General features: G+C 42.8%; 47 protein-coding genes, 2 tRNA genes and 2 pseudogenes (1 of these 51 running past the window's edge). 13 read left to right on the top strand and 38 right to left on the bottom strand.

Translation table 11 applies throughout. From position 1 onward, the window contains the following. A protein-coding gene (locus Xind_RS08870; RefSeq protein ID WP_187649879.1) for a non-ribosomal peptide synthetase crosses the window boundary here: on the top strand, nucleotides 1-7333 show its 3' portion. 4496 nt of this gene lie to the left of the window's left edge; the window shows 7333 of its 11829 coding nt (coding positions 4497-11829); its start codon lies beyond the left edge, outside the window; its stop codon occupies nucleotides 7331-7333. A 93-nt stretch (nucleotides 7334-7426) separates the two neighbouring features. On the opposite strand, the gene budC is transcribed toward Xind_RS08870, so the two are convergent. Beyond that, on the bottom strand, nucleotides 7427-8185 hold the full coding sequence (budC, locus tag Xind_RS08865) for a meso-2,3-butanediol dehydrogenase (RefSeq protein WP_187649878.1): 759 nt from the start codon (nucleotides 8183-8185) through the stop codon (nucleotides 7427-7429). A gap of 466 nt (nucleotides 8186-8651) precedes the next feature. On the opposite strand from budC, the gene Xind_RS08860 reads away from it, so the two are divergent. Then, nucleotides 8652-9161 (top strand): hypothetical protein, encoded by a 510-nt coding sequence (locus Xind_RS08860; RefSeq protein ID WP_187649926.1) that lies wholly within the window; start codon nucleotides 8652-8654, stop codon nucleotides 9159-9161. Nucleotides 9162-9172: 11 nt separating this feature from the next. Continuing rightward, nucleotides 9173-9589: pseudogene (locus Xind_RS08855) on the top strand (DUF5384 family protein); the annotation flags it as partial. A 276-nt stretch (nucleotides 9590-9865) separates the two neighbouring features. Here Xind_RS08855 and Xind_RS08850 read toward each other — a convergent pair. Together Xind_RS08850 and Xind_RS08845 are read right to left on the bottom strand one after the other, a co-directional pair. Continuing rightward, on the bottom strand, nucleotides 9866-10399 hold the full coding sequence (locus tag Xind_RS08850; protein WP_047681162.1) for a hypothetical protein: 534 nt from the start codon (nucleotides 10397-10399) through the stop codon (nucleotides 9866-9868). 870 nt (nucleotides 10400-11269) lie between these two features. Further along, entirely contained in the window at nucleotides 11270-11791 is a 522-nt protein-coding gene (locus tag Xind_RS08845) for a hypothetical protein (protein WP_222941769.1), read from the bottom strand. Here Xind_RS08845 and Xind_RS08840 point away from each other — a divergent pair. Both Xind_RS08840 and Xind_RS08835 read left to right on the top strand, forming a co-directional pair. Further along, the gene (locus Xind_RS08840) at nucleotides 11779-11925 is read left to right on the top strand and encodes a hypothetical protein (RefSeq protein ID WP_156115352.1); all 147 of its coding nucleotides are present in this window, start codon (nucleotides 11779-11781) and stop codon (nucleotides 11923-11925) included. The two genes, Xind_RS08845 and Xind_RS08840, sit on opposite strands and share 13 nt — an antisense overlap. Nucleotides 11926-12024: 99 nt before the next feature. Beyond that, a complete protein-coding gene (locus tag Xind_RS08835; RefSeq protein ID WP_187649876.1) occupies nucleotides 12025-12228 on the top strand; it encodes an antibiotic biosynthesis monooxygenase family protein in 204 nt (67 codons plus the stop codon). A 349-nt stretch (nucleotides 12229-12577) separates the two neighbouring features. Here Xind_RS08835 and Xind_RS08830 read toward each other — a convergent pair whose 3' ends face one another. The 12 genes from Xind_RS08830 to flgB form a co-directional block, all read right to left on the bottom strand. Then, nucleotides 12578-12934, bottom strand: a complete 357-nt coding sequence (locus Xind_RS08830) for a DUF2645 family protein (protein ID WP_047681159.1) — start codon at nucleotides 12932-12934, stop codon at nucleotides 12578-12580. Nucleotides 12935-13289: 355 nt separating this feature from the next. After that, on the bottom strand, nucleotides 13290-14252 hold the full coding sequence (flgL, locus tag Xind_RS08825) for a flagellar hook-associated protein FlgL (protein ID WP_187649875.1): 963 nt from the start codon (nucleotides 14250-14252) through the stop codon (nucleotides 13290-13292). Between the two features lie 83 nt (nucleotides 14253-14335). Next, complete coding sequence (gene flgK / locus Xind_RS08820) at nucleotides 14336-15976, bottom strand: flagellar hook-associated protein FlgK (protein WP_187649874.1); 1641 nt, start codon at nucleotides 15974-15976, stop codon at nucleotides 14336-14338. Between the two features lie 177 nt (nucleotides 15977-16153). Beyond that, nucleotides 16154-17167: a flagellar assembly peptidoglycan hydrolase FlgJ gene (gene flgJ / locus Xind_RS08815; protein ID WP_187649873.1), complete on the bottom strand. Its 1014-nt coding sequence runs from the start codon at nucleotides 17165-17167 to the stop codon at nucleotides 16154-16156. Further along, entirely contained in the window at nucleotides 17167-18285 is a 1119-nt protein-coding gene (locus tag Xind_RS08810) for a flagellar basal body P-ring protein FlgI (protein WP_047681147.1), read from the bottom strand. Before Xind_RS08810 ends, flgJ begins: the two co-directional genes overlap by 1 nt. Nucleotides 18286-18300: 15 nt before the next feature. Then, complete coding sequence (locus tag Xind_RS08805; RefSeq protein WP_047681144.1) at nucleotides 18301-19080, bottom strand: flagellar basal body L-ring protein FlgH; 780 nt, start codon at nucleotides 19078-19080, stop codon at nucleotides 18301-18303. A 67-nt stretch (nucleotides 19081-19147) separates the two neighbouring features. Further along, nucleotides 19148-19927: a flagellar basal-body rod protein FlgG gene (gene flgG / locus Xind_RS08800; protein WP_047681141.1), complete on the bottom strand. Its 780-nt coding sequence runs from the start codon at nucleotides 19925-19927 to the stop codon at nucleotides 19148-19150. 16 nt (nucleotides 19928-19943) lie between these two features. Next, nucleotides 19944-20699 (bottom strand): flagellar basal body rod protein FlgF, encoded by a 756-nt coding sequence (locus Xind_RS08795; protein WP_187649872.1) that lies wholly within the window; start codon nucleotides 20697-20699, stop codon nucleotides 19944-19946. A gap of 21 nt (nucleotides 20700-20720) precedes the next feature. After that, the gene (gene flgE, locus Xind_RS08790; protein ID WP_047681135.1) at nucleotides 20721-21929 is read right to left on the bottom strand and encodes a flagellar hook protein FlgE; all 1209 of its coding nucleotides are present in this window, start codon (nucleotides 21927-21929) and stop codon (nucleotides 20721-20723) included. A 15-nt stretch (nucleotides 21930-21944) separates the two neighbouring features. Further along, the gene (locus tag Xind_RS08785) at nucleotides 21945-22655 is read right to left on the bottom strand and encodes a flagellar hook assembly protein FlgD (RefSeq protein ID WP_047681133.1); all 711 of its coding nucleotides are present in this window, start codon (nucleotides 22653-22655) and stop codon (nucleotides 21945-21947) included. A 13-nt stretch (nucleotides 22656-22668) separates the two neighbouring features. Then, nucleotides 22669-23073 carry a flagellar basal body rod protein FlgC gene (gene flgC / locus Xind_RS08780; protein ID WP_047681130.1) on the bottom strand — a complete coding sequence of 135 codons (405 nt, stop codon included), beginning with the start codon at nucleotides 23071-23073 and terminating at the stop codon, nucleotides 22669-22671. 5 nt (nucleotides 23074-23078) lie between these two features. Then, nucleotides 23079-23495, bottom strand: a complete 417-nt coding sequence (gene flgB, locus Xind_RS08775) for a flagellar basal body rod protein FlgB (RefSeq protein ID WP_047681127.1) — start codon at nucleotides 23493-23495, stop codon at nucleotides 23079-23081. Nucleotides 23496-23785: 290 nt separating this feature from the next. Here flgB and flgA point away from each other — a divergent pair, with 290 nt between their 5' ends. From flgA to Xind_RS08755, 4 genes and pseudogenes are all read left to right on the top strand, one after another. After that, the gene (gene flgA / locus Xind_RS08770; RefSeq protein ID WP_047681209.1) at nucleotides 23786-24457 is read left to right on the top strand and encodes a flagellar basal body P-ring formation chaperone FlgA; all 672 of its coding nucleotides are present in this window, start codon (nucleotides 23786-23788) and stop codon (nucleotides 24455-24457) included. Nucleotides 24458-24594: 137 nt separating this feature from the next. Next, nucleotides 24595-24879, top strand: a complete 285-nt coding sequence (gene flgM / locus Xind_RS08765; RefSeq protein ID WP_047681124.1) for a flagellar biosynthesis anti-sigma factor FlgM — start codon at nucleotides 24595-24597, stop codon at nucleotides 24877-24879. Nucleotides 24880-24949: 70 nt separating this feature from the next. Further along, on the top strand, nucleotides 24950-25390 hold the full coding sequence (locus Xind_RS08760) for a flagella synthesis protein FlgN (protein ID WP_047681121.1): 441 nt from the start codon (nucleotides 24950-24952) through the stop codon (nucleotides 25388-25390). 192 nt (nucleotides 25391-25582) lie between these two features. Then, a pseudogene (locus Xind_RS08755) lies at nucleotides 25583-26294 on the top strand (IS110 family RNA-guided transposase). A gap of 630 nt (nucleotides 26295-26924) precedes the next feature. Here the strand turns inward: Xind_RS08755 and flhA are convergent. From flhA to Xind_RS08720, 7 genes are all read right to left on the bottom strand, one after another. Further along, a complete protein-coding gene (gene flhA / locus Xind_RS08750) occupies nucleotides 26925-29027 on the bottom strand; it encodes a flagellar biosynthesis protein FlhA (protein ID WP_047681118.1) in 2103 nt (700 codons plus the stop codon). Next, nucleotides 29020-30171 (bottom strand): flagellar biosynthesis protein FlhB, encoded by a 1152-nt coding sequence (gene flhB / locus Xind_RS08745; protein WP_047681115.1) that lies wholly within the window; start codon nucleotides 30169-30171, stop codon nucleotides 29020-29022. The genes flhA and flhB overlap by 8 nt, the downstream gene beginning before the upstream one ends. Nucleotides 30172-30376: 205 nt before the next feature. Further along, complete coding sequence (locus Xind_RS08740; RefSeq protein WP_187649871.1) at nucleotides 30377-31603, bottom strand: MFS transporter; 1227 nt, start codon at nucleotides 31601-31603, stop codon at nucleotides 30377-30379. Between the two features lie 5 nt (nucleotides 31604-31608). Next, the gene (locus Xind_RS08735; RefSeq protein WP_047681110.1) at nucleotides 31609-32334 is read right to left on the bottom strand and encodes a 2OG-Fe dioxygenase family protein; all 726 of its coding nucleotides are present in this window, start codon (nucleotides 32332-32334) and stop codon (nucleotides 31609-31611) included. Between the two features lie 12 nt (nucleotides 32335-32346). Next, nucleotides 32347-33708, bottom strand: coding sequence for an ATP-grasp domain-containing protein (locus Xind_RS08730; protein ID WP_187649870.1), 1362 nt, complete (start codon nucleotides 33706-33708; stop codon nucleotides 32347-32349). 29 nt (nucleotides 33709-33737) lie between these two features. Next, nucleotides 33738-34907, bottom strand: coding sequence for a KamA family radical SAM protein (locus tag Xind_RS08725; protein ID WP_187649869.1), 1170 nt, complete (start codon nucleotides 34905-34907; stop codon nucleotides 33738-33740). Nucleotides 34908-35062: 155 nt separating this feature from the next. Beyond that, entirely contained in the window at nucleotides 35063-36460 is a 1398-nt protein-coding gene (locus Xind_RS08720) for an alanine/glycine:cation symporter family protein (protein ID WP_047681101.1), read from the bottom strand. Between the two features lie 316 nt (nucleotides 36461-36776). Between Xind_RS08720 and Xind_RS08715 the strand changes: the two genes are divergently transcribed. Then, nucleotides 36777-37355, top strand: coding sequence for a recombinase family protein (locus tag Xind_RS08715; protein ID WP_047681098.1), 579 nt, complete (start codon nucleotides 36777-36779; stop codon nucleotides 37353-37355). 18 nt (nucleotides 37356-37373) lie between these two features. Here Xind_RS08715 and Xind_RS08710 read toward each other — a convergent pair whose 3' ends face one another. The 16 genes from Xind_RS08710 to cspE all read right to left on the bottom strand — a co-directional run bounded on the left by Xind_RS08710 (nucleotide 37374) and on the right by cspE (nucleotide 55679). Next, a complete protein-coding gene (locus Xind_RS08710; protein WP_187649868.1) occupies nucleotides 37374-37961 on the bottom strand; it encodes an alpha/beta fold hydrolase in 588 nt (195 codons plus the stop codon). A gap of 201 nt (nucleotides 37962-38162) precedes the next feature. Continuing rightward, the gene (gene cheZ / locus Xind_RS08705) at nucleotides 38163-38819 is read right to left on the bottom strand and encodes a protein phosphatase CheZ (protein ID WP_187649867.1); all 657 of its coding nucleotides are present in this window, start codon (nucleotides 38817-38819) and stop codon (nucleotides 38163-38165) included. A 9-nt stretch (nucleotides 38820-38828) separates the two neighbouring features. Continuing rightward, a complete protein-coding gene (cheY, locus tag Xind_RS08700; protein ID WP_047681092.1) occupies nucleotides 38829-39218 on the bottom strand; it encodes a chemotaxis response regulator CheY in 390 nt (129 codons plus the stop codon). Between the two features lie 131 nt (nucleotides 39219-39349). Continuing rightward, entirely contained in the window at nucleotides 39350-40402 is a 1053-nt protein-coding gene (locus Xind_RS08695; protein WP_047681089.1) for a protein-glutamate methylesterase/protein-glutamine glutaminase, read from the bottom strand. Beyond that, a complete protein-coding gene (gene cheR, locus Xind_RS08690; protein WP_187649866.1) occupies nucleotides 40395-41324 on the bottom strand; it encodes a protein-glutamate O-methyltransferase CheR in 930 nt (309 codons plus the stop codon). Before cheR ends, Xind_RS08695 begins: the two co-directional genes overlap by 8 nt. A gap of 6 nt (nucleotides 41325-41330) precedes the next feature. After that, entirely contained in the window at nucleotides 41331-42962 is a 1632-nt protein-coding gene (locus Xind_RS08685) for a methyl-accepting chemotaxis protein (protein ID WP_047681083.1), read from the bottom strand. Between the two features lie 56 nt (nucleotides 42963-43018). Further along, nucleotides 43019-44722 (bottom strand): methyl-accepting chemotaxis protein, encoded by a 1704-nt coding sequence (locus Xind_RS08680; protein WP_047681081.1) that lies wholly within the window; start codon nucleotides 44720-44722, stop codon nucleotides 43019-43021. Between the two features lie 191 nt (nucleotides 44723-44913). Further along, nucleotides 44914-45411, bottom strand: a complete 498-nt coding sequence (gene cheW / locus Xind_RS08675) for a chemotaxis protein CheW (RefSeq protein ID WP_047681078.1) — start codon at nucleotides 45409-45411, stop codon at nucleotides 44914-44916. 33 nt (nucleotides 45412-45444) lie between these two features. Then, the gene (gene cheA / locus Xind_RS08670) at nucleotides 45445-47610 is read right to left on the bottom strand and encodes a chemotaxis protein CheA (RefSeq protein WP_420856067.1); all 2166 of its coding nucleotides are present in this window, start codon (nucleotides 47608-47610) and stop codon (nucleotides 45445-45447) included. Between the two features lie 66 nt (nucleotides 47611-47676). Beyond that, nucleotides 47677-48678, bottom strand: coding sequence for a flagellar motor protein MotB (gene motB, locus Xind_RS08665; protein WP_047681072.1), 1002 nt, complete (start codon nucleotides 48676-48678; stop codon nucleotides 47677-47679). Nucleotides 48679-48680: 2 nt separating this feature from the next. Beyond that, entirely contained in the window at nucleotides 48681-49562 is an 882-nt protein-coding gene (gene motA / locus Xind_RS08660; RefSeq protein ID WP_047681069.1) for a flagellar motor stator protein MotA, read from the bottom strand. 136 nt (nucleotides 49563-49698) lie between these two features. After that, entirely contained in the window at nucleotides 49699-50280 is a 582-nt protein-coding gene (gene flhC, locus Xind_RS08655; RefSeq protein WP_047681066.1) for a flagellar transcriptional regulator FlhC, read from the bottom strand. 2 nt (nucleotides 50281-50282) lie between these two features. Beyond that, nucleotides 50283-50633 (bottom strand): flagellar transcriptional regulator FlhD, encoded by a 351-nt coding sequence (gene flhD / locus Xind_RS08650; protein WP_047681063.1) that lies wholly within the window; start codon nucleotides 50631-50633, stop codon nucleotides 50283-50285. 2336 nt (nucleotides 50634-52969) lie between these two features. Then, a complete protein-coding gene (locus Xind_RS20130; RefSeq protein ID WP_156115351.1) occupies nucleotides 52970-53155 on the bottom strand; it encodes a hypothetical protein in 186 nt (61 codons plus the stop codon). A 789-nt stretch (nucleotides 53156-53944) separates the two neighbouring features. After that, nucleotides 53945-54643: an MgtC family protein gene (locus tag Xind_RS08645; protein WP_047686468.1), complete on the bottom strand. Its 699-nt coding sequence runs from the start codon at nucleotides 54641-54643 to the stop codon at nucleotides 53945-53947. An 829-nt stretch (nucleotides 54644-55472) separates the two neighbouring features. After that, the gene (gene cspE, locus Xind_RS08640; RefSeq protein WP_038265922.1) at nucleotides 55473-55679 is read right to left on the bottom strand and encodes a transcription antiterminator/RNA stability regulator CspE; all 207 of its coding nucleotides are present in this window, start codon (nucleotides 55677-55679) and stop codon (nucleotides 55473-55475) included. Nucleotides 55680-56158: 479 nt separating this feature from the next. Between cspE and Xind_RS08635 the strand changes: the two genes are divergently transcribed. The 3 genes from Xind_RS08635 to Xind_RS08625 all read left to right on the top strand — a co-directional run bounded on the left by Xind_RS08635 (nucleotide 56159) and on the right by Xind_RS08625 (nucleotide 57181). Continuing rightward, on the top strand, nucleotides 56159-56680 hold the full coding sequence (locus Xind_RS08635; protein WP_047686472.1) for a YlaC family protein: 522 nt from the start codon (nucleotides 56159-56161) through the stop codon (nucleotides 56678-56680). Nucleotides 56681-56797: 117 nt separating this feature from the next. Continuing rightward, a tRNA-Asn gene (locus Xind_RS08630) sits at nucleotides 56798-56873 on the top strand. 232 nt (nucleotides 56874-57105) lie between these two features. Beyond that, nucleotides 57106-57181, top strand: a tRNA-Asn gene (locus Xind_RS08625). Nucleotides 57182-57671: the final 490 nt, after the last annotated feature.

The following is a 57671-nucleotide window of genomic DNA, read 5'->3' as shown; positions in this document are numbered from 1 at the left end:
GACCTACCTCAGCCTGATGAGATTGTTAGAACACGAACAGGCAACACTGACGCTGGCCCAACGCTGTAGCGGCGTTATACCACCTTTACCACTTTTCAACACCCTGCTTAACTATCGTCATAGTCAATCGGATGCCACTTTTGCTAAATTAGAAGGCACACGTCTGTTGATGCAAGAAGAGAGGATTAATTATCCCATCGGTTTGTTTGTCGATGACTGGGGTGATGAGTTTAGCCTGGTTGCCCAAACTGTACCGAACATCGATTCGGTTCGTCTGATTGGCTATATGACCACGGCCCTGGCAGGCTTGGTCAAAGTGCTGGAAACCTCACCCCAACAGCCAATTTTAGAGATTTCGATTTTGCCCGCTCGCGAGCGTCAACAGTTACTGATGGATTTCAACACAGTTCAATCCCGTCAAGACTTTTCATTGTCTCAAGATACAGCGGCGGATTTCCCACAATATGATGCACTTATTCACGAATTATTTGAAAAACAGGCACAACGCAATCCTGATGCAATTGCTGTTATTTTTGAAGAACAGTCGTTAAGTTATGCTGAATTGAACCGTCAGGCCAATCGCTTAGCACATCGTCTGATTGCCTTAGGTGTCCGTCCTGATGATCGGGTGGCAATTTGTGCTGAACGCAGTCTGGAAATGATCGTGGGATTACTCGCTATCCTTAAAGCTGGCGGTGCTTATGTTCCCCTCGATCCAAGCTATCCGGCCGAAAGGCTGACCTATATACTTGAGGATGCGGCTCCCGTTGTCTTACTCACCCAAATACCGTTAATTAACCGGCTGGTCAGCACTGTGCCTATTATTGACCTCTGCAATCTTGCATTCCTCATTACGGATATGCCAGCCAGTAACCCTGATCCTCTGCTCCTTGGTCTGACCCCACACCATCTGGCTTATGTGATTTATACTTCTGGTTCGACGGGTTTGCCAAAAGGGGTAATGAATGAGCATCGCGGGGTTGTGAATTGTTTACTCTGGGCACAGGAGACTTATCAATTCACCTCGCAGGATCGTGTCTTGCAGAAAACACCGTTCAGTTTTGATGTTTCCGTTTGGGAGCTATTTCCGCCCCTGATGTTTGGTGCTCAATTAATCCTGGCATGTCCTGATGGTCACAAAGATCCGCTCTATTTATTGTCTGAGATAGAAAGGAACAGGATTACTATCATCCACTTTGTACCTACCATGCTACAACAATTTCTCTATGCTATTCCCATCGGACGTTGTCTTTCTCTACGTCATATTTTCTGTAGTGGTGAAGCGTTTCCTTATACCTTGAAACAGAAATGTTTGTCTTACTTTACCCATTGTCAATTACATAACTTATATGGCCCGACCGAAGCTGCGATTCATGTCACCGCCTGGCAGTGTGTGCCAGATGGTTATATCGGACGAGTCCCCATTGGGCAGCCGATTACCAATATCCAAATCTATCTTCTTGATCGTCATGGGGAGCCGGTTCCAATTGGTGTTACCGGTGAAATTTATATCGGTGGAGTCGGTGTTGCCCGCGGTTATCTGAACCGCCCAGAACTGACAACTGAACACTTTATTGCTGATCCTTTTTCTTCAGCCCCTGATGCCCGCCTATACAAAAGTGGTGATCTGGCTCGCTGGTTACCTGACGGTAATATTGAATACCTTGGCCGGAATGATTTTCAGGTCAAAATACGCGGTTTCCGTGTCGAACTTGGCGAAATTGAGGCCAGACTAGCGCAATGTCACGATGTGCGCGAAGCCGTTGTACTTGCTCAAGAAGATACTTCTTATGAAAAAACAGGGGGTGAAAAAACAGGAAGTGAAAAACGTCTGGTTGCTTATCTACTCGCTAAACCAAATGCGATACTGGTGCCGGCAGAACTACGCCGGCAACTTGCGCAATACCTTGCCGAATATATGCTACCCTGCGCTTTTGTGACGCTTGATGCCTTTCCGTTAACACCTAATGGCAAACTCAATCGTCAGGCACTGCCAATACCAACGCAGATGGCACGGGTGACCCGTAATTATGCAGCGCCCATCGGAAGTATGGAAACGGAATTGGCCGAAATTTGGCAAGAACTGCTGAAATTGGAACAAGTTAGTCGTCATGACCATTTCTTTGAACTCGGTGGTCACTCCCTGCTAGCTATCCAACTTGCTGCACGAATACGCCAGAAACTGGCGCGGGAATTGCATTTACAACAACTCTTTTCCCACCCGGTTCTGGCCGATTTAGCAACCGTGCTTATCGACACCCCGGTGACAAACCAAGTCATTATTCCTGTGACTGATCGTAGTCAACCTTTACCGCTCTCTTTCTCTCAACAACGCTTATGGTTCATCACCCATCTCAATACCAAAACCAATCTGGCCTATCACATCCCGCTGGCTCTGCATCTCAGCGGACATCTCGATCAGGCTGCGCTTAAGACTGCGCTTGATCATCTCGTCAGCCGACATGAAAGTTTACGTACCCGTTTTGTCCTGATTAATGAACAGCCTTACCAATATATTGATAGTGCAGATATTGGTTTTTCCCTGGCCTATCAAGATCTGCGCAGCTTAGACGAAACATCTCGCATGATCCGTATTAACCAATTGGCAGAACTCGAAACTCAAACGCCGTTTGACTTTGCTAATGAGCCAATGATCCGAGGCCAATTACTGCAACTATCTGATGAAGAACATGTATTGCTTCTGACGCAACATCACATCATTACCGATGGCTGGTCGGTAGGGATACTGCTTCGGGAACTCAGCACTCTTTACCGTTCCGCACTGGGAAAATATAGCGCTCCTTTACCTCACCTCCCCATCCAATACCCGGACTATGCCGTCTGGCAACAGAAATGGTTACAAGGTGTGGTCTTCACCACACAACGGGATTTCTGGCAAAAACAACTTCAGGATGCACCGGCATTGCTTGATCTTCCTACAGATTATCCACGCCCGCCGGAACAACGATACACTGGCAGTCACGTCCCTGTTCATCTGAATGCTGACTTACTGTCTGCTCTCAAAGCGCTCGGACAGCGTCAAAACACGACGTTATTTATGACGCTGCTTGCGGCCTGGGGGATCGTACTTGCCCGTTTAAGCGGACAGGATGATATTGTCATCGGCACACCTGTCGCTAACCGTTCGCAGAGTGAACTTGAAGGATTGATTGGCTTTTTTGTCAATACCCTGCCTTTGCGCGTTGAGTTGAAATCGTGCGATTCTGTGGCCAATCTGCTCACCCACGTCCGTGAACGTGCACTGGCAGCTTATGCACATCAAGACTTGCCTTTTGAACAATTAGTGGAAATTCTGCAACCTGAACGCAGCCTGAGCTACAACCCAATTTTTCAGGTTATGTTGGCCCTGAACAATATTTCCACTCAGTCTCTTGAATTACCAGGTTTATCTGTTTCACCAATAGAACAGCCACATCGCAGTGCGTATTTTGACCTGACATTGTCACTGTCCGAAACATTGGATGGCCTCAGTGGTTATCTGGAATACGCTTCGGATCTGTTCGAGCACACGACCGCTGAACGCATGGTCGGTTATCTCATCAATGTACTAGCGGCTATGGCAAGCGATGAAACACAAGACATTGCCCGCCTGCCAATATTATCTGCTGAGGAGCGCCAACAATTACTGGTGGATTTCAATACTCCTCAAACCTGTCAAGATGCCAGGGTCAACTTGCCGGATAATACGTTGATTCATCAACTATTCGAAGCACAAGTACAACACACACCAAACGCAACAGCAGTGATCTTTGAAGGCCAATCTTTGAGTTATCATGAACTTAACTGCCGCGCCAATCAACTGGCACATGGGCTGATTGCTTTTGGTATTCGCCCCGATGATCGTGTCGCCATTCATGTTGAACGGGGTTTAGACATGATTATCGGCCTATTCGGGATTTTAAAAGCCGGTGCCGGTTATATTCCACTTGATCCAGAATACCCCACCGAACGGCTGGTTTATCAGTTATCGGACTGCAAGCCAGTAATATTGTTGACCCAGAAGCAATTACAGACACGTTTGCCAATACAAGATATCCCCATCTGGCTGCTGGACGACAAGATTCACCAAGACAACATGCAAAAACTGCCTGCCTATGATCCTGATAGCCAGCAAATGGGGATCAAGCCGCACCACTTGGCTTATATCATTTACACCTCTGGTTCAACCGGAAATCCAAAAGGTGTTATGTTGGAACATCACAATGTTGTTAGCCTTATCCATGCTCAATGTCAGGTGAGTGAGCCTCACTTGGGCGATCGAGTCTTGCAGTTTGTGACCTTCGCGTTTGACATTTCAGTGTCAGATATTTTTCCTACTTTGGCCTCAGGTGCCACACTGGTTCTGCGCCCACCCTATATCAAAATACCGGATGTCACCTTTGTCGATTTCTTGTGCGAACAGAAAATAACCATCATCAATATCCCGACCGCCTTCTGGCACCATTGGGTACAAGAAATGATAGTCAGACGCAGTGGTTTCAGCCCCTACCTGCGCATCATTATTGTTGGAGGTGACAAAGTAGAACACCGCTATTTAATGGACTGGCTATCGTACCCGGAAACACAATTCTGCCGTTGGATCAATGCCTATGGCCCCACCGAAATAACCGTTACTGCAACGACTATGCCGATAAACCATATGCTAATAAACAAGGACATAGCAACAGACAAAATCACCAACAACATTCCGATTGGGCGCCCATTGGCTAATACTCGTGTCTATATTCTGGATGTACTTGGTCAGCCAGTTCCTATCGGCGTCAGTGGAGAAATTTATATCGGAGGCATGGGAGTCGCCAGGGGTTATTCAAATCAACCAGCGCTGACAGCAGAGAAATTTGTTGTTGACCCTTTTAGTGAACACCCCAACGCACGCATGTATAAAACCGGTGATCTGGCTCGCTGGCGATCTGACGGCAATATCGAATACCTCGGTCGTAATGATTTTCAAGTCAAGATCCGCGGATTTCGTATTGAACTGGGAGAAATCGAAACCAGATTGCTACAATGTCAGGGCGTACGGGAAGCTGTTGTACTTGCCCGCGAAGATGCGTCTTATACAAAAACAGGTGGTGATAAACGCCTTGTTGCTTATCTGATCGCCGAACCCAATACAAAACTTGTGCCCGCAGAACTGCGCCAGCAACTTGCACAATATCTTGCTGATTATATGCTGCCCAGTGCATTTGTGATACTGGATGCTTTTCCGTTGGCTCCCAATGGCAAACTCAACCGTCAGGCCCTGCCGATGCCGGATCAGTCATCAATCGTGACTCATGCTTATGAAACACCGCTCGGTGAAGAAGAAAAAGTTCTGGTGGAGGTCTGGCAAACATTATTAGGGGTGGAAAAAGTTGGTCGTTATGACCATTTCTTTGAACTGGGTGGTCATTCTCTGATGATTATCAATCTGATCGAACGACTGCGCAGCCGGGGCTGGAGCCTTGATATGCGCACTGTGTTTGTCACTCCGATATTGGCTGAAATGGCAAAAGTCATGCAGGATATTAAAAATAATGCAGCCACATCCTCACCACCTAATCTGATCCCTGATAACTGCACCGCCATTACTCCTGAAATGCTGCCACTGGTTTCTCTGACACAACCCGAAATTGATACTATCGCCGCCGCCATTCCCGCTGGCATCACCAATATTCAGGATATCTACCCACTCGCACCATTACAGGAAGGTATGTTGTTCCACCATCTGATGCAAACACAAGGAGACGTTTATCTGTTACAGACTTTGTTTGCATTCGACACCCGCGAGCGCCTTGATGCTTTTCTGGCGGCCTTGCAACAGCTCATTAACCGCCACGATATTCTGCGCACAGCTATCTGTTGGGAGGGTTTAACACAACCCGTACAAGTTGTCTGGCGTCAGGCTTCCCTGCCTATCAACACTTTTGTGCCAGACGGTGATAAAGATATTTCTTCCCAATTGCTGGCGCATACCGCCCCACGCCAGCGCCGTCTTGATATAAGCCAGGCACCGCTATTCTCTGCCGATATTGTCTATGATCCGCATCAGGGTGAATGGTTACTGGCTTTCTGCTGCCACCATATCCTTAATGATCATATGTCGCTGGATATTATCGTCGCTGAAATCAAAGAACTTCTGCACCCGCGTACCAAATTGTTACCTCCTGCACTGCCTTATCGTCACTTTATCGCTCAGTCTTTATGCGTACCGATATCAGATCACGAAACCTTTTTCCGTGAAATGCTCGCCGATGTGGATACACCCACTGTGCCTTTCGGAATAGTGGATATCTACCGTGAAAATAGGCAGATAACCGAAGTCATCAAGCCACTTAACGCCACCCTATCCAGAGCTATCCGCAAACAGGCGCGTCGTCAGGGAGTCAGTCCCGGAGTATTGTTCCATGTCGCGCTAGCACAAGTTCTGGCAAAAATAAGCGGGCGAGATGATGTCATTTTCGGGACAGTCTTGCTCGGACGCATGCAAGGAAATGCTGATATTGATCAGATCCTGGGGCTGTTTATCAATACCCTGCCTGTACGCATCCGACTTGCAGGCAACAACGCACAGGAAACTGTGCAAGCGGCTTACCACAGTCTGACGCAGTTACTTGAGCACGAACAGGCACCACTGGCGCTGGCTCAGCGCTGTAGTGGTGTAACACTGCCTCTGCCACTGTTTAATACACTGCTTAACTATCGCCATAGCCAATCAAACCTTACCAACACCCTATGGGAAGGCATACGTCTAGTGACAGGGCAGGAAAGAACTAATTACCCTCTCTATTTAGCAATAGATGATTTGGGTAGAAGTTTCCTGTTGACGGCCCAGACTGTATCGGGAATCGATCCGGCGCACTTGATTGCCTGCATGACAACGGCCCTAACAGATCTGGTAAAAGTATTGGAAAATGAACCTCATAAACCAATCATGGATATTTCTATTTCGTCTGATAAAGAACGCCAACAATTACTGGCGGATTTTAATACTGTTCAGGCTGGCTTAGCACAAGATTTACTGATACCAGATCAATCTACCATTGCAACTTCCGGCTATTCCGACTATAAAGCGCCGATCGGTGAGGTAGAAATTGCACTGGCTGAAATATGGCAAAAGTTGCTGAAACTGGAACAGGTAGGCCGCCATGATAATTTCTTCACGTTGGGAGGCCACTCATTGATAGCGATACAAGTGTTAGCCCGTATACGTGAACAAAACATGGAGATCCCACTAGCAACGTTGTTTACTCATCCCACATTATGTGAACTGGCTAAGGCCATAAACCAAAATCACTCAACCGAATTTAATAGTTCAAACTGTAATCATTAACTGAAATAAAAATTCATCGGCTCCACAATCTGTCTATAAAATCTGTCTATAAACTGTGGAGCCACTTCTCAATTCGTTATCTAACAGCGACCTCTAATGAAAATTAGGTTGACCATTGGACGCTGTTACCCCACCATCCACTGGCAAGTTCACACCATTGATGAAACTGGCATCTTCACTCGCCAAAAACGCAATGGCGGCGGCTACTTCATGCGGCTGCCCTGGCCGTTTCAACGAAATACGGCTATCGAAAGACCTAAGAGTTTCCTCGTCAAGACCCTCGACCATCGGGGTTAATACTAAACCTGGGCAAACAGCATTGACACGAACACCTTGTGAACCATAATCCAGCGCCATAGCACGGGTGAGATTAACGACAGCGCCTTTTGACGCACAATAGTGAACGCTACCCCAATCACCTCCTAAGCCAGATATGGATGCATTATTAACAATACATCCTTTACTTTTCAGCAAATGAGGTAAAGCAAAATAGCTACAATTAAGCACGCCATTGAAATTCGTCGCTAATACCGCATTACTCTCTTCTTCTGAGATATTCAATAAATCGCCGACTGCATACAACCCTGCATTGTTCACCAGAATATCGATCCGGCCAAAATGCCTGACCGTTTCATCAACCATATTTCTGACTGATTCCCGATCTGTAACATCAGTCTGGATCACCAACGCTTTTTTTGATGATAGTTCACTGAAAACACGATGAAGTTTATCAGTATCCCGTCCTGCTAATACAACAATGGCACCCTCTTGCGAAAAACGTTTCGCTGTAGCCTCCCCCATACCACTTCCTGCGCCAGTAATAATGACAACCTTATCCTCAAACCGAACCATGTTATTACCCTCATTGATGTAATTTCAACGCTCGTTATAGATCCAGAGATAGCAATATTCTTGATCCCATTCTTCCTGACTGGAATTTATTTGCCAGTGAGCATTGCGTATTTCAGATATTGATTGAGATATGGAAACTGATTTATTCAAGATAGATATTATCTTATCGCCAGAAAATGTATTTTAAAATTTATAAAAAACAAGAAATGATTAACTATCATATCCTCCAGAATATAATTTGTTAATTACCTTACTATTTCCTTTTTTATGCCTGATTGACTATTAATTATTCAACAAAAGATTCATCAATATTTTTTCAGTGAAATTGGACAACGATATTACAAGCATCATTCTTCCCACAACTAAATCTGAGCCAATTAAACATAAGTCATATATCATCTTGTTTTTTCTAAAAAAATAATGCATTATCCTAGTTTTGTAGTTTAGTAGGTAATAAAAAGTGAAAATGAAATCATTATGCATCTCCGCAATCACAGCCTTTGCAATTATCATCAGTGGATGCCAATCCAATGCGGATTCCTTTGCAGCAGATGTTTATGACACAACTCAATTAAACGAAAAACAAGAAACAAAGACAATCAATATCATTTCTGTTCTTCCTGCCAAAATCGTTGTAGAAAACAACACGAATAAACAAGCAGCTCAAACATTTGGTGCCATTCTTGGTGCTGTGGCTGGCGGTGTTGTGGGTTATAACGCAGGTCCCGGTTCCAGAGCAGGTATTGCCGCAGGTGCAATCGGGGGTGGCGCGCTTGGTGCAGCAGCAGGATCAATGGTAGATGATAAAGTTATCATTGAAGGTGTCTCTCTTACCTATAAAGAAAACACTAAAATTTACACCTCAACTCAAGTTGGGCGCACATGCCAATTCACACCAGGGCTAGCCGTAGTCATTTCAACCAAAACAAATGAAACACGCGTTCAGCCTAATGCTACGTGCCAAGATAAAAAATAAGCAGGTGAATCATGATTAAAAAAATTCTTATCGCATCTTTACTGATCACACTATCCACTCCTGTATTTGCTTCATCTCTTCAAAGCCAGCTTTCTGCCATTGCTCAGGCAGAAAGTGAAGGTAAAGCAGAAGAACAAAAACAACAGGCCGAAAAAAAAGCTCAATTAGAAAGAGCAGCCAGAGTGGAAAGAGAAAGAAAGCAAAGAGAAGCGGCTGCCAGAGCAGAGAAAATCAGAAAGCAAGAAGCGACCCGAGAAGCTGAAAAACAAAGAGTACTGGCTGAAGCAACAGCAGATAAGAAACGGGAGCAGGCTTATGAAGATGAGCTACGTAAACTTGATATAGAGATGAAAAAACTTGAACTAGAGAAACGTTCAGCCAGAGCAAAGCGTGAAAATGAGTTCATTGATCATAAACAAATCAATAAATTATAATATATTGTTAACCGAATAACCTCAGCACACCTATCTACCTGAACACTTCCAGGGGAAATACCATTCAATATAACACATAGCAATGGACTTTATGCTCGTTAGATAGGTAAAGTTTAGGGTCACGGGTAAGGATAAAAAGGAACTACTATCACCATAGGGCAGAAATCTGCCCTTTTAATATACGGGATTATCTCGAACCCAAAATCTGCGCTATACAGGAAATTAGGCATAAAAATAGAAATTTAAGACTTAGAAATAATTAAACTCTAATTATCCTTCAAAATTAAAAACTATTTCTACCCTTCCCTTGTCTCCATTGGCAACGCTGAACGCGACTTCCTTGTTTAAACAATCGAACATATAAAGATGGCCTACGCCATTGTCTTTACTACACTTTGCACTTTTTATGGGGCAATTACTCTCAATTTGCCAATACCAACCAATGTTGTTCCATACCCATTTCGGCCAAAGAATCCATTTCAAATCGCAAGCTCCGGGACTGTCAGGGCTTGCTCTAACTCCATAATTTACTTTCCAATCTATTTCCCTCCATTGAAACACTGTACAAGCTTGTGTTTCAATAGGCATAGAGACTTTTGATATATTTGAATGTACAGGTGGAAAAATGATTATTTGATCTGAGCCAGCATTAGACATGCACCAATTATTCTTTTTCACAATATAAATATTATTAGATGTACTGGATGATTCGTTTATAAAATCTATATCAGCCTTGTGGCTAGCCATAGCTGGCTTTGTTATTAAAGATAAGGCCATTAAAACGATACTAAATAAAATTTTCATATTTCCCCCTTTTAATGAAATCATTCAAAATAAGCATTACTATTACTCATCATTAATGGAATTCTAAAATGATAACTGCTATATCATATAAGCTATTCACCTATCCGCTTTAGTATAAATAATCCCCTGTGATAAATGTAACTCAAAAATCGACAGGCTATTGAGGTGGTTAATATACTCTCGCTGATAAACAGAACGAATATATCAACGAGTGATAATGATTGAATGAATTTATTACCTTTGTGTGTGGGGGTACAAGTGGGGAAAAATCACATCTATAAATATGTAAGAATGCAAGTTATAACAATTAATAAATCATCCTTTTAAAATTCAACACTCATACTGAGTATCTTATTAAATAAGATATTTAAAGCATATTATCTATTGATCTTTTTAACAAAAAAGTTAGTTTCTATTATGTGTGAAAAATACCGCTCTTATATAAATTAGGCTATAGGGAAAAAACACTAAAGGAGATCTTAATGATAGATAAAAAATTATCTCTTTCTGAAAAAATATATCCTCTGTGGGGAAATAATAACGCTCCATTATTAATCGTCCTTGGTCAATCAAACAGTTAGGGTCATGGTACTGAATTAACATCAGATGAAGCAATTATTCAGGGTTTAGAAAACGTATTTACCTTATCCCTGCCAGAAGTTTATAGCGTTAATTTTTCCACCAGAAATGCCCCAAACTACAATGGCATAGCCACTCAATTTGGCGTATTTACCTCCGATGATATGCATTACAACGGAGAAACCCAGAAATGGTTTGCTCAGCAGGAATGGGAACGAATTTTAGCTGGTTATCAGGGTATTGAATTGTGAAGTATATGGAATCTCTTGAAATCCATAGGGTATATACCGCCTATATGTCAACACCAAACTTCTGCTGAACGACTCTTTTTCCCTGCTCTGTCAATTTCAGCTCACGGCTATCTAATTGTCTGACAGCCCACTTTTTTTGCAGAAAAGTTTTAAGCAAAGAAGCACCCAGAAAACCACTCAGATGAAAATACCGTTCACTCCAATCCAGACAAGCACAGGCAAATTTTCGCCTTGAAACTGTTTCCATATCGCAGCACACACCAAGAGAAAATAAAAACACTTTTCCTTGCGGTGTCAATTTATAGTCATCAGTTATCCAAAGATTAGAAAGCAAACTATTGTGAATTTTTACTGCCACCTCTCCTGCCATATGGTCATAACAAGTTCGGAAAAAGCGCAGTGATTTTGGTGTGGAAATTTTGATAGTGCCTATATCTTCGCTATTAGCAAAACACATCATGTTTTCCAGTAATACAGCGACGTCTTCACTGTGAATTTTAAAATAATATTCGGATACGAGTGCGATCTGCCAGTAAAGCTGCAGAAGATATGCAAGAAACACAAGGCCATATCACCCGCTGGAAAACTCATGTCACTCAGTTAAACACAATGCTGGCCCCCGGCAATCATATGACCATGTTGTCTATGCCGAATGTTAAAACATTTATTGATGAGCTATGGCTAAAGCAGGGTTAAAGACAGAGTAAAACTACCCTATCATATTTCGATGATCACCGAAGTGGCCACAAAATCTGTAAGGTATCATGGCATTTTCTATCCTTCAGAGGAGCAATCATGTTAGCTGTCATATTTGAAGTCGAAATCGCAGAAAACCAAAGTGAACGTTACTTTGATGCCGCAGCCACACTCAGGCCACTATTAAATACCATTCCGGGGTTTATTTCCGTAGAACGTTTCCAAAGCCTCAACAATAAGAAAAGACCCAATGGATTTCAAGCTGCATCGCGGCGGCAAGGGAACGAATCCCTGGAAGCATAGATAACTATGTGACCGGGGTGAGTGAGTGCAGTCAACAAAGAGGCAACTTGAAAGACAAAGGGTATAAATAGCTTTCATTATCATATTGGCATAATAAAGAGTCCATTAAACAGTGGCAAAATACTGACCAACACCGGGAAGCACAAACGTCAGGGCGCAACGGTATATTTGCAGATTATCGATTAAGCGTTACAGCCATTATTCGTCACTATGGAATGCATGAACGGGAGGAAAACTAAAAGAAGATTAAAAAGTATTTTGGTTGTTATTTATTGGGAGATAAATTCCCGTCATCTCCCAATAAATAACCATTTTTAGGTAATTAGACTGATTAAAGGCATATCAAAGATTAGTATGTCGCGAATGAACACCCAATAAATCGACCAAAGAACATCCAATACCAATATCCCATTGAAAATCCTGTAACCAGTACATAACTGATCGATTTTAACTTACACAATGAAAATGCTTTGATACCTTTCACTGCAAATACCAGCATAAATGGCAATAGAAAAAAAAGACATAATGGTGCTGTCAATATCCTGTCATCATTGATAACAAAAGAACTGACCACATCACAAACGGTATTGATCCCTTCTTCCCCGATCGTCCACTCAAAATCAACCGTTGACAAACATCCTATCAATGTAGTACTGAACAAAATAAAGGTGATACAGGCGAGTATATTTATAATTTTCATGCTCATTTATTTTTCTCATCTATTTATAAGGCATAAGACGAGATTTAATCCTTTCTTAAGCTCATTAAATTAAATCTGAAACGTTTATATCAAAAAACTTAATACGGCATTCTCTCGGCCTGCCAAAGATCAGATCTTGATCACAAGATAAGATAATATGATGAATAGAAAAACCAGGATTTGTCAGAGGCGAAAAATTTAATACACCCTAAGAGGTATAATAAATTCAGGCTATTAATAACAATACGTGATAAAAAATGCGTGATAAAAATACAGGGGAAAGGAATAAGCCCTTATCCGTTTAATTAACAAACAGATAAGAGCCAGAGGCCTGAAAGTCACAAACTCACATTAGACTTAATTATCGATACATCTCAAACAGAGACATTCCTTTTAAGTCTGTAAACGCTTTAAAAGAAGCCTGCAAAGCAGCCTGTTGTTGGTAATAGCTGGAAATAGCCGCAGTCCAATCCACATCGACCAATTCCCCAGAGCGAACTTTATTGGCAATACTACGTTCACTACCCAAAGCATCCAGTTGATCCAATTCCTGAAGTTGTAAACCAAGTACGGCCTCCACAGAAGAGAAGTTATTCTGGCTGTTACGGATCCCACGGTTAGCTTTATTCATCAACTCATTAGCTTCGTTTTTCTGCTCTTCAGTCGCCAAACTGTATGGTGTTCTCAACGCTTTGATTGCCATATCAATGGAGGCAAAAACATCAGATTCACTCGAACTGCCATCAGGCTCTTTAACCGGGCTGGATGTCGCTGATAAAAAAACCTGTCGTCCGGTATGAGCAAACACCATTGTGCGGTTATCATCCACTTTCTGGGTGATTGCTTCGCCACCTCCAACGTAACTGACTTTGCCATCTTTATCTGCTACAAAAGGGGGCTTATCCGTTTTATAACCAGCAAAAATATAACGGCCATTACCATCAGTTTTATTACCGAGATTCAACAGGGCTTGTTTAAAACCTTCCAATTGCTGCGCATAGGATTCACGATCTTGCTCACTCTGTTCATCCGCAGCCGCAACTAAAGTCTCAAACACGTTAGCTACCACCTTAACGGCATCAGAAGTAATGCTCAATTGGGATGACATGGCATTTTTGGCAAAAATACGGGCAGTCATAAACTGCTGGTTTTTCGATTCAGATTGAGAAACCATGATGTTTTGTGATGCAGCTAAAGGATCATCGGATGGATTAATTACCCGGCGACCGCTGGACAGTTGTTCACCATATTTCATCCACTTGGATTGGGCGCCCAAAATCCCATTCATTTTTTGGCTGTATAATAGATTCGTACTTACACGCACAATATCATTTCCTTTTTGTTACCGGCGAATAGCGACTAGCAAGAATAGCTACCAGAAAGAATAGTTACTATCAAAAACAGTGATCAGCGAATGCCCAAAATAGCATCAAACAAAGTTGTCGCCGTCTGGATCACACGGGCGTTTGCCAGATAGTACTGCTGCATACGTTGCAGCTCGCCGTATTCTTCGTCCATATTAACGCCGGAAATTGATTCACGGGTCGATTTCCATTTATCAACGATGTGGCCTTGTCTTTCAATGCTGATATTTGCGCTATTAGCTTTGCTGCCCACTGTACTTACCAGTGAGGCGTATGCTCCGGCAAAGGAAGCCTTGCCATCGACCAAACGTTTATCCTGTAATTCAAGGAATTTCTTCGCGTTGCGGTTATCACTTTGACCAGTTTTGTTGTCTCCCGCTGCCGCCAATTGGGATGAATCCTTAAGATTCAATTCTAACGTAGCCACGACGTTACTGACCGTTTTCAGAGTGTATTTATCGTGATCCTGTACGCGAGTAGTATCAATTTCTACTTTCAGCCCATCAAATTCCAGCGTATTGCCGTTTTTGGTCACAGCAACCATTTCACGATCAGAAAGACGTTGTACTTTCCAATCTCCACTTTCATATTTGAGAGTGTAATCACTGGCTTTCACTTTGATGGTATCGCTATATTCCACCTTGATGTCAGCCGTACCTTTGTTATCACTGTTAGAAACAACTTCCGGTTTGCTAAAGTTGAAGAAATCAATGCCCGCTTTACCTTTCAGGTCAAAGCCAGCATGTTGTACCTGGTTAAATTGGTCAGCCATGACCAGCGCCAATTGGTTTAGTTCATTACGGGTTGAATCGATAACTTCGCTACGCACGCGCAATGCACCGCCCAACTTGCCACCTGAAATGAAACGCTCATCAATTTCTCTCGTACCCACTGTGCCATTGTTATAACCTAGCGTAATACGGCTACTGTCAGTACTGGATGGAATAGCTTCCATCCGGTAGGATTTATCACCCGATACCAGTGACATACCACCACCGAATGAGATGTTATAAACTCCACCATCCTGTTGAGTGACACTCACTTCCACCAGATCATTTAATTTACTGACCGCCAGATCTCGTTTATCCAGCAATGCCAACGGTTCACCTGTACCCACACCACGCATACGAGTGATTTCATTATTCAGCTTGGCAATTTCTTCTGAGTATTTGTTGATTTCTATAACATTTTTCTCAATCTGAGAATTGATGCTGCTATCAACCTGACGCAAAAATTCGTCTGCTTCTTTAAATCGACTGACTAAACCTTCCGCTTTGCCTAACACCGTGGTTCTTGCCGCGCTGTCTTCTGCATTGCTTTCAACCGTCCCCAGGCTTTTGAAAAAGTCTTCAATGGAATTCGATAAGCTAGTGTCTTTATCTGCTAACAAGTTGTTGATTTTGTTACTCTGCTCGTTATAAGCCTTTAAGGCAGATTGTTTGGTTTGCGCAGAGCTATATTGCTGATCGATAAACTCGCTATATTCACGGTTAATGGTAGTCACCGTCACACCGTTACCCACAAAACCAGCGGGTGACAGGGCCCCATTATTTTGTGTCATTACGGTGGTCTGTCGGTTATAACCTTCGCTTCTGGAGTTAGCAATATTATTACCCACTACACTCATTGCCACCTGTGCGGCATTAATACCACTCATGGCAGTATTCATAAGGCTGTTGGACATTGTAGATCCTTTTACGTTTTCGTTATGCCTCCATCATGGGAGGCCAACTGCTGTCGTTATCGGTATATACCCAATGGATTTCAAGAGGCAACTTGAAAGACGAAAGGGATAAATTATCTGTAAAAGTTATCGGCAGGATATTCTGATCCTTGAACAAAAATGATTTGGACTGTTCGGTCAGAACAAGTTATCGAAATCATAGTTATAGGCTTTTACCATTTGATGACCGCTATTCTTTAATTGTTGGATCAGTGATACCAGTTTCTCGGCATAACCAGGATCTGTGGCGTACCCTGCATCTTGCAAGGAGTATGCTCCCTGTTCTGCGGTCGTTGACCGGGCAACTTTGGCATAGCGCGGGTTTTCCGCCAGGAATTTGACGTAATCCGTGACGGCTTCCAGATAAGAGTCATAAACCCGGAAACTGTCACGTATTATCTTCGGTTCACCCTCAATGTATTCGGTTGTCGTGATTTGAGTGACAGGCCCTTGCCAGCTTTTGCCTGCTTTGATGCCAAACAGGTTATGACTCGGCTTACCCTCTTCGGTCAGAATTTCCCGTTGCCCCCAACCAGATTCCAGTGCTGCTTGTGCAATGATCAGTAAATGGGGGATACCACTTTGCTGACTGGCTATCTGCGCAGGCACAGAAAGCATAGAAACAAAGCGGGCACTGTTTATTGGTAAAGACCTGGTCATTGGCAGAGTTTTCGACTGTGCTGCACGGTTGGGTGATTGATCAGGCATTGTCCGACGTAGAAACTGTTCCAAAGCTTGTTTTGGCAGGGTATGCAGGATTTCATTATCCAATGGCATCGGTACAGTTCCGGCCAGTTCACTGGGAGCGCTGTTAGTATTAGGAATAGTGATGTTAGGAATAGTGGTGTTAGGAATAGCGTTGGAAAACTGTTTGACGATCATATCGGCAAATCCCAGTCCTTTTTGAGAAAGATCCTGGGCAATCTGCTGATCGTACATCGAAGTATAAAAACGCGTCTGATCACTACTCAACATGCCATCCTGTGGCAATGAGGAACGCATACTTTTCAGCATCATCTGAACAAATACGCCTTCCAGTTGTTGGGCTACCTGCCGTAGCCCCTGTTGTGGTTCCTGTGACAATTTGGCTTTCAGTGAATGGAGTGAATTTACATCGTAAGCAACATTCGGCATCGTCAGAAAATCATTCATCAGATAATCTCCAGCTTCGCCCGCAAGCAACCTGCACTTTCCATCGCCTGCAAAATAGACATTAAGTCTGTCGGTGTTGCTCCCAAAGCGTTCAACGCACGAATAACCTGAGTCAGGTTTGCACTGGCATTAACTTTCTGTAGCACACCGCCCTGCTCTTGAATACCAACCCCGGTATTGCGGGTCACAACCGTATTTCCCCCTGCCAGTGGTGCATTTGGCTGATTGACTACCGTCTGACGCTCAACAATCACAGACAGGCTGCCATGAGCAATTGCACAGCTATCCAATGTGACATTGCGGTTCATCACCACCGATCCTGTACGGGAGTTGAAAATCACTTTGGCGTCGCCGGCATCGACACGAATATTCAGGTTCTGAACCTGTGACAGGAATTTCACCTGTTCGCTGTTCTCTATCGGCAAACGTAACTGTACCGTGCGGGAATCGAGCGCTGTCGCTGTGCCTACACCTTTCAGGCGGTTGACAGCATCACTGATTTGCTGAGCCAGACTAAAATCATCTTCATTCAATTGCAGATTCAGAATACCTTTCTGACCAAATTTCGTTGGCAATTCCCGTTCAATAACAGCACCATTGGAAATTCGCCCACCGGCAAGTTGATTGATTTTAAGGCTGTTGCCACCTGCACTCACTCCCGCACCGCCGACCAGAATATTGCCCTGTGCCAGTGCATATACCTGATTATCAACACCTTTCAGTGGGGTCATCAGCAATGTACCGCCACGCAGACTTTTGGCATTCCCCAGTGAGGAAACGACCACGTCAATGCTTTGCCCTGAACGCGCGAATGGTGGCAGCTTGGCTGTCACCATAACGGCAGCAACGTTCTTAAGTTGCATATTTGTACCGGGCGGCACAGTGATCCCCAACTGCGATAACATATTACTTAAACTTTGGGTGGTGAAAGGCGTTTGCATGGTCTGGTCACCCGTGCCATCCAGTCCGACCACTAAACCATAACCAATCAGCGCGTTATCCCTGACCCCCTCAATGGTCGTCAAATCACGAATGCGTTCAGCAAAAGCGTTGTTCGGCGCAAATGTGTTGAACAGTACCAGCAAAAACGTAAAAAGGCTGGCGACTAATTTTTTCATTCTGACCATCCTCTTTTAAAACGGTGAGATATTCATAAAGAAACGCTGTAACCACCCCATGTGCTGCGCTTCATTGATATAACCATCGCCAACATACTCAATGCGGGCATCTGCAACCTGATTAGAGCTGACTGTATTGTTGCCAGTGATGGTGCGCGGGTTAACAACGCCAGAGAAGCGGATAAATTCCGTTCCCTGATTGATAGCAATCTGTTTTTCCCCGACAACATGCAGGTTACCGTTTGCCAACAATTGATCCACGGTCACCGTAATTGTGCCCCTGAAAGTATTGTTCGCATTCGCCCCGCCTTTACCGCCAAATTCATTATTACCTTCCATGCCCAAATCAGTTTTATCACCGCCCATCAATCCCTGTAAAAAACGGGGAGTCAGGGCAGCAGCGAAACTGGTTTTACCATTACGGCTGGCATTGGCTGAGGAGTTTTTACTGGCACTGACATTTTCTTGCAGGATAATCGTCAGCGTATCGCCGATATTGCGTGGACGACGGTCTTCAAACAGTGGCTGATAACCGTAATAGACTGGCTGGACAGTCTGAAAAATAGAACCATTCGGCACTGGGGCAGGTGTTTCAGCGGGGTTTGCGGTTGTTTGTCCTTTCACCAGTGGCTTGTGTGGCATATAAGCACAGCCCCCCAATGTCAGTGCCGACAATGCGAGTGCCGCCACAGGTATGCTGATACGCCACTTATTTCTCTGGTTTTTCCGTAAACCAGTGGAGCCATAAGCTACATGGTTTTTAGCATGGCTTTCGGCAACGGGCATTGTATCCATCTTCTATGCTCTTAAGTTTATCGTAGAAATAGTGGAGGAACGTGTTCCCCCACCATCAATGGTTAGGTTATAGCTGGGCCAGTTTTTGCAGCATTTGATCAGAAGTTGATACTGCCTTGCTGTTGATTTCATAGGCTCGCTGCACCTGAATCATATTGACCAACTCTTCTGCCACATTGACGTTAGACGTTTCGACAAAACCTTGACGAAGCGTTCCAGCCCCATTGAGACCTGGCGTGTTTTCCACCGGTACACCAGAACTGTTGGTTTCCAGATACAGGTTCTCACCAATGCTTTCTAAGCCACTTTCGTTGATGAACGTAGTCAGGGTGAGCTGCCCGACCTGTTGCAGAGCGGCTTGTCCCTGTACCTTGACACTGACAATCCCATCATCGGCAATACTGAGCTTAGTGGTGTTGTCTGGAATGATGATGGCTGGCACGACCTGAAAACCCCCGGCAGTGACCAACTGGCCGTTCTGATCTTTCTGAAATGAACCATCACGGGTATAAGCAGTGGTTCCATCAGGCATCTGGATCTGGAAAAAGCCGCGTCCTGAAATTGCCACATCATTAGTACTGGCTTTCACTATATTACCCTGGCTATGCAGCCGTTCCGTCGCGACTGGACGAACCCCCGTACCAATCTGCAAACCGGATGGCAGATTGGTCTGTTCAGATGACATGGCACCTGGTTGACGTTCAGTCTGGTAGAGCAAATCTTCAAACACTGCACGCTGGCGTTTAAAGCCGTTAGTGTTGACGTTTGCCAGGTTATTGGCAACAACATCCATATTGGTTTGCTGAGCATCCAGCCCAGTCTTGGCAATCCATAAAGATCGGATCATGAATTTATCCCCCCGATTAGCTCATAGCGAGAATTTGGTTAGCCCGCTGCGCATTTTCATCGGAACTGTGTATGACTTTCATCTGCATCTCAAAGCGACGCGCGTTGGCGATCATGTTCACCATACTTTCCACTGGATTAACATTGCTGCCTTCCAGGACACCTGGCATCAGTTTCACTTCGGTGCTGGCCGCCAATTCATTGCCCTGCTGTTCCCGCGCCTGTGGCGTTAAATGAAACAAACCATCGTCGCCCCGCACCACTTGGTTGGCTTCCGGTTTGACGATTTTCAGCTTGCCAATCTGCCCCAATAACGTGGGTGGATCGCTGGCAATCAGGGCAGAGATGGCACCGTCTGTCGCAATGGTCAGTTCAGCCTGCGGCGGAACATCAATCGGCCCGTTTTCGCCCATCAACATGCGCCCCTGCACCATCAGTTGCCCTTCGGGTGAAATCTGGATGCTGCCGTTGCGGGTATAGGCTTCTGTCCCGTCTTCAAGCTGAACAGCCAGATAGCCACCTTGTCCAACCGCCACATCTAACGGACGGGAAGTGTAATTCATGGGTCCCTGACGGCTATCCATGCCGGGAGTGGAGGCAACAACTAAAGTACGGGTAGGTAGTGTTTCACCTTCAATTGGCACAGCACGCAAGGCAGCAAGCTGGGCTTTAAAGCCCGGTGTTGACGCATTGGCCAGATTGTTGGTGGTCACAGCCTGGTGCTCCAGCGTCTGGCGTGCAGCGCCCATAGCGGTATAAATGACGTGATCCATAAAGCTATCCGCCTGAGCCTATTAACGCATGCTGACCAGCGTTTGCAGAATTTGGTCCTGCGTTTTGATGGTCTGGGCGTTAGATTGGTAGTTACGCTGGGCGACAATCATGCTGACCAGCTCCTGGCTCATATCAACGTTTGATGATTCCAGCGCACTGCTAATCAGCTTGCCGAAGTTACCGGAACCCGCAATACCCACTACCGGACTACCGGATGCACCGGATTCTACCCAAACGTTATCGCCTTGCGCAGTCAAGCCTTCAGGATTAGAAAAGTTTGCCAGTATTACCTGACCTAATACTTGTTTCTGGTTATTGGAATAGGTAGCGTAAATCTTGCCGTCATTATCCACACGGTAATCAATGAAACTACCCGCAGCATAGCCATTTTGTGTTGGATTAGAGGTAAAATCTTGTGCAATGTTCTGCTGTTTACTCCCCGAAAAATCGATGGTGATTGGCGCAGCAATTGAACCATTCAAAGATTCTACATCGAATTTAAATGTATTATTGATGCCGTCCATTTGACCATTACCGTCAAATGCCACATTACCCAATTTATGAGCGGCAGAGCCTGCGACAGAAATATCCTTAGCATGAAACTCCCACGTATTGTTGGCTGTTTTCACGAAGAATATATTGAGGTCATGTTGATTCCCTAAACTGTCATAGAATTGCAGAGTTGTGCTGTAGTTAAAGCTATCTTTATTATTCGGATCAAAGGGATTTTTTCCCTGATCAATTGCTTTGTGCATTGAATTTAGGGTAGCTTTCAACTTAACTTCTGTACTCGCTTTCGCATTCAACATATCCGTTGGAATTGAAAGTGGTACTACAGCTCCGCCTTCCTGAATTTCTCCGTTTACCGCCGGATAACCCGTCAACTTCATGCCCTGCATATTGATCAGATTACGCTCTTTGTCCATTTGGAACTGACCGTTACGGGAATAAAAAATATTACCGCTGGGATCCTGCATGCGGAAAAAACCACCCTGGGTAATTGCCATATCTAATTGGCGATTAGTCTTAGCGGTTGAGCCATCTTTAAAGTTCTGAAACATACCAGAAACCTTAACCCCCAAACCCACGTCTGAACCACTGAAAACATCCGCAAACGCGGCAGAGCTAGATTTAAAGCCAAATGTCGCTGAGTTTGAGATGTTATTACCAATAACATCCAGATTGCTCGCTGCAGCATTCAAGCCACTGACCGCTTGTGAAAAAGACATATGTCCTCCGTTTAATTAAAGAATCTGACGAACTTCGTCCATGTTTACCGTACCTACCAGCCCTAAATCCAATTTAGTGCCATTCTCTTGCCGCACAACGCCTTCAACCTTGGCAGATCGCAGGGAATTGACCATCAACGCTTGATCCTGCTGGCTTGCGGAAACGGTGAAGTTGTAAGCGCCTTGTTCCACTGCATTGCCGTCTGCGTCTTTACCATCCCATCCGAAGCTGTGTACACCGGCACCCAAAAATTCGGATGAGCTGGGATCTAATTTATTGAATTCCATCTCCCGAACAACTACGCCACTTTTATTTCTGATGGTCACTTTGACGGTATCGGCGGGTCGGTTTAGTTCAAAGCCAATTGGGGTTGCACTGTTTTCACCAGCCCCCAGCAAAATCTCATTGCCAGGAACCATGACATCTCGGCCAATCAGTGCTACCGTTTGCATCGTGTGGTTACTGTCCATTTGTCCGACAATGGAACCCAACGTCTTATTGAGTTTCTCAATCCCCTCAACGGTACTGATCTGCGCAATCTGTGAAGCCAATTCACTGTTTTGCATTGGGTTGGTTGGATCTTGGTTTTTAAGCTGGGCAACCAGAATATTCAAGAAACTGTCTTTGATATCACCACTATTTTGCGGTTTTTGGTTGCCCAATTTAGACAGTTCACTGACTGCTGAATTATCCAATGATTCATTAATTGGAGCGGTAATTCCCATAACGATATTCCTGTTACTGGCCCAGCGTCAGCGTTTTCAGCATGATGGATTTGGTGGTATTAAGTACTTCAACGTTCGCCTGATAGCTGCGGGAAGCCGAGATGGTATTGACCATTTCCCCGACGACATCCACATTCGGCATACGTACATAACCTTTTTCATCAGCCAACGGGTTACCCGGCTGATATTCAAGACGAAAAGGTGTGGGATCATCCACCACTTCACTGACGCGCACACCGCCGATCTCCTGTCCTGCTGGTGCAGCGACACGAAATACGACTTGTTTGGCACGATAAGGCTCGCCATTCGGCCCAACGATACTATCGGCATTCGCCATATTGCTGGCACTGACATTCAGCCGCTGAGACTGAGCAGAAAGCGCGGAGCCGGCAATATCAAAAATACTGAGTAGAGACATTCCCATTATCCTTGTGACTGTAGAACTGACATCATGCTTTTGATCTGAGCATTCGTCATGGTCAGTTCAGCCTGATATTTCAGACTGTTATCTGCAAAATTGCTGCGTTCCATATCCATGTCAACGGTATTTCCATCCATCGCCGTCTGGTGAGGCACCCGGTACAACAGATCCATCTCCAGACGTTTCTGAGGCTGAATGGGAATATGTCGATTGGAAGTCAGAGTCAGCCCAATTCCATTCCCCGTCACACGACCATGTTCCATCACCTTTCTTAATTGGGCGGCAAAATCGATATCGCGAGCCTGATAGCCAGGGGTATCCGCATTGGCAATGTTTGCCGACAGAATTTCCTGCCGCTGGTTGCGGAGTACCAGGGCTTCTTGTCGAAAATGAAAGGCGGTATCTAATTTATCGAGCATATTCCTCCCTCGCCTGTTTTATAGCCAGCTTTATAGGCCAGTTTAGGGTAAGTCCCGCAGAACCAAGCCCCGTAACGCATTAAGAGCGCTAACAGCATAAACGCAGAAGAAAAAGCCGATTCGAAGAATAGACACAAATTGATTTGCTATTTATCCCATTAACTAATAATCAAGCGCGTTACACTATTAACCTCCAGCAGATACTGAATATTTTTGGCATCATGGTTTACCTCACTGGTGTCAGGTAATAGAAGAGTAAGGTAAGAATAAGAGAGATAAAGATGATTAAAATGCCTGCATTAAAATTTATCGGCTTCCTTACCTTTTTTCTTAACCTGTTTTTTGCTGGTTCTTTGGCATGGGGGAATGATTTACCCCGTTCAATCAATGATTATTTCAAGCAAATTCATCACGGCACGAACTATAAAGTTTCCGTAGACATTAAAACACCGGAACAACAATGGCCAACATGTGAATCTCCTGAAATACATCCACCAATGGGCAATAAAAATTGGGGAAATATTTCGCTGCCGGTTAACTGTGGTCAGCAACGTCGTTTTATGCAAATCTACGTCCGTGTTATCGGCCCATACTTAGTTTCAAATCGTGCAATTCAACGTAATTCGGTACTGAGAGAAAAAGATTTTCAGGTCAAAACAGGCGCTTTAGACAAATTGCCAAACGACATCATTCATAACAAAAAGGTTACACTTAATGGTATTGCCATTCGCAACATACCTGCCGGGCAATTCATCACACGTAATATGCTCCGGCGTCCATGGGTGATTAAAGCCGGACAAAATGTTGTCATCACCGTAGATGGGCAAAATTTCCGGGTACGTTATGAAGGAAAAGCAATTAACAATGCTGCAAGTTTTGATAATATTCGTGTCCGCTTGGTTTCTGGACAGGTTATTACCGGAGAAGCTCAGGAAAATGGTAGTGTAAAAATGATGTTATGAATGGCTAAAGTTTTATGTTTCTACGCCGATATAACCATCAGACCATGATTTACAGGCATGCCAGCGGTATATCGCCTGCTACCTCTACCCAATAGAGTTAAGACAAATAAATAATGCCTGATTAAAGGATTACGATTATGAGTATTGAACGCACTCAACCTCTACTGGCTATTGCTGCTTTACAGCAACGCAATGCCAATGAAACTGCCCAGAGCACTCGCAGGATTGTGGCTGTTGCAGAAAAAAGCGCCGATACGCAAGTTAGACTGAGTGAGGCGCAGAAAAAACTGGTTCAGCCAAGTAGTCAAGACATTAATATTCAAAAAGTACAACAACTGAAAGAAGCGATTGCAAAGGGAACCCTGACCATGGACAGCGGTAAAATTGCTGATGCCCTGCTCAGAGAAGCCCTTGAAAACTGATTAATTAAAACTTATTACCTTAATAACAAGGAATATAAGCAATAAACCAGCAAAATCATAAAGGCCATAAATGGAAGAACTTCAACTCTTGCTTGAGCAGCAAAGTGCACACTTACATTCGCTTTCGACAACGATGGCAGAAGAACAACGTATCCTGAGCGAAGGCTTTATTGAAGCGAATCAACTGCATCGTGTCACAGAGCAAAAAACATTTTTGCTTTCGGCACTCGATCATGCGGAAAGAAAGCGTCAGCAACTAAATGAAACGCTGAAAGTGAATGCTCCTTATGCTGACCATGAAATATTGGCGGTGTTGTGGGATCAAATCAGTCAGTCGGTTGAACGAATTCGTGATTTAAATGCGCATAATGGATTTTTGTTGGATCAACATATTGAGTTAAATAGTCAGGCAATTGCTTTTTTGAAAAGCCATCACAGCCCTTCTCTTTATGGTGCTGATGGTCAGGCCCGTCACAATTCTGCCTTATCGGGCCATAAGATCAGTGTTTGATTATTCTCATGCTGCTTAAGCAGCAATCTTTACAGACCTCTTGGTATATCCGTAATAATAAGAGGTCTGTTTCTGTGTCGTTGTATTAAAACCCTATCTTTTTCAAAATCCCCCTATCTTAATGAGATGGCCGCCCTCACCCTAGCGGCAGTATATTAACAGGGTGATTATCTTTGATAAGAGGCTACCATCATGAACACCATCGCACTGATTGGCATCGATCTCGGCAAGCATTCCTTTCATATCCATTGTCAGGATCCATCGGGGAAAGCCCTGATGCGTAAAAAATTCACCCGTACTAAGTTGATGGAATTCTTAGCCGACTGTTCTCCGGCAACGGTTGTGATGGGAGCCTGTGCGGGCGCGCACTTCATGGCAAGGCGGATCGCTGATTCGGGATAAAGTCAAAACCACCAATCAGATGCAGGTATTACTGCGTTTACAGGCGCATTATCACTATTTGGTTGAACAAATCACCGAGATTGAAACCGCCTTGTCACAGGAGATTGCTCAGGATGATACCGGGCAGCGGCTGATGACTATTCCCGGTGTTGGTCCCATTACGGCGAGTGTGCTTTCCTCGCAACTGGGTGATGGCAAACAATACGCCTGTAGCCGGAATTTTGCGGCCTCGACGGGATGGGTTCCCCGCCAGTACAGTACCGAAGGAAAGACGACCTTATTGGGGATCAGTAAACGGGGTAACAAGACACTCCGGCAACTGTTGATGCTCTGTGCCCGGTCGTTCATGCAGCATATCGAGCATGGGCAGGGAAAACTGGCTGACTGGGTTAAGCAGCAACTTGAACGAAAGCATTCCAATGTAGTGGCCTGTGCACTGGCTAACAAACTCGCCCGGATAGCGTGGGCTATTACGACACAACACACGGTATTTGTCGCCTAAAGCAGGCGTCATTGTGAAGCTATTTAACTGTTACCCCACTGGTTTTGCGAAGACTAATAATTGATGACATGAACGGCCTGCCGGCCTGATGAGAAACCTAATTAAAAAAATGGCTCTTTGAAGCCGTTGTCTTTTTAAGGTTCATCAGACGCGGAACTCATCGAGGCGCAGGCATCCTTGCCTACAGTGACGCCGGATAGATTTAAGCAAGCCCCAAACTCATCAAAATGAGTGTTGCAAAAAGGAGGGCAACCATAGATTTTTCAAAGCAATAGAAATGCATGACAGAATTACAATTATCATAATAACGAAAATTCTGAGTCCAAGTGATAAAACGTCGCCAGTGGTATTTAGCCTGCCTCCAGACGATTTCAATCAGATTCAGCTCTGAAGAGATATATTTTAAAAATAATCAGACCAGATATTATTTATAGAACACTAATAACGGGCTATGTCCGAATGCGCTATTTCATTAAAGAGAGCATTAAAATGCTATTTTGAGTTAGTTACAGATGAAATGGAAAACAATTGCAATGGCAAGAACCAGAGGATTGATTATTTTTATGATAAGGTGATCACCGTAGTGATCGCCTTATATTTATTATTATTCAGAAGACTTCACTGCCAGTACTATCTTGCACCACCAATCGTCGCTGTCATTCTTATCTGACGGTTATCGGTAATTTCAAGATTGGAAAGTACAACCAATCGGGGCAATACACGGCGCAGAAAACGAGACAATAATGGACGCAGTGCGTGGTTGACCAACAACACAGGCGGTGCACCGAGCATTTCCTGACGCTCCAATGCTTCTGCCGCCTGACGTTCCAGACTTTCAGCCAGTCCCGGCTCCAGTCCACCGCCACCCTGCAATGCCTGAAGCAGAATACGTTCAAGGTTCGCATCTAAGCCAATCACTTTAATTTCATCCGCACCGGGGAACCATTGTTGAGCAATCGCCCGGCCAAGTGCAATACGGATAACAGCAGTCAGTTCATAAGGATCAGTTTGTACCGGTGCATGTTCAGCCAGTGTTTCAATAATGGTGCGCATATCACGGATCGGCACTTGCTCCGCCAACAGGTTTTGCAGAACTTTATGCAACGTGGTCAAGCTGACGACACCAGGAATAAAGTCTTCTGTCAGTTTCGGCATTTCCTGACTGACTCGCTCAAACAGTTGCTGTGCTTCCTGTCTGCCAAACAGTTCACTGGAATGCTGTGACAACAAATGGTTCAGGTGAGTTGCCACAACGGTACTCGCCGCTACAACAGTATAACCCTGTACCTGTGCCTGTTCCCTTAAACTGTCATCAATCCAGACAGCCGGCAGTCCGAAAGCCGGATCTTTGGTCAGGTCACCCTGCAATTCACCTACCGCACCGCCCGGATTAATCGCCAGCCAACGTCCCGGATGGGCTTCACCACGGCCTATCTCTACTCCTTTCATCATGATACGGTAGCTGGCTGGTGCTAATTCAAGGTTGTCACGAATATGAACAACAGGGGGTAAATAGCCCACTTCTTGCGCAAACTTTTTACGAATACCACTGATACGCCCAAGCAGCTCACCATTCTGGCGAAAATCTACCATTGGGATTAACCGATAACCGACTTCCATGCCCAATGGATCTTCTAGTTGCACATCAGACCATGAAGCTTCTGCGGTTTGCTGTTGTTCTTCTACTGCTTTCATCTCTTCATGTTGTACCATAAGCGGATCTTTATCCTTACGAAGCAGGAAGTATCCTACTCCCGCCAATGCCGCGGTAAACAACAGGAAAACAAAATTAGGCATTCCCGGCACTAAACCAAGCAACCCCAATACACCAGCACTCAACATCATCACTTTGGGGTTATTGAAAAGCTGTGTCACCATTTGCTGGCCGACATCTTCATCGGTCGCAACACGGGTCACGATAACACCCGCTGCTGTAGAGATAATCAACGCCGGTAACTGAGCAACCAAACCATCACCGATGGTCAGCAATGTATAGGCTTCTGCTGCATCCCCCAAACTCAATCCATGTTGGACAACACCGACGATCAAACCTCCAACGATGTTGATCACCAGGATCATCAACCCGGCAATGGCATCGCCGCGCACAAATTTACTCGCACCATCCATCGAACCATAGAAGTCTGCTTCTTGTGTGACTTCAGCGCGCCGTTTCTTGGCTTCATCTTCGCCTATCAATCCGGCATTCAAATCGGCATCAATTGCCATCTGTTTACCGGGCATCCCATCCAGTACAAAGCGGGCACCAACTTCAGCGATACGTCCTGCACCTTTGGTGATCACCATAAAGTTAATCAGGATCAAGATAACAAAGACAACGATACCAATGGCAAAATTACCCCCGACAAGGAAGTGACCGAAAGCTTCTACGACTTGTCCTGCCGCTGCCGATCCTGTATGCCCTTCCATCAGAATGATACGCGTCGATGCGACATTCAGTGACAAACGCAACAATGTTGAAAACAGCAAAATCGTCGGAAAAGCAGCAAAATCCAGCGTCCGACGCGTAAACATCGCTACCAGCAAAACCATGATGGAAAGTGCGATATTAAAAGTGAACAGTAAATCAAGCAGAAATGGGGGTAACGGCAGTACCATCATCGACAAGATCATGAGGATGAGTACAGGCCCCGCAAGCATTTGCCATTGGGAGCCTTTTATATTTCCCGGTAAACGATTCCCCGATAAACGGAACAATGAGGCCAGATTAGCCATGACGATTATTCTCTCCAGCAAAATCCAGTGCTGGCGGCACTGGCAGATTTTCAGGTGTTTTTGGTTTCAAGCCACCTTCCCGTTTCCAACGTTTCAATTGGTAAACCCAGGCAAGCACTTCAGCAACGGCAGCATAGAGTGCCGCCGGAATAAAACCGCCCACTTCAGCATGGCGAAACAATGCTCGCGCTAATGGAGGGGCTTCCAATAGTGGAATGCGATTTTCCGCGCCAATCTCTTTAATACGCAAAGCGATGAGTCCCGCTCCTTTCGCCAATACCTTAGGTGCACTCATTTTTTTACTGTCATACTGTAAAGCAACGGCATAGTGGGTCGGGTTAGTGACAATAACATCCGCTTTTGGCACATCCGCCATCATCCGTTTACGTGCAGCCGCACGTTGTTGTTGGCGAATTCGCGCCTTTACATGTGGATCCCCTTCTTGTTCCTTAAATTCATCCTTGATCTCCTGACGGGTCATTTTCAGTTTTTTCAGATGGCTGCGGATCTGATAAAACACATCAAACGCCACCATTGGTATTAACATAAACAAAACAACGTAGCCTGCAAAAATCAACATCAGCATGGCATCACTCAATGCCACCAAGGGTGTTTGGGTAGTCAGGTTTAACATGGCAGGCCAATTCGCCCAGATAAACAGGGCGGCTCCCCCTCCGACCATTGATGCTTTCAAGATGGCCTTGAACAGTTCCGCCAATGCGTTCATGGAGAAAATTTTCTTCAGACCAGCAACCGGATCCAGTTTCGCCAGATCAAATTTGATAGATTTTGAGCTGAATATCAGCCCTCCCATCAATGTCGGCGCACTTAAGGCAATCAGGATCAGGCCGACAAACACAGGTAACAGTGCCCAAACTGCCTGTTTTAATAAGCGACCAACCTGCTGTACCATCTGCTTATCATTACTGACCATGTTATGATCAAAGTTGAATCCCTCGAATACCATCAATGAAAGCTCATGAGTGATCGACTGTCCGCTCATCCAAAGCAGACTGACGCCTCCTGCTAACATCAGGATAGAAGTGAGTTCCTTTGAACGTGCTATCTGCCCCTCTTTACGCGCTTTTTCCCGTTTATGGGGCGTGGGTTCTTCGGTTTTTTCGAGATCGCTATCTTCAGCCACGGCTTTCCTTGGTGAGCATTCGTTATTACATGCAGGAAATTTGCCCTCAACAAATCTCAGCAAAGAGCAAATAAAATTGTGCTAAGCATGACAAAAGCCAGGAAATTCAATGGCAGGAACACTGCAAAATTTGCGGGGGTATTTGCGGCATTATACCTGATGGGTTTCAAGATGCCGCAACGTGAAAAACAACGGCATATGAGATTTATGCCTTACTGGAAATATAACGTCGCCCCCATACCAGAATGATGACCAATACTGTTAGCGGCAAGCCGTGGAAGATAATGATAACGCTGGACGGCGGCAACCAGACGTAAAAAGGGGCAACCAACAGCATGCCTATTCCAAAACCCGTCATCTGTAATAGAGTCAGTAAGCTGAAAATAGGCAGTCGCAGACTTTCCGGTTCACTTTGCACACGGGATATCAGACTAACTTCCGCAATTCCATCACCAATTCCTGCCCATACTGCGAACAACAATAACCAAAACGGGTTGGTTTGTTGGAAGGTAAGGATAAAGCCCGTTGACATCAATGCAATGCCGAGGAAGAACAGTTTTTCCATTTTCAAGCTGCCGTGATTGCGTAACAGGTAACTGGTCAGGCGTGCACCGCTGAATTTTCCTATCGCCCATGTCGCCAGTAACAGCCCCATTACGGTACTGGCATTATCGGGGTTCAAGAGCTTAGAAATAATGGGAAAACCGACATTATGGGCAGCACTGCCCAGTGTATCCGCCAGACTCAGAAACAACATCCCGGCCAGTATAGGTGTGCCGCGTAATCCGAGGCGTAATTCTCGCCATTCGTTCCCCAACACCCGCAATCCCTGCTGTTCAGGCTCAGTGAGAAAACGCAGTGGCATAATCAATATTGCGGCCAACAGATAGGTGATGATATTAACGATAAAAACCATTTCATAGCCGCTACTGGCAACCAGCAAGCCGGATACCAAACTGCCGAACACTGCACCTGTAGCAGCGACCGATGTCAGCCAGGAATTCGTCGATATACGTTGTGAGGCATGTACCCAATGCGGAAGTTGACTGTTCAACCCAATCGCAAACATTGAGTTGCCCAAGCCGATCCCAAAAGCAATGATCGGTAAGATCAATAACTGCTGTGAAACCGGGAATACCAATAACAAGGACAGCAGCATGACCCGCAATAAATCGAAACAGATCAAAGGCCATCGCCCTGCATATCGCCGGAAAAACGGTGTACCCATTAAGCTGGCAATAACACCTCCCGCAACACGACAAGCAAGAAAAATACTGACGTGCATTACGCTATTGCTGAGCAGATAAACGTAAGTGGATAACGCTACCATATTCAGGAATGCGCCAAAATCGGATATAAATCTTGCACTAACGATAAAAAAGGCATTACGACCAGAGCAACGTAAATTCAGACTATTTTCCTGGCTTGGCATTATTATTAGTTCTCTTGTTGTTCAGGAAGTTGCCGGAAAGTCACCAGCAATAGATCCCGAAATGCCACAATTGCAGGAGATACTTGTCGAACATGGCTGGCTCGATGATAAAGTTGCCTATCATTAATTGCGAGCGTTTCAAGAAATTGTTGCATTGCTGTTTGCAATAAAGGTGGGGCTTCATTCTCTGTTAAGTGCACTTCAGAAATAACAGGTGCAATATTGTGGCTTTGAATAAAGTGCATAAAGATCCAATCCTGTCCATCCTGATGAATACCAGAAGTTGTCGGGCTCTCTTTCCCAGAAAAAGCTTTTACCCGGAATTGATGGATATCAATCGAATAGCGATAACCTTTTATTAAACGTTCACCTAAGATGGCAATATCTGTAGCAAGAATATATTGCATAATAGGGTGAGTAATAAAAGTTTCTTCCGAATAACTCAGTTGATTAGCGCCTTTTTTATATTCAATATCATAGGTTACTGGTGATTGATATTCACTACTCCGATTAAGTTGCAGTGGGTTTTCTGTGCCAGGGTGATAACAATAGCGTAGAATACGTCTTTCCCGATGAGTGTAATTTTTGAAATTCTGATCTAATACCAAATTATCCCACTGGTTTTTAAATGTATTGGCTTCTTCTTCCTGATATGAAATCAGTTCATCAAAATGTGGAATATGGCAATAATGATTATTCATTAAACGTGCCGAAATCTCTGCAATTCGCATAGAATAACACCCTTATGAAAATGGAATAATGATCGGTTTTACATGCTCTATCATTTCGTTGTGTAGTGTATGAGCATGAGAAGCATCATTAACTTTTGCCCAACACCTGAGCAGGTAATGTTCTTCTGTTTCCGCATTGATGTCGTAACCAGCGGGTTGAGACAAGCATTCGATAACATGTGGATTATTTTTAATGTACTCAATATTTTTTATTCCCAAAAAATGACCACTATTTTCTGGGTACATAGCTATCATAGAGTAGTGCTGTTCAGCAGTTGCTGCCCGCTTTTGCCCTTGTACGATCTGCGTATCAATATCTTTTTCTTGTAAAAGAATAGAGAGATAAAGCTGATAAGGATCTAACCCGGCCAGATCACGGAATGCAGAGTTCACAAACAAGCCGCCAAGGCGAGGATTAATCTCAATGACCATCGGGCCATCAACAGTCATACGAAATTCAAGATGAGCAATGGCATGATGCAATCCAACTGCTTTTATACAATCGATAGCATAATTTTTGATTTGTTCTTGCTCTGAGGCAGTAAATGAAACCGGAGGAGCAATGAGCAGATTTTCTAATACCGTATTATCTTTTTCTGTCAGAATAAGTTTTTCGTTTATTAAAACCGGATGGACAGTATCCTGGGTAATAACGCATTCGACAGTACCTTCAATACCTTGGATATATTCTTCCAGTAACATACTTTGCCCCGGCTGGTTCAGGTATTCTGTACCGTCAGGAGTAGAATATGTTTGAGTATTTCCAAGAAAATCTACTAAGGCTGAGTGCTTATAGTAAGCTGTGAATGTTTGGTAATGAGCTTGCAATTCAAACCAGTTATAACACTTTTTAATAAAAGCTGAGCCTGCCCCAAAAGGCGGTTTTGCCATCACCGGATAACCAATCCTATTGGCTTGCTTATATAACTCCTTTTCACTGTTACATAGTGCATGGCGTATTGTTCTAATTCCATGCTTTTGCAGTGCCTGACGCATAAGGAATTTGTTGTTGCAGGTAGCAATGGAGGCGGGAGAAGTATAAGGCAATCCAATTTTTTGACATATTTCGGCAACAATACAACCCATTTGTCCGCTGGCAGAAGCATGCCCTGCGTGACAAAAAATAGCACACAAATGATAAGATTGTTGCAAACGGGTAACGCAATCTTGCAAAGATTCAAACGATAATGATTCCAATAAGAAAACTTCATCACTATCCGTAAAAAGCCGTTCTGCATGCTGACGTTTTTTTCGAGCTACAGTCAGACAAAACAATCCCATCTTTTTTGCTGCTGCAAAATGAGGTTCCCGGTAGGTATAGTGTGTAACCTCAGCTTCATCAATATCAACAAACAAAATTGCATTAGGTTTCATTTGATGTCCTTGAAATACAATAAATAGAATTAATTATCTAACCATTCACATTGTTCATTCTTCCAATTGATAAAACGGTAATAACGTTGACTACCACGAGTTTCGAAATATGGTACTTCATCAGGATCAGTGAACAGGGGTACGGTAAATTTTCCCTGCATATGGGGCAGAACATATTCCGGCAAGGCAATATTCGAAACCCGACGTTTAAGTTTTTTCATAATAGTAATAGCGTCATTAATTGAGGCTTTATATTCTGAGGATCCCGGCGAGAAAGGCATAAAATGATAGAGATAGTAAGGTTTCACTCCCATCCGATAGAGTGCGAGAAACAACGTGTGGAGTGTTGCTTCATCATCATTAATTCCACGCAAGAAAGGCATATTGGAAAAAACAATCGGTACAACACGTTGGATACGACGTACAGCAGACTGGAATTCTTCACTTAACTCCAATGGGTGGCAAACATGCACACCAAAGGCGTTAACACCATATCTTTCCAAAATTTCTATCAAAGTATCGGTAATACGATAAGGATTGAATGTAAGAGCACGGGAATGAATACGGATCAGCAAATCATCCCTGATTTCTCGGATTGCAGCGAGTGTCTCAGATAACTTGTTATCCGTCAGCATGAGGGGGTCACCACCACTCAGGATAACTTCTTCGATTGAAGGTGTATTTCTTATATATTCAAGAGATTGTTGGAAAGAACTGCGGCCTGCATTGGATTTATCTGAATCAACTTTCAATGTCCGCAATGCTTCAAAGCAAAATTGACAGTAGGTGTTACAGGTATTGACCATACGTAAAATGACACGATTATCATATTTATGCTGACAAATGGGCGTCTTCATATCTTCATGAAGTTCCCAGTTTTCTGATTCGCCATCATAACCATTCAACTCTTCTTCACTCCAGAATGGTACAACCTGCCGCCAGAGTGGATTTGCCGTGGTATCCTCAGATTGGTTGGTTGCTAAAATTAGACGCAGATAGTAAGGCGTAATCTGCATCTTCTGCCCCTGTAAATTTCGTTGGATGCGCTGAGTTATCTCTTCACTCCATCCACCACAAGCAGAACGTAAAACAACTTCATCACGTACAGCATTTTTTTGCTGCCAACGCCAATCAGCCCAATTTTCCGTAGGATCAGCCAGAATCAGCTGTAAATGAGGTACTACATTGCTAGTATTCATTGTCGTTCCTTAATAGTTATTATTTTACTAACAGCATAAACTGTATATCTCCCTCATAAAATAGCATGTTCCCATATCCCAATCCGTGCGTTCAGGCTGATAACGCCCTGCTTGAGATATGGAAACTATTCCAATTTATATTGGTTTGATAATTATTAATCTGTTTTCATTGCAGTTTTGATCTCAACACGACTTGCCTTAATCTCAATACTATCCGCATTAACATCATGGATATGATCTTTCGTCAGGCGGTATACAACCGGACTTAACAGCGCAATCGCAATTAAGTTAGGAATAGCCATCATGGCATTAAGTGTATCTGCGAGTAACCAGACAAAGTTCAGTGATTGAGTTGCGCCAATCGGTAACGCAATGATCCAAATAATACGGAAAGGAATAATGGCTTTTGTGCCCAGTAAATACTGAATACATTTTTCACCATAGAAGCTCCATCCTAAGATGGTGGTAAAAGCAAAGATTGCCAGTGCGATTGCAACAACGTAGTGCCCCCCCGGAATAACGGACGAGAAAGCAGTTGCTGTTAATGTTGCTCCTGTCTGACCTGTCAACCAACCGCCAGTAATAACGATGGTCAACCCGGTAATAGAACATACCACAATGGTGTCAATGAACGTCCCCAACATGGCAATTAAGCCCTGACGGATCGGGTTTTGGGTTTTCGCTGTGGCATGAGCAATAGGAGCACTTCCCATACCTGCTTCGTTAGAAAATACACCTCTGGCAATACCAAAACGAATTGCAGCCCAGACGGCTGCTCCAGCAAATCCCCCTTGTGCTGCAACTGGAGTGAAAGCAGATGTGATAATCAAGGCAAACGCATCTGGAATAGCACTCACATTGAGTCCTAAAACGACCATACCTGCGCCCAGATAACCTACAGTCATAACAGGCACCAGTTTACCTGCAACATCAGAAATCCGTTTGATACCACCAATCAATACCGCACCAACCAGAAGAACCAGTGCCGCCGCCGTTATGGTTTTATCAACACCAAAGCTACTTTGCAGTACTTCAGAAACTGAGTTGGCTTGTACCGTATTACCAATACCAAAGCCAGCTATACTTCCGAAGAAAGCAAATAATGTTCCCAACCATACCCATTTTTTCCCCAATCCATTTTTAATATAGTACATGGGGCCACCAACATAGTTACCGTTCTTATCTGTTTCACGGTAACGAACTGCCAGCACAGCTTCGGAATATTTAGTTGCCATTCCCACCAACGCAGTCATCCACATCCAGAACAATGCACCCGGTCCCCCCATAACAATCGCCGTTGCGACCCCTGCTATATTCCCTGTACCTATCGTTGCGGACAATGCGGTCATTAATGCATTAAAAGGGGAAATTTGCCCTTCACCACGTTGTGTATTTTTTTGAAAGAGTAATTTGAACCCTGTGCCTAACTTGCGTATCGGCAAGAAAGACAGGCGTACCTGCATGAAAATACCTATACCCAGAAGGCCAATAAGCATGGGTACTCCCCATACAACCCCGTTTATTGCACCTAACCATTGTGTGATCAGTTCCATATATACCCTCGGAATTACACGTAACAAACCGGTAACAAAAATGTTTCAATTAAATAAAAGATGATTTTGAGGAAATAAGCGAGAACTAATTAGGGCTTGTTGGTAAGAAAACTTAATACTGTGAGTATGATCACTAACTCTAATAATATCTTAAATAATTTTGTTTATAGCAAATCTTCATAAATCAAAAAATTAAATAATAAAGGCCATTAGGCAAATTTTTATCGCGTGATCTGACAAATTTGGGGTTTTTTGTAACAAAAAAATAGGTATTATTCTCTGACAAATAGTTTCTGATGTAATTAAAGGATTATCCGTGGCAAGAATTGGTTATATCCGAGTGTCAACAAATGACCAAAATAGTGATTTACAAAGAAATGCATTGATCAGCATTAACTGCGAAATGATTTTTGAAGACAAAATCAGTGGGAAAACCGCCAATCGCCCAGGATTAAAACGTGCGTTAAAACACCTTAAATCTGGTGATACACTCGTTGTATGGAAGCTGGATCGCCTGGGGCGCAGTGTAAAAAATCTGGTGACACTCATTTCAGAATTACATGAACGAGGAATTCATTTTCAAAGTCTGACTGACAGTATCGATACCAGCACAGCTATGGGAAGATTTTTCTTTCATGTCATGAGTGCATTGGCGGAAATGGAACGTGAATTGATTGTTGAAAGAACTAACGCAGGTTTAGCCGCGGCACGGGAACAGGGGCGAATTGGCGGACGGCCTGTCAGATTTACCGCAGAAGACCAGCAACAAGCCGCCAGATTGCTAATTAAAGGCCACAGCAGAAAACAACTCTCAATTATTTATAATGTGTCGCTGTCAACCATTTATAAATATTTACCTGCGAATTTAACCGTTAGCCTTGCCTCTTCAGAGTAACACGCTGTTCCCAATTACCTATTTTTGCAAAAAATCTTTGATAACCTTTACCCACTCTGCCGGGTTTTCCATCTGTACCGCATGGCCACTCTTCACTTCCGTGTACAAGCTGTTTTTTATACTTTTATGGACTTCACGTGCCAGATAGGGCGGAATTAGTGTATCGTGACTTAACCCAATAATTAATGCGTCTTTATTTATCCGGGAAAGGTAATTTTTGATGTTTATCGATAATCCTAAAGCTATCCGTCTGTTCGCCCCTTTTTCTGACGGCCTGGCACAAATTTGACGGAGCGTTTCCTTCCCCAAAGATGAAATAAATTCAGGACTGAGAACATGGGAAAGTCCAAAAGCAGTTGCTAAAGTTTGATCGCTGTTTTCCAGTTTTAACCAGGTCGTAAACATCAACTGGAAATAGGGATCATCATTTGTGGCCCACGGTGCAGTTAATACCAGTCTATTCACCAACTGAGGATGAGTCGCTGCAACCACTGAGGCAACAACCGCCCCTAAGGATATACCCACTTTTTGGTGATTTTCATTAAAATCTTTACGGTAAGAAACAAATGAATCTGCCAAATAGATGACTTTTTCAATCGACTGCACTGTGTTTTCCTTTTATAGGATCTGACTAATGATGTCGTTTTATACATTAAATCAACCAGTAACACTGTTCTCTAACCGAAAATCTGGCATTTTTGCATATTTGGAAACATTGAAAGTAACGTTTGGGCAGCCGCCTGACTCGCCCAAACATCAAATATATTTAAGAATAAATATTGCTCGTTAACGTATTATCACTCGTTATCAAAAACCTAAACTATCCAGTAAATCATCAACCTGTTCCTGGTTGGCAATGACACCAATCCCATTCTGGTTAACCTGAGGGCCATTAAGAAGACTTTCGTTCTCTTTTTTAGTTTTGGCCACCTGATCAGAAGGCATATTTTCCATTAATACCATGACCAGTTGCTTTTCCAGTTCCTGAATGACTTCCATCATCCGTTTAATGACCTGCCCGGTGAGATCCTGAAAATCTTGAGCCATCATGATCTCAAGCAATTGAGCATTGGTGAAGGCAGCATGTTCTGGCACGAGTTTGAGATAATCTCTCGTGTCCGTTACCAAAGAGCGTGCATCAGCCAGCTCTAAATTAGTTGGGTTCGCAAACCATTCATCCCAACGCAGGGTTAAGGATTTTGCAGAGGTTTCCAATTCATTCTGGCAAGGTTGAGCTACTTCAACGCAGTTCAGCACTCTTTCAGCCGCCTGTGCGGTCATCTGGACAACGTAATTCAATCGCTCCCTCGCATCAGGGATCGCCTCAGCCGCCTGAGCAATGGTTCGATCCAATCCCAGTTCACGCAGACTATCGCGCAGCATTCTTGTTAACTGCCCGATACGACTGATTATTTCACTGGTTGTTACCGCCTCATCTCTCGGCATGACTGGATTTTCACTCATTTTGTCTCCTTAAAGCCCCAATTTTTCAAATATTTTATTGAGCTTTTCTTCCAAAATTGCCGCAGTAAATGGTTTCACAACATAACCACTGGCTCCAGCCTGTGCGGCGGCAATGATGTTTTCTTTTTTTGCTTCTGCTGTCACCATCAGAACTGGCAAAGCAGCCAATTTTTCGTCACTGCGAATTGTTTTCAACAATTCGAGACCATCAATATTAGGCATGTTCCAGTCAGAAATAACAAAATCAAATTCGGCTGTACGAAGTTTTGCCAGCGCTTCTGCTCCATCCAGTGCTTCATCAACATTGTTAAAACCCAGTTCTTTCAGCAAATTACGCACAATTCGACGCATGGTTGAAAAGTCATCAACCACCAGAAATCTTAGATCCTTACTTGCCATAAAAACTCCTTGAAATTTTATTCATCCAGCAACATCGTGCTGTAAAAGTTAACCACAATATTCCCTTTATCTTTCAAGGTGCGGCTTTGCTGACTGTGCTGCAACTTGAAATATATCAGGTATAACAACGACTAAATTCGAATCGATTGCCCGGTACTGATTTTAGCCAGCATAGTTTTACTCAGCTTTTGCAGATCCATCACTTCATCGACAGCACCCAACTGGATCGCGGCACGCGGCATACCAAAGACCACACAACTTGATTCACTTTGTGCTAATGTGTAGGCTCCCGCTTGTTTCATTTCCAATAAACCCGCCGCCCCATCACTGCCCATACCCGTTAATATGACGCCTACCGCGTTACGCCCTGCATATTTAGCAACAGAACGAAACAGAACATCGACAGAAGGACGGTGACGATTAACCGGAGGAGCACTGCTGGTCATAATTTGGTAGTTAGCTCCGCTACGGCACAGTTCCATATGGCGATCTCCCGGTGCGATATAGGCATGTCCCGGTAAGACACGCTCACCATCTTCTGCTTCTTTAACCGTAATCTGGCTCAATTTATTGAGTCGTTCTGCAAATGAGCGGGTAAAGCCGGATGGCATGTGCTGTGTAATAAGTAACGCCGGGCTGGTAACAGGTAAAGGCTGTAACAGATTCTTGATTGCCTCAGTTCCTCCGGTTGAAGCCCCAACCGCGATCAATTTCTCACTGGACAAAAGTGGTTTAAAATTTAGCGGAGCTGCAATTTCTTGTGTTGGTCTTACTGTGCTGATTTTTGCCTGTGCTGCCGCACGGATTTTCTCCGCAATCAGCTCACTATAAGCCAGCATACCTTCACGAATACCTAATTGCGGCTTGGTTACAAAGTCTACAGCGCCTAATTCCAGTGCTTTCAATGTAATTTCCGAACCTTTTGCCGTCAGAGACGAAACCATCACAACAGGCATAGGCCGTAAACGCATTAATTTCTCAAGAAAATCAATGCCATCCATCCGTGGCATCTCGACATCCAATGTCAATACCTGCGGGTTATATTTTTTGATTAAATCGCGGGCAACATATGGATCAGGCGCACAATCCACCACTTCCATGTCTGGGTGGCTATTGATGATTTCCCGCATGATTTGACGCATCAGCGCCGAATCATCCACACAAAGAACGGTTATTTTATTCATGACCCCTCCTTGCCCGGCCTACACCGTAAACGGTCTGTCCTTGCAAGTAGAACTCTCGGCTAATTTGAGTGACGTTTTCGGAATGCCCTGCAAAGAGCAGACCATCTGGCTTTAAGAAATTGACAAAGCGACGCAAAATTCTTTCCTGCGTTTTTTTATCAAAATAAATCATGACATTACGACAAAAAATTGCATCAAATTTACCTTCCAGTGCCCACTCAGAATCAAGTAAATTCAGGTGCTGAAAGCTAACCAGTTCAGTAAGCACCGGACGAACTCTGGCGTACCCTTCAAAATAACCAACGCCTTTGAAAAAATATTTTTTCTTTTGGCTGTCACTCAGATGTTGTAATTCATCCAATCGATAAACACCTTGGCGAGCTTTTTCCAACACCTGGGTATCAATATCACTGCCAATGATTTTTATCCGGTTTGAACGGTGCCCCAATACATCACACGATTTGCCATACAAAGTGTCCTTACCACATAAAGTGTCATACAGCGTCATCGCAATGGAATACGGCTCTTCTCCCGTTGATGCGGCCGCACTCCAGACACGGTATGTTCCCCCGTTTTTTCTGCCGGCATGTGCCGCCAGAATAGGAAAATGGTGGGCTTCCCTAAAAAATGCGGTGAGATTGGTCGTTAATGCATTGATAAATAGTTCCCACTCCTTACTATAACTATCCTGTTCCAGAATCGACAGATATTGACCAAAATCATTAAGTCCCAGAACACGCAAGCGCCTGACCAGGCGGTTGTAAACCATCTCGCGTTTATTTTTTGCCAAGACAATGCCAGCTCGTTGGTAAATAAACTGACAGATGCGCTGAAATTGCGCATCCGACAACGTATGCCGCTGAAACATAAAGTTCAGCGGTGCAGTAGCTTCAGCATCTGAAGCTGTTAAATTGGATTTCATCTGACCTCAGCGTACTTGATTTACAACATACTCATCGGTCATTTTTGACGCAGGATATTCCTGATGGTCATGATCATGTTCCAAACCTGTCGGTAATTCAAATTGAGCAACCGTTTTCACCAATATATCTGCCTTATCTTCAAGCGCGGATGCAGCGGCAGCGGACTGTTCCACCAATGCCGCATTTTGCTGTGTGACTTGATCCATCTGACTGACAGCTTGGGCTATCTGATGAATACCACGGCTTTGTTCGTCAGAAGCCGCAGCAATTTCAGACATAAGATCAGTGACCTGGTTTACTGATTTGACCAATTCATCCATTGTTCGTCCGGCATTATTTACCAAATCAGAGCCCTGGTTAACACGATGAACGGATTCATCGATCAACATTTTGATTTCTTTTGCAGCATCAGCACTGCGTTGCGCCAGATCACGAACTTCTCCCGCGACTACAGAAAATCCTCGACCCTGCTCACCCGCACGGGCAGCTTCAACCGCTGCATTCAAGGCCAAGATGTTGGTCTGGAAGGCGATACCATCAATCACGCTGATAATCGCGCTGATTTTCTTCGAACTATTGGCAATTTCGTCCATCGTCGCAACAACACTGCTGGTCTGTTCGCCGCCTTTCATTGCTGTTTGAGAAGCGGCTACCGCAAGTGCGCTGGCCTGACGGGCATGTTCTGCGTTTTGCTTAACAGTAACCGTTAACTGCTCCATACTGGCCGCAGTTTCTTCCAGTGATGCCGCCTGTTCCTCAGTGCGTGAGGATAAATCAGTATTACCTTGCGTGATTTCCTGGATACCGGCATACATCTGGTTGGTATTATCCCGCACCGAAGAAATGGATTTAATCAGTGAATTCTGCATATCACGCAGTTTTCTGAATATATTACCAATTTCGTCATCGGTGGTGACTGCCACTTCTTTATTTAGCCGCCCTTCAGCCACATCCTGAAAACAAGCTCTCATATTTGCAAAGGGTTTTAGAAGGTTACGTTTCAGCCACCAGTGAGCTGACAGGGAAACAACAAACACCATCAGGATAGCGCCAAAGAACATGGCAATGGAGACTTTATAATAAAATGCACCATCAGAAACTGCTTTACTAATATGAGCACCGAGATAATGCATATAGTTATTGTATGCAACCTCAAATTTACTCTGATAACTTTCTGTTGGTTGATCGAGGAATTCCTGAAAGTGCCCTTCGTAAAGGAAGGTTTTTAATTCCTTCAAGGCATTAATGTATTCTTGATATGAATGCTCAACAGCTGACAATAATTCGGCTCCATTATCACTCTGCTCTATCAGAGGTAATGCACTAAAATGTGCGAAACTCCTTTCGGCTTCATTCAGTGAACTTTTAAGTAATGCTTCCATTTCATCTATTTGCTCTCTCGGTTGCCCGACTTTATGAGCAATCGCGATCTTATTCAAGGTATTACGCGTTTGCAGCAACGCCGCCCAACTCAACCCAAGGGTATCTCTCCGTTGAGTTCCCAAATCAATTTTTTCTATATATGACTGGTCTGTATGAATTATCCCCAAAGATAAGCCACTGGAAATAATCTGCATAACACAAAACATCATCAGTAATAGATACAAACTGGTTGATATGCGAAACCTGCCTAACATGTAATCACCTCGTTTAACGGCTGCATAATGCAGCCGTAGTTATCGCTATTATTTTTTTAGAATGTTTCCCAATTAGATGGGTCTTCCGCATCGCTGCTTTTTTTCAGCACGGGAGGATTTGTTTTATTAGCTGGAGGAGTCGGCGATTTTATCGTCGTTAAAACTTCATGTTTTCTTTTCTCAGGCTGCTTCCTTTCTGCCTGCTCCGGTAACTGAAATAATGATACTGCTTTGGTCAAGATCATGGCCTGCTCTTCCAACGCTGCTGCTGCGGCCGCAGACTGTTCAACCAATGATGCATTCTGTTGTGTAACCCTGTCCATTTCAGAGATAGCAACACCAACTTGTGTAATTCCCCGACTTTGTTCATCAGAAGCTGATGCTATTTCTCCCATGATGTCAGTCACACGGGTAACAGAATCGACAATTTGGTTCATTGTTTCACCAGCACTTTCCACCAGCACAGAGCCTGTGTCAGTACGGCTGACCGAGTCTTCAATCAGTGACTTAATCTCTTTCGCTGCTTCTGCACTGCGCTGTGCCAGATTGCGGACTTCACCGGCAACGACAGCAAAACCACGACCGTGTTCACCTGCACGAGCCGCTTCTACCGCAGCATTAAGAGCCAGGATATTCGTCTGGAAAGCGATGGCATCAATCACACCCGTGATATCTGAAATTTTGCGTGAACTATCAGCAATTTCGTGCATAGTTTGCACTACATTTGCTACTACTTTGCCCCCCTGACGGGCGATATCTGAGGCGTTATCCGCCAGATTACTGGCCTGGCGCGCGTTGTCGGCATTTTGTTTTACTGTTGCCGTCAACTGTTCCATACTGGCCGCAGTTTCCTCCAATGAAGCCACTTGCTGCTCAGTACGGGCAGAGAGATCATTGTTACCCGCAGCGATTTCGCTGGTGCCGGTATAGATGGTTTCAGTACTGTGATGCACACTTCTGACGGTATGGATCAGCTCGTCTTGCATATTTTTCAGGCCAACCGCTAACATTCCCATTTCATTGTTGCCAGAGACATCAACAGTCTTAGTCAAATCACCTTTCGAGAAAGCTTTAATGGCATCCAACAATTTGTGCAGCGGATCGATCAATGACTTGCGCAACCCAACCCAACTTGCTGCCATGACGACAATCAGCAATACAAATACAAAAATCAGGCTAATGATAATATTGTGGTAGGCGGCATCAGCTTCATCTGACAACTGCTGATACAGTTTTTCATTTTGATCCAAATAAAAGGCGTATTCAGCATCAAATGCATTTTGATACGTAGTGGTTGGTTGGGCAAAAAATTCTTTAAACTGTTTTTTTACCAGCAACACATCTAGTTCTTTCAGTGCATTGAGATAGTCTTGGTGGGTTTGTTTTAAGCTCTGCATACGCTCTGGCTCGCGTATAACTAGGCTTGGCAATTGTTCAAATTGCTGGAAACGACGCTCTGCACGCGCTAAGTTAACCTTAGCTTCTGCTAAAACATCCTCAATTTTGTATTCGCTCTCTCCACCATGCTCTTTCAGGATATAGATGATGCCAATACGATTCAGGTTATTACGCGCTTGTAGCAGGTTGATCCAACTCTCATCCAATAATTTCTGACGCTGCCGCATTTCATCCAGTGTATCAAAGGCTTTGGTATCATTCTTTAATGCCTTAAAGAACAATCCCCCTGAGATAAATTGCAGAGCACCAAATAATATGATGACCGAGATAAGTCCCGTCACTATTTTCATTCGGTTAAACATGACTTCCCTTGTGTAATAAATTGCTATGCCTGTGTTATCGGCATCCTTAAAGGGAACTTTACGCGTAATACAAAAAATTGAATTTTTGCTGTGTTTTTTTGATCTAAAACAAACCGGGCTGCCTTTTGCCTATTTCTGCTTTGCACCAACCTCTTGGCAAAAAGAGCGAGAATTATGGCAGCCCTGGAATATCAATCTCTGGCGACAGAATCTACCAATGCCATTTCCTCACTGTTGAGCAATTTTTCAATGTCTACTAGGATCAGCATACGCTCTTCAATGGAGCCAAGCCCGGTCAGATATTCAGTTGACAAAGTGACAGCGAATTCTGGCGCAGGACAAATTTGCTCTTCTTTCAGAGACAACACATCAGATACACCATCAACCACAATCCCCACGATGCGATTAAGCAGATTCAAAATGATGACCACGGTGTTATCGTTGTAAGTAACATCTTCTTGTGAAAATTTGATCCGCAGGTCAATAATGGGAACAATCACTCCACGCAGGTTAGTTATACCTTTTATAAAAGCTGGAGTGTTGGCAATCCGGGTAACCTGATCATAACCACGTATTTCTTGTACCTTCAGGATTTCAATTCCATACTCTTCGTCACCTAAGGTGAAAACCAGATATTCCTTTCCGGCTGTTTCCCCCGATAATTTACTAAATTCATCTATGGCTGGCATGATGTTACCTTTTACTGTGACTTAAAATTGGGCTTAACTTAAATGATTATTTTTGTTCGCAAGTTCAGCCTTACGCACGGCCAACTGCTCATGATTCAGTTTCTGCAAAGCAGGAATATCAATAATTAAGGCAACACTGCCATCCCCCATAATAGTGGCAGCCGAAATGCCCGGTACTTTGCGGTAGTTGCTTTCAATATTTTTAACAACAACCTGATGCTGCCCTACCAGTTTATCTACCAACAGTGCGTAACGACGCCCCGCACTTTGTACGATCACGGCAATACCTTTCGTTGGAGCTGTTTCTGTATTTGGAATGTCAAATATCCGGTACAGTTCAAGTAATGGCAGATATTCACCACGTACCTGCAACAGTTTTTCATCTCCCGCCAATGGATAAATATCTGCTTCTTGTGGCTGCAAAGAACTGACAACAGCACTCAGCGGTAAAATGAAGACTTCATCGTTAACTTTGACAGACATACCATCCAATATTGCCAATGTCAGCGGCAACAAAATACGAATGACTGTCCCCTTCCCTTCCTGGAAGTTGATCTGGATCTGTCCTCCCATATCCTGAATGTTACGTTTAACCACATCCATCCCCACTCCACGGCCGGAAACATCTGTGACCACTTCTGCGGTAGAAAATCCGGGAGCAAAAATCAACATAGCCACTTCTTCATTACTCATGTTTTCACTCACCATCAGCCCCTGAGACTGAGCTTTGGCTAAGATCTTCTCTCGATTCAGCCCTGCACCATCATCAATCACTTCAATACAGATATTGCCGCCCTGATGCTCCGCAGCAAGAGTTAAATTACCCGTTTCCGGTTTACCTGCTGCAAGACGTTTTTCCGGGATTTCGATACCGTGGTCAAGACTATTGCGAACCAAGTGCGTGAGCGGATCGATAATTCGCTCAATCAAACTCTTATCCAACTCTGTTGAGCTGCCGATCAATGTCAGTTCTACTTTTTTATTCAATTTTCCTGCCAAATCCCGCACTAAACGCGGATAACGGCTGAAAACATATTCCATCGGCATCATGCGGATCGACATGACAGACTCTTGTAAATCACGAGAATTGCGCTGCAATTGAGCCATACAACTCAACAATTCACTGTGTTTTGTCGGCTCTAATGCATCACAATGCTGCGCCAGCATAGATTGAGTGATCACCAGCTCACCTACCAGATTGATGAGTTGATCCACTTTCTCAACAGCCACACGAATACTGGAAGATTCCACACGTTGACGCGGTGATCCTGCTACCGGACGCGGTGCCGGACGGCCAACTTCATGTACATCTGCTTTTTTCTTTGCGTTATTTGTACTATTTACATTATTCGCATTAACAGACTGTGGTATATCTATATTGTCAGATGCCACATTATTTATGTCAGTATTTGGTGTTGTAGTATCGGATGATGTCGTACTTTCTTCAGTCTTTGATTCTGTCGGTTGGAGATCCGATACAGACAAAAAAGTTATCTGCTCAGGTTCAACCACAAAACACAATACCGCAGTAATATCATCTTCTGTTGCAGATGTAATTAGTGAAGCTTCAAGACTATCTGTGGTTTGTTCAACGTCATAAACCTCTCCAAGATGTCCGAGTTCATCTTTCATCAAAGCAACTTCACGTTCTTTCAACCCAGACAGATGAACACGGATCCTGCCTTGATCTATTGCCACAGCCGGAGCGCTTTTTTCTTCAGATTGCCCAGGTTGATCTGTTGTTACTGCTTGTACTTCCTTCTCTTCCTGACTTTCTGTCGCATGTTGGATAGTCTCTTCCATTACAGGTTCAGCTTCAGATATTGCAGTAAGAACTTCCATATTTTGCCGTTTTTCCCGCTGCTGATCTTCCTGTAACTCTAATGCAAGCTGACGCAATGTCTCGCAGATATAATTGAATGTATCTTCATCTGGCTCCTGAGAACTTTTATAGGCATCCAATTGTTGCTGCATAATATCTTTCGCTTCTAAAAACAGGTTGATAATGTCAGTTGTCAGGCGTATTTCGTCACGTCTGGCACTATCCAGCAGATTCTCCAATACATGTGTAGTTTGTTGTAGCTTGGTAAAACCAAATGTCGCAGCGCCCCCCTTAATGGAGTGGGCGCTGCGAAAGATGGCATTTAGCTGTTCATGATCAGGTTCATCGGCATTAAGCAGCAATAAATGTTGCTCCATATCCGCCAATAGTTCATCTGCTTCATCAAAAAAAGTCTGATAAAACGCGGTAATATCCATCGTTACTTACTCTGTCACCTTATTAGTATCACTTGCCGATTCTACTTTTGGCTGTCCGGGCGTTGTGATTTCATTGGATTGTCTGGTGGGTTGCTGAGAAGGCGTTCCCTCATTCGAATCCATTCTGATGACGTCTTGCATGTCCATACTACTGCTAGCAGTCATGGCGTTACCGCCACTGTTTTCCTGCTCAATCCGTTTTTCTGCTTCCTTATTCAAAACAATAATGCTGATACGGCGATTAACAGGAGCATCGGGAGCAATATCTTTCTGCATACTGACGGTGGATGCCATGCCAACAACCCGCAGGACTTTGGATTCATCCAAGCCACCAATTAGCAACTCTCGTCTTGATGCATTTGCACGATCTGAAGAGAGTTCCCAGTTACTGTAACCACGTTGTCCATTGATATATTGCAAATTATCAGTGTGCCCAGACAGGCTGATCTTATTTGGAATGCTATTCAGAATTGGAGCAATTGCCCGCAAAATATCGCTCATATAGTTTTCAACTTTCGCACTACCAATCATGAACATTGGACGATTTTCCCTGTCGATGATTTGAATGCGTAAACCTTCATCCATCATGTCAATCAATAAGTGCGGACGCAGTTCTTTGAGACGAGGATCAGTGATAATCAGTTGATCCAGTTGTTGACGCAACCGATCCAAACGACGGGTCTCCTCACTAGCCTCAACTTGCTTGTTCTGACGGAAAACTTCGCCATCCTGCTGGAAAACATCATCCCCTCCCCCAGGGATCGGGTTTGTACTATCACTACTCTGTTTCCCCTTATTGATTGCAACCTGCAAAGGGGTACGAAAATACTCTGCAATGCTAGTCAATTCTTGTGGGCTGGCGATAGATACTAGCCACATAACCAGAAAGAAAGCCATCATTGCAGTCATGAAGTCGGCATACGCAATTTTCCATGAGCCGCCACTATGACTATGACCATGTTTTTTGCGCTTTTTTATTCTGATAACAGAAACATTATTCGCTCTCATAATTAGTCTTCAGCTTCTTGTTGTACAGGAGCCTTAACCCTACGAACATGCTCTTCAAGTTCTGTAAATGAAGGACGATCTGTGAGAAATAATGTTTTACGACCAAATTCAACCGCAATTTGTGGGGCATAACCATTCATGCTGGAAAGCAGAGTAACTTTAATACATTGCATCATTTTTACCTGCTCACTACTGCGCTGACGCAACAAAGTCGCTAAAGGCGAAACAAAACCGTAAGCCAGTAAAATTCCCAGAAATGTTCCTACCATTGCGTGAGCAATCAATACTCCGAGTTCTCCTGCTGGCCGATCTGCCGAACCTAACGCATGAACTACCCCCATTACAGCCGCAACAATCCCAAATGCTGGCAATGAATCTCCCACCATTGTCAGACTGGTTGCAGGAACTTCACTTTCCTGCTCATAAGTCTCGATTTCTTCATCCATGAGGGCTTCGATTTCATGTGGATTCATATTACCGCTAATGATCAAGCGCATATAATCCGTGATGAAGTTCATCAGATAAGGATCTTTTAGTAAGCGGGGATACTGTGTGAAGATATCACTCTGTTGCGGATTCTCAATATCACGCTCCAGAGCCAAAAGCCCATGCTGGCGGGATTTGGATAGCAGACGAAACTGTAAAGCCATCAGATCCATGTACATCGCTTTATTGTATTTTGATCTACGCAATACTTTTGGTAAAACACGCAATGTAGCCTTTATCGCCTTGCCATTGTTGCCCACGATAAAAGCACCAATGCCCGCACCTGTAATAATCAAAAATTCCGCTGGCTGATAAAGTGCGCCCATGTGACCACCGACAAGCAGATAGCCACCAATTACCGCACCAAAAACCATGATATATCCTAAAAGTACTAACACGCGATATCCTTTAGCTAAGTTGGTGAGCAGATGGGATTTGAACAGGGCAAATTAGTCAATGAGGAAGAGGATGGCTGTAGATTACAGGCCAGAGTAACCAAAACCTGTAACCTAGTTTTCACTTTCCCATTTAAATTCACATAGCTTGCTGAGCAAATCCATCCAGCAGTTGTGAATTAGTATCGGCAGGTTGCGTGGAAAGTTTACGTTTTTTTACTGCTCTTGAAGGCGGCTGGCAAAGACTACAAACAAAGCTATTTACCGGTTGGTGAGCATGTGTGATAAAAGTTCCACCACAACAGCGACACTCGGTTGGCTGCAACATCCCACTGTCGACAAAACGAATGAGAGTCCAGGCTCTGGTTAGAGCCAAAACTGGCCCATCTTCACTCGCCGGAGGGCATTGCTCAAGATATAATCTATAAGCCTTTACTACAGCTTCAACACCAGCACAATGTCCACTTTTCAACAGGAAACGGTAAGCATTGTAGAACATGGAAGAATGAATATTCTGTTCCCAAGTCATAAACCAATCCGTCGAAAAGGGGAGCATCCCTTTAGGCGGAGGGCTTCCCCGCAATTCTTTATACAGTTTGATCAACCTTCCCCGGCTTAATTGCGTTTCACTCTCAAGCATCTGCAGCCGTGCGCCTAAAGTGATGAGCTCCATTGCCAACTGAATATCTTTAGCTTCCTGGACAATACTTTTCTCAACCATCTTTATGCTCTTTTCTTGATTGAAGCGTCATCCTGAGTGGATAACTGTTGAAAAAGATGGGTAGATAGCAAGATCCCTGTATGGATTTGTTGCAAATCATCTACCCGTGATTCCTTCGTCAACTGCTGTACAGTTTCGTGATCTTCAAACCGAAAATGGCAAATCAGTTGGTTTGTTTCAGCTAATTTTACTAACTGAGGCAATGTCAGCTCGGCCAACGTATCAGCCATAGATTCACTAATACCTAAACGGAACATCGCAGACGCTTTCTCATGGTTAATTAGCCGTTGTGCTAAAAGCAAATACGATAAATTTATGTCATAAATATGTTTGAGCAATTCAACCGTACTCATTTCTATATATCCCGTCCGATTACATGAAAAAATCAATTAAGTGATCAAAGAATCACTCACGACAAAATTACCAGTAGCATGAGATTCAATAATCTCCGACATAACTGAAATATACATCTTTAGCCAGAGCAGTAACTGTCCTTTGTATTACTCTTGGGATCGCCCAATTTCTAAAATATTTCGGTAATGGATTGTAAAAGTATTATTGCGTCATCTGGATAATGAACTTGCCACAATTGATTAAGAATATTCTTAATACTAATTAACTTTACTCCTGAATCATCAATTTATACAACGGAGAATATATGTCATTTTAAATACTATGTGACATACATCACAAAACTACCTTTTTTTATTATGATTCTAGCTCATTAACTATTCAAGCAAAAGAAAACAAAAAATAGTCTATAATTAATAAGTTAAATTATTTAAATAAAAATATTAGAGACCATTTTTTGTTTTATACGATCTATTAAACTTATAAATTTAAAATAACGATAAAAAATCCTTTCTTTAGCTAAATTATCAAAATATTATTAAAAATTGTTTCCTGATAATGTGGGTAAGCACTCATCTTCCACTATTAGTTGATTTAGATCATAGTTATGCCAAATTTATTAATCATATGTGAATACTAGTTATTAAAAAGATACCACTCTGATCATTTTTAATTTACGATTGTACTATTTTCACACAATGACCGAGGCGACATCGACATCACTTAGAGTACAAGTATCGCACAGATCACAAAAATAAGATAAAATACAGTATGATGTTGAAATAAAAAAACATCTGCATCTTTACCCCAGAGCAATAGCAATCAACGAGTCTCCAATCCCCCAACAAATCCCACCACATAACAATGCCAGTACCACTTTACCAAATCATCACAATTTATAAATTTTACTTATCAAAAATAGCCCACAGAAGGATAGCTTTTGACATTATTTTAACGAAAACCTCATTGTCAGTTGTTTACAGCCACGGAGCACTCCACAAGCCAAAAACATAAGAAAAAATTATAACACACATCCTCCACGCCCTCACAAATGTTAAGAATAATCGATGTTTATGACACTCATCTGACCAGTTTATAAACTAACATATAAAGTACAAAATAACCTATTTCCCTAATATTAATTTCCTTAAATAGGATAAATCCAGAAACAAAATAATTCCAAAAGGTAAATTACCCAATAAATTATTATATAAAACAAAACTAAATTTAAAAAGTAATTTACAGTTTAAGTAGAATGAGAAAAAACAATAGTTGGAATAAAAACAGATAGTGTCTTATTTTTCTTAATTTGAAATATAAATAATAACAAGTAATGTAATAATACAATTCAAATAAAAAAAATAGCATACAAAGATAATTCTATTACTCCGTTAAGTTTATAATTATTATGATAGCAGGTTCGTAGTTAAAGAATAACATCAATACCTATTCAAAATATCTGCCAAAAATCATCAATAGACAGAGTTATTGATACGAAAATTGTGATGGCTATTTTCTTAATCAAGATAGAAGAAGACATTAATTAATGGGAATTACTCACAATCATTCACCAATACTATGAATATAAAATCATTTTATCACATGAATGACAATACAGTAGCTTATAAGTTTCCTCAATTAATCAAGGAAAATATTCCCAAGGTAACAGTTTTAACCCTTATGAAAGTAGTAAATGATGATCATGATATGTAACTACCTAATGCCATTGTTATTAATGCCATCAATAATACAGGTAAAACGACGGTACTTTATACAATCAGTTTTTTGCGCAACATATGTACACCTGATTTTCATGATAACACCTGTTACACTACTCTCCAGATTGAAATACGGCTTAATGTTATACACTATTAGTTCAGATAAATACCATATAAAATATGTTGTAATATAGAAAATAGAAAGTGTCAGAGCATAAAATACCCAATATTTTTCACATCCTATTTGAGAGGTTTTCTCAAGAAACTTTTATCCATTTTATCCCATGACAAAGACTTAATGTGAAATATCGTACATTAGGTTTTGTACAAGTTAATAAATGGTTAACATAGGTAAAAATAGAATAAATGAACTGGCTACCAATACAGAAAATACATTCCCAAATTCGATCTGACCGTCATATTTAAATACCACATAATATTACCAAACGTTTTCCTTCTCTTTTTACGCCTTCTCCTAATACCATCTGATTTTTATCAAGCAAAATGATACCTGCAAATTCCTTTGCGATATCCATCCCAATCTCCACACAAATACTCCGACATACTGCAATATCGGTATATCATTTATTCCATCATCAGAAAGATCTATTGCATGCTTATTATTTTGTAGTGTCTTTAAAATGCATGATTTTTTCCGAAGAATTAAGAGATCTTAATTCCACTTCTTTTGAAAGGTTTTCATCACTCATACATTCAATATCAAGGCAACTAAGAATATTCTCAATATCTAACTCCATATCATGAAAAATTTTAACGGTAATGACAGAATTATCTTCGGCAAACACCGTAACCGAAATACTCACTCTTTTTAGTTAGTAACAGAAAGTAAATATTTCACGTCATCAAGATTTAATTCACGTATTGCTAAGATTAACACCCTGAAACCTTGTTCGTTATAACAGCTAATCAATTACATGATATTGTTACGACTTTCTTCAGTGAAAGGAATAGCTACTCCTTTTTTCTACACATGGCAGCAAACAGATCACATCCTTTTTGCTATACCTTTGAGAATCAATTGGTAGTTTTTCTGTGGTTTCTACACAAAAATTGATAACTTCCAACTAACACAGCTAAAAGGTAACTCATCAATTTTTCTGTAGCTGTGAAGAAAACGAATCTCTACTTTCTTTGACTTCCATATCTGATAATTACCTGATCCTTTAGTTTATTATCCCACTTTGATAAAAGCTTTTATCCCGATGTTGAAGTGTTGAAGTGTTGAAGTGTTGAAGTGTTGAAGTGTTGAAGTGTTGAACTATGATAAATTCTTTTCTGAAATGATTAATTAGTTTTTGTGACGGCGCTCTCAATCATACACGCGATACTCAATTTTCCATCTTAATAGTTACCTCTTCTTTGCTAATAGAGAAGAATTTATAAAGTTTTTGGGGTTGCCTAACTGAGAATAATGTTCATTATCATTAATGAAAGTATTTATAATCAATACCATTCTATATTATTAATATAATGACGTTATTTCATAGGCAACACCTTATTCATACTAAGAAATGAAGGAGGATCGTCCACATAAGCTTCTTATAAAATAATTAAATTACTTATATAAAATTATTCTAAGCGGGTAACTCAGCAGCAATTTTCCAGTTAACTGAGCTAACGCTTTTTTCTAAACTCACTCGGCAAACAATCGATTCGATCTCTTTTTGCTTCGCAGGTGTTGCCAATATTTCTGCACACACCTCAAGTCTATTTGGTTGGAGGGTATCAGTACTACTTAATGATTGTAGCCGAATGTTTAATCCATTAATTGCTTGCAGGATCAGCGTTCTGATTAATATTTCATCACCAATATCACAGATAATTTGGATTTTATAACACTGCTCTAAATCTAAGGCTAGTTGTTGAGGCTGGGCATTAATTCTCTGAGCCGCTTCTCTCAACAAAATATTTGCGGATAGAATTATTGCAGTTGCAATACTCGCTGACCAATATTGCCCTAACCCACACAAAACCCCAATACCTGCCGAGCACCATAAAGTTGCCGCTGTATTTAAACCACGAATATTCATTCCTTCTCTCATGATCACGCCAGCACCAAGAAAACCAATACCGGATACAATCTGCGCAGCAATACGTCCGGGGCTATCAGTCGAAGTTGATATTGAACAGAGAATAAAAACCGCAGCACCAGTGGCAACTAAAGCATTGGTTCTCAATCCTGCCATGCGTTGACGCCACTGACGTTCTGCACCAATTAATGCCCCGAAACACATAGCGGATAGTAAATGGATAGCAATAGATGTTAAAAACATGACACTCTCCCAATAATATTAAAATGGATAAATATATTCCTTTTCCCTGCCAGGTTATTTATTCATTGGCTTAGCTCATTTACAGCCTCTACGCTGCAACCCAAAATCTATTAGGTATAGGATCCAGCTTAATTCAAGCTTTTTATAGCTGAGTACTTATTGGCTTCAAGGTTTCAGATAATCTCAAGCCTGCAATTAAAATGATCTTACGCTTTGCAGGTACTATCTCTAATCGCTATTCATGTTTTTGAATTGAGCTAAGGTTCAACGGGTGGCCTAAAGAAATAATCTCTTTATTTTGTACAATAGGAACAGGATCGAATACAGAAATTCGATCTGGTTATTGATATGTCCCCGGAGGGAACAAGGAATGAGTATAAAATTGCATTATAGATACCCCGACATACCTGTTGATACTATATTTAAAGATTTAAAGATTTAAAATAGCAGCTCTACAGCATTGCGTGATTTTTCGGGAGAGTACAACTCGTGGGATTGAAGCAGTACTGCACACCATTTCAGGTAAGCAGTAATTGAATGTAAATGAACAGCTTACCGGATTATTTTTTATTAAACCTAAAACTTTGACTGTTCAATTATCAGCACTCCGATAGAATTTGGCCGGGAGTATAAACAGGTAAAATTGATAAGTAAAGACCTTAATTAATAAATGAACTAAAAAAAATGCTATCTTTATCACCTGTTCAATAAAAAAATTACCGTAGTTTATAATATATAAATGTTATTTTTTTATTAAAAATCATCCTATAAACAAAAAGCCCGCCAAGGCATTTTAGCATGACGAGCTTAATAAGGCATGAAGGCTAAATTAGATAGCAGTTACGTTTGCTGCTGCTGGGCCTTTGGCACCATCTTCAATGGTGAACTCTACGTTCTGGCCTTCAGCCAGAGTTTTGAAACCGTTACCTTGAATGGCAGAGAAGTGAACGAATACGTCTTTGCTACCATCGGTTGGAGTAATGAAACCAAAACCTTTGGACTCGTTGAACCACTTCACTTGACCTGTCATTTTCATGTGACTTTCCTATATATCAAAAAAAACTCGCCACCTCGGGCATGTGTTGGCCAGTATCAGCTATTACTTATGGAGGCACTAAGAAGGAAACGGTCTACAAAGGCTACTTAGGATAGCACTTTTACACATAACGCATTAACTCAAGATGTCGTACATAAAGTAGGTCTGTTTATCAGGCCAGACGCATTAACGCACGACCGCACAGGAATAGCAACCTTTTTATGTATTATCGATCTAAAAAAAATTTATACGCTCAATATTAGAACAGAATAACCGAACAAATAGATGAAATTATGATTTTATTTGATTTATTCAACTTTTATCTTAAGAAAAAATTCTCATGTTCTTTCCAGACAATAACAGTTTTGCAAATAAAAAAAAGTAATTGCTATACAGGTGGATGCACTGGGCATGGTAACCTTAAAAAGGTTAACACTTTTAATTCGATAACAGATTTCTACAATAATTGGGCTAGTATTATGGATATCATCAAACAGACATTGATTCAGGATCTTGAGCGGATCAATCTCGCAGAGCATCGAGATGGTAAGGTGCACTTTAATAGCATTTTTATTCACCAACATCCATACCTGTTTTTGGCAATGATCGTTGCTTATGCTTTCCTCGCTGTACTGATGTGGTATACCCCCTATTTTGGTGTTTGGTCACTTATTCTATTTACCATACTTTTTTTCACCATGGCTGCCGTTCTGCTGTTTGATATCAAACCGGTTTATCATTTTGAAGACATTGATGTACTAGATTTACGCGTCTGCTACAACGGTGAGTGGTTCGTTGATGAAAAAGTATCTCAGGAGGCTGTCAACACAATACTTGCTCATCCAAATGTATCTAACGAAATAAAGAATGAAATCAAACGAATCATCAGGCGAAAAGACGGAATTTGTTTTTATGATGTATTTATGATTGCGTGTTCAGAACAATCACCTTATTTTCAACCTCCTAAGGTTGAACAAAAATATGTAATTTCAGCAAAGTAGCATATTCATAGCACAATGCGCTCATATGATGAGCAACCAATAGAAAAATAGAATTTTTGCGTTGACACTCTCTGAGTTCATCGTTAATATTCGCCTCGTTCTCAGGAACGCAGCAATTCCTCCATAGTTCAGTCGGTAGAACGGCGGACTGTTAATCCGTATGTCACTGGTTCGAGTCCAGTTGGAGGAGCCAAATTCTAAAAAGCCCGATGTTAGCTCTGCTAGTCGGGTTTTTTGCTATCTATCCCCTTTATGGGTTATTTCTGACTCTAACGAACAATTTTCTATCTTGCCAAGATACGTTTTCTATCACCACATAGCCACTCTGAACACTACTTAACCAATTGAATTTATTTTCTATTTTTTCTCTTTACAACTCCTCTGTATTCCCCTATTATTCGCCTCGTTCTCAGGAACACAACAATTCCTCCATAGTTCAGTCGGTAGAACGGCGGACTGTTAATCCGTATGTCACTGGTTCGAGTCCAGTTGGAGGAGCCAAATTCTAAAAAGCCCGATGTTAGCTCTGCTAGTCGGGCTTTTTACCTTTTATTACTGGTAATAATGCTAATAACCACATCTACCTGACCCAATCACATTTATCCCAACTATCCAATCATTACTTATACCCCTATTGTACAGATAAAAAATTGACGATGTTTTCCGCTACAATCTTTCCTGTTAGTTCTATGTAATTAGTTCTACCTGTAATTTTCTCCGTGATCTTATTTCAGAAAATACAACGAAATCTTAATATTATATATAAGGTATAAAAATTATAGCATTGGTGATATTTCGTCACAAAAAATGATAAAACATCATCACATTGAATAACTATCAACCGCTTGAACTTATTTTTCATTATTTCTGCTTTACAACCCTTATCCATTCACCTATTATTCGCCTCGTTCTCAGGAACACAACAATTCCTCCATAGTTCAGTCGGTAGAACGGCGGACTGTTAATCCGTATGTCACTGGTTCGAGTCCAG

Source organism: Xenorhabdus indica, assembly GCF_014467235.1.
In the GTDB taxonomy this organism is placed as follows: Bacteria; Pseudomonadota; Gammaproteobacteria; order Enterobacterales; family Enterobacteriaceae; genus Xenorhabdus; species Xenorhabdus indica.
The sequence above is the reverse complement of the archived record's forward strand: the minus strand, read 5'-3'. Positions and strand labels throughout refer to the sequence as shown.

Excerpts from the sequence above, each read along its gene's own strand:
- budC (WP_187649878.1), bottom strand. The coding sequence starts at position 8,185 with ATGGTTCGGTTTGAGGATAAGGTTGTCATTATTACTGGCGCAGGAAGT.
- Xind_RS08860 (WP_187649926.1), top strand. The coding sequence starts at position 8,652 with ATGAAATCATTATGCATCTCCGCAATCACAGCCTTTGCAATTATCATC.
- Xind_RS08850 (WP_047681162.1), bottom strand. The coding sequence starts at position 10,399 with ATGAAAATTTTATTTAGTATCGTTTTAATGGCCTTATCTTTAATAACA.
- Xind_RS08840 (WP_156115352.1), top strand. The coding sequence starts at position 11,779 with ATGCAAGAAACACAAGGCCATATCACCCGCTGGAAAACTCATGTCACT.
- Xind_RS08835 (WP_187649876.1), top strand. The coding sequence starts at position 12,025 with ATGTTAGCTGTCATATTTGAAGTCGAAATCGCAGAAAACCAAAGTGAA.
- Xind_RS08830 (WP_047681159.1), bottom strand. The coding sequence starts at position 12,934 with ATGAGCATGAAAATTATAAATATACTCGCCTGTATCACCTTTATTTTG.
- flgK (WP_187649874.1), bottom strand. The coding sequence starts at position 15,976 with ATGTCCAACAGCCTTATGAATACTGCCATGAGTGGTATTAATGCCGCA.
- flgJ (WP_187649873.1), bottom strand. The coding sequence starts at position 17,167 with ATGAATGATTTTCTGACGATGCCGAATGTTGCTTACGATGTAAATTCA.
- Xind_RS08810 (WP_047681147.1), bottom strand. The coding sequence starts at position 18,285 with ATGAAAAAATTAGTCGCCAGCCTTTTTACGTTTTTGCTGGTACTGTTC.
- Xind_RS08805 (WP_047681144.1), bottom strand. The coding sequence starts at position 19,080 with ATGGATACAATGCCCGTTGCCGAAAGCCATGCTAAAAACCATGTAGCT.
- flgG (WP_047681141.1), bottom strand. The coding sequence starts at position 19,927 with ATGATCCGATCTTTATGGATTGCCAAGACTGGGCTGGATGCTCAGCAA.
- Xind_RS08795 (WP_187649872.1), bottom strand. The coding sequence starts at position 20,699 with ATGGATCACGTCATTTATACCGCTATGGGCGCTGCACGCCAGACGCTG.
- flgE (WP_047681135.1), bottom strand. The coding sequence starts at position 21,929 with ATGTCTTTTTCACAAGCGGTCAGTGGCTTGAATGCTGCAGCGAGCAAT.
- Xind_RS08785 (WP_047681133.1), bottom strand. The coding sequence starts at position 22,655 with ATGGGAATTACCGCTCCAATTAATGAATCATTGGATAATTCAGCAGTC.
- flgC (WP_047681130.1), bottom strand. The coding sequence starts at position 23,073 with ATGTCTCTACTCAGTATTTTTGATATTGCCGGCTCCGCGCTTTCTGCT.
- flgB (WP_047681127.1), bottom strand. The coding sequence starts at position 23,495 with ATGCTCGATAAATTAGATACCGCCTTTCATTTTCGACAAGAAGCCCTG.
- flgA (WP_047681209.1), top strand. The coding sequence starts at position 23,786 with ATGCCTGCATTAAAATTTATCGGCTTCCTTACCTTTTTTCTTAACCTG.
- flgM (WP_047681124.1), top strand. The coding sequence starts at position 24,595 with ATGAGTATTGAACGCACTCAACCTCTACTGGCTATTGCTGCTTTACAG.
- Xind_RS08760 (WP_047681121.1), top strand. The coding sequence starts at position 24,950 with ATGGAAGAACTTCAACTCTTGCTTGAGCAGCAAAGTGCACACTTACAT.
- flhA (WP_047681118.1), bottom strand. The coding sequence starts at position 29,027 with ATGGCTAATCTGGCCTCATTGTTCCGTTTATCGGGGAATCGTTTACCG.
- Xind_RS08740 (WP_187649871.1), bottom strand. The coding sequence starts at position 31,603 with ATGCCAAGCCAGGAAAATAGTCTGAATTTACGTTGCTCTGGTCGTAAT.
- Xind_RS08735 (WP_047681110.1), bottom strand. The coding sequence starts at position 32,334 with ATGCGAATTGCAGAGATTTCGGCACGTTTAATGAATAATCATTATTGC.
- Xind_RS08730 (WP_187649870.1), bottom strand. The coding sequence starts at position 33,708 with ATGAAACCTAATGCAATTTTGTTTGTTGATATTGATGAAGCTGAGGTT.
- Xind_RS08725 (WP_187649869.1), bottom strand. The coding sequence starts at position 34,907 with ATGAATACTAGCAATGTAGTACCTCATTTACAGCTGATTCTGGCTGAT.
- Xind_RS08720 (WP_047681101.1), bottom strand. The coding sequence starts at position 36,460 with ATGGAACTGATCACACAATGGTTAGGTGCAATAAACGGGGTTGTATGG.
- cheZ (WP_187649867.1), bottom strand. The coding sequence starts at position 38,819 with ATGAGTGAAAATCCAGTCATGCCGAGAGATGAGGCGGTAACAACCAGT.
- cheY (WP_047681092.1), bottom strand. The coding sequence starts at position 39,218 with ATGGCAAGTAAGGATCTAAGATTTCTGGTGGTTGATGACTTTTCAACC.
- Xind_RS08695 (WP_047681089.1), bottom strand. The coding sequence starts at position 40,402 with ATGAATAAAATAACCGTTCTTTGTGTGGATGATTCGGCGCTGATGCGT.
- cheR (WP_187649866.1), bottom strand. The coding sequence starts at position 41,324 with ATGAAATCCAATTTAACAGCTTCAGATGCTGAAGCTACTGCACCGCTG.
- Xind_RS08685 (WP_047681083.1), bottom strand. The coding sequence starts at position 42,962 with ATGTTAGGCAGGTTTCGCATATCAACCAGTTTGTATCTATTACTGATG.
- Xind_RS08680 (WP_047681081.1), bottom strand. The coding sequence starts at position 44,722 with ATGTTTAACCGAATGAAAATAGTGACGGGACTTATCTCGGTCATCATA.
- cheW (WP_047681078.1), bottom strand. The coding sequence starts at position 45,411 with ATGCCAGCCATAGATGAATTTAGTAAATTATCGGGGGAAACAGCCGGA.
- cheA (WP_420856067.1), bottom strand. The coding sequence starts at position 47,610 with ATGGAGCAACATTTATTGCTGCTTAATGCCGATGAACCTGATCATGAA.
- motB (WP_047681072.1), bottom strand. The coding sequence starts at position 48,678 with ATGAGAGCGAATAATGTTTCTGTTATCAGAATAAAAAAGCGCAAAAAA.
- flhC (WP_047681066.1), bottom strand. The coding sequence starts at position 50,280 with ATGGTTGAGAAAAGTATTGTCCAGGAAGCTAAAGATATTCAGTTGGCA.
- flhD (WP_047681063.1), bottom strand. The coding sequence starts at position 50,633 with ATGAGTACGGTTGAATTGCTCAAACATATTTATGACATAAATTTATCG.
- Xind_RS08645 (WP_047686468.1), bottom strand. The coding sequence starts at position 54,643 with ATGTTTTTAACATCTATTGCTATCCATTTACTATCCGCTATGTGTTTC.
- cspE (WP_038265922.1), bottom strand. The coding sequence starts at position 55,679 with ATGAAAATGACAGGTCAAGTGAAGTGGTTCAACGAGTCCAAAGGTTTT.
- Xind_RS08635 (WP_047686472.1), top strand. The coding sequence starts at position 56,159 with ATGGATATCATCAAACAGACATTGATTCAGGATCTTGAGCGGATCAAT.